This is a genomic window from Bacillus changyiensis, from assembly GCF_027706145.1.
GTDB classification, from domain to species: domain Bacteria; phylum Bacillota; class Bacilli; order Bacillales; family Bacillaceae; genus Bacillus; species Bacillus changyiensis.
Map to the genome: position 1 here is coordinate 748,957 of NZ_JAQFWW010000002.1, position 57,671 is coordinate 806,627.

A 57,671-nucleotide genomic window follows, 5' to 3' on the forward strand; every position below is an offset into this window, starting at 1 on the left:
CAAATCGTTTTGACTATAGACAAACACATCATTCCAAAGCCTTGCCTCAAGATGATTTTCCAATTTAGGCAAATAGAAATAAGGACCGCTTCCTTTTTCAATCAGTGCTTTAGCATTATGGAAAAAATAAAGACCAAAATCGAATAAACTGGCTGACACAGCCTTCCCATCTACTAGGACATGCTTTTCTTCTAAGTGCCATCCTCTCGGTCTGACCTTAAGAACAGCCGGATTGTCACTAAGTTGATACCGCTTACCATTTTCATTTGTAAAAGAAATTGTCCCTCGAATGGCATCCCGCAAATTGATTTGGCCTTCAAGACAATTTTCCCAAGTCGGCGAATTCGCATCTTCAAAATCCGCCATAAATACCTTTGCCCCAGAGTTCAAAGCATTGATGACCATTTTTCGGTCAACTGGACCAGTGATCTCAACCCGGCGATCTTGCAAATCCGCCGGGATCTTCGCCACTGTCCAATCTCCTTCACGAATATGCTTCGTCTCCGGCAAAAAATCCGGATTCTTGCCTTTATCAATCTCGGTTTGAACTGTTTTTCGCAAGTTTAATAGTTCTCTTCTTCGCTCACCAAAATGATGTTCAAGCCGTCCAATAAATTGAAGCGCTTCATCTGTTAAGATTTCTTCATATTCAGGCTTCATTGCTCCCGTGATTTCTATCTGCTTCTCCTCTGTTTTCATCTCACCCTTACCCCTTTTCACATTTGTTATCTAACAGTTATCGCTTACTCACCTTTTTTAGCAAGACAGCGTTCACATTCCATGAAATAAGATTCAGCCTGCTCCTCAACAGGTTCACCACATTCAGGACACGTTTTTTTAGGAAGCGTTCTGAAGAATTCCATTGGGCTTTTCATGCTCATCTTGTTCCACTCCTTTTTATACAACAGTTTGTTATTGTTTTATTCTGTTGTAGTACAGTATATAACGCAACTTTCAAAATGTACACCCTTTTTTTCAAAAATATTGATTTTTTTCCATGGAATTTAGCGGTGATTGAAGGTGAAGTGTTGGAGGGATCGGTAAAAATTAGGTTTATAGGAAAGTGGGGCTGTCCAATAATAAGTCCAAAAAATAAAGCAAGTGGAGAAACATGAGTTGTGTTTCTCCACTTGCTAATTTTTTGTTTCGTTTTTTCACTAATGTAGTAAAGAAACCCTTAGCACTCTAAATGACCTTGATGAAGTTATTGTTGAAAATACCGGTACTATTTTTGATTCATTATTTTCTGCTATGTCAATGGCAAAGTTAATATTTGATAATCTATTAGGAATGAATCAATCAGATCTAGCCAGAGCTGACTTTTTAAAGAACGACTCATAAATGATAGGTTTATTTAAAAAAAGAAACTTTTTTTTGTTATTCATACGACGATTATATGCTTTATGTTGTCTGCTTTCTTTTGGTTTAACTCATACTTATCAAGCAGTTCGCTGGTTACTTTAATAAGTTTTGGACTTGCTTTTATACCGATTGGGATTCATAATGTGACTTTAAATACAATCATTCAAACGTTAGTGAGCGAGGAAATGATTGGCAGAGTATTTGCTATAGTAGGTTCTTTATCCGCATTATTTTTACCAATTGGTTCTCTATTAGGCGGTTATTTATCAACTTTTATTGATATTAGATCTATTTATGGACTTGGGGGCTTGGCTATTCTTTTCATTTCTATTTACTGGTTGATAACTCCAAAATTAAGAACACTGCCAGCCCCCGCCCATGTCACTGAAGAACACCGTGCAAAAGAGCACAATTTTAACTAAGTTTTAGCTCGCGAACATGCTAATCATGGAGAGAATGAACCGCCTCTTCATGTCTAGCAGGAAACAACTTCATTTCGGATGCATCTAGGTCCTCATGATATAAACACACTTTTTGAATTTGCCGATTTTGATAAAGATGATAGTAATAGCTACACGTTTCATTGCACATCGCGGCTGTATATTGTGTATAATCATCTTCACCTTGGTCAGTGATTACAATGCCTTTTGGTATATTCATATTTGCGAGAATATGAAAAGCAGCCGATACTCCGTTTCGTTCACCGGAAACCGGTTTGATATGTTCCTTTAAATAGGTAGTCCTGACAAACCGTGATGGTGGTGTAAAATCTCCTGGCAGCCCAGCGGACCCTGATCCTTGGCCAAATGCTGACAACTTCAGTTCCCCCAAGGTTTTAGTATCATGTTGTTCTGGACGAAGGCCTATATAATTTCTTAAGTTTGTCAAATGCCATGGAAATTCTGGACTGTTGGTCAACACACCAACAGGGTTATCATAAATTTGAATGCCAGCTGCTGTCGGCTCAATCACTATGCTCTGACCTGTTCGATCTGACAATATCCAATGTAAAGGTGTTAATGTCTTAAGCAGTTCGACCTCTTTCTCAACAATGGAAATGGACTTGACTGCTTTTTTCACATCCTCGATATTACGACACATTGACAGTACCCATGTGACAAACTCATGTGGAGCGATATGATCATGATGCTCCTTCAATGTTTTTTCATAGACAGCATAACCCGGGAAATAAAGTGCCGCACATGCCAGCCCTTTTTCATTCACACCATCTGCAAACAAAGCATTTTTAAGCTTTCTACCCATGCCAATAAAGGCATAGGTAGATTTATGTACTTTGCCGTCTACTTCACTCTCCCATTGATAATGCCTTGGTTGTAAAAGGACTTGCCCATTAAGCTGAAAAGAAAAATCCATCGTTCTTGCCAAAATATGTTCCTCACTAGCGGTTGTCAAGGTCATACTTGTACACATTGCGCCTCATTCCTTTTCACATAATATTAATATTTCACTTGGTGAACTAATTGGTTTTTATTTTAGCAAAAATGGGTTGAATAAGCCAAAAAATAGCCTCATATAACATGAGGCCATTTTAAAAGAAGTTATTTTTTACTTCCCCACACTGCATCACCCTCGTGCGACAAACCGCTGAATGTCATGACTTCTCGTTCAGAACCCGAATCCCATTGTTGCAAAAATACACCATTATATCTTTTTCCAGAAATCTTTAATTCCATTTTGTTATCTCCATTTATCTTCCAACTTCCGGTTAGCGCGCCAGATACTTCACCGTTTTGTTTCAAAGTGATATTAAGCTGTTTTTTTATCTGAGCAGAAATGTCTTTCCCATGTTGAATCAGTTTGTACTCACCAACCACATCTTGCTTGTTCACTTTCTTCAGCGACTCTCCCGCATATCGGTGAGGTGCGACGACAGGCCAGCCTTTTTTGTTCATCATCATCTGATGAACACGGACTTGATGTTCTTCGCCTCTTCCCGGAAAACGAGTGTGGAAAATTAAATAGGATTTCCCGCTTTTCTCATCGTAATAAGCAGAGTTATGACCTGGGGAGACATAACCGTATTCAGTACCGTTGTTGTTTTTAAATGAGAAATTCCCCATCAGCTTGACGCCATAAGGTTCAATGGAGCGGTCATCAAAAACGGTGCCTGGTTTACCATGGACATTCACCATTTCATGACCTTTCGCATCATAATATGGCCCATCAGGGTTTTTGGAGCGAACAACACGGATGTTGTAGCCACCGACAGCATCAAGACCACCAAATGACATGAACATGTAATAATCATGAGTTTTTGGGTGATAAAGAATGTATGCACCTTCAATTCGACTGTGGTTACCGCCAATCAGTTTTTTCCCATATCCCTGATTCGGCAGAGGTAAACCGGTTTTCGGATCCATCTTTAAAATAAATATTCCTCCTGAATAAGATCCATACACCATCCACAGTTTTCCCTCCTTATCATAGAAAGTGTGTGGATCAACGGCATTCGGATGTTTTGTTGCATCATACTTCGTCCCATCTTGGCTAAGCCCGTCCATTCCTGATTTTAAAAAGATCCCTTTATTTCGATATGGCCCTTCTATGTTGTCTGAGACAGCAATCCCAAGGGCTGATCTTGGGGAGTCCCCGCGACAAGCGTTGTAATACATATAAAACTTACCGTCTCCTAGCTGTCTGACATCTGCAGCCCATAGTGTCTTCGTTTCCGCCCATGTAAACGTTTCTTTTAATTCATCATAAACATTCCGAATTAGAGGATTGTTCTGATCAACACGAGATGAAATTTGTTTCCACTTCATCAAATCAGTTGATTTTGCTGACGCCAAATGAGAGCCAAACACATAAAATGTGTCATTTACTTTAATCACTGATGGATCATGAACACTGACTTCGTGAAAGTCAGGTTTTTGGATTTGGGCAAATACTGGGCTAGGCAATAAACAAATCGCGAAAATGACAAATAGTCTTAGTAGGTACTTTTTCATATTGAATTGTTCTCCTCTCATAAATAAAGCGCTTTCATTTTATTTTTCACAAAACTTTTCAACCCTACAATTCATTGAGTAAGCGTCAGCTATCCTCCTTTTTTTGAAAAACACAATGTGATTATACTGTAGTGATCATCACTTTTAAAAGAGGCTGAGGTCATAACTATTTTATGAATCAATGGAACTTGATCATATAAAATGAAATAAATGAAGAATTGACTTTGTAAAGTCCAATTCCAAAATGATGAGTAATTTTATATGTATGTATGAACAAAGTGTTCATTGGATTTATATATCATCATTACACAATTTAAATTCAAAAAAAGCGGCACACACCCGACGAGTATGTGCCGCTAATCGCTTACTCCGTAATGACTGTATGCACAAGCTTTGGCGCCTCTGCTTTTTCAGTCACTCGGATATTGTCATAAACCTTTGTGATGACCTCATCAACATGTTCGCGGTTGGTATAAAGTGTGACGAGCGGTTCACCTTTTTCAACCGCATCACCCACTTTTTTGCGAAGCATGATGCCGACAGCAAGGTCGATCTCATCTTCTTTTGTCGCACGGCCTGCACCTAACAGCATGGCAGCGACACCGATTTGGTCGGCAACGATTTCACCTATGACGCCAGCTTCTTTCGCTGGAACATCAATTTTGTATGCCGCCTGTGGTAATTTTGTTGGGTCATCAACGATTGAACTGTCACCGCCTTGGTTTTGCAAAAAGTCTTTGAATTTTTGCAGTGCTTTACCATTTTTCATCACTTCAAGTAGTTTTTCCCGTGCCTCATCAAGCGTGTCTGCTTTTTTAGCGAGGACAACCATCTGACTGCCCAATGTTAAGACGAGTTCATGTAAGTCTGTCGGACCTTCACCTTTTAACGTGTCGATCGCCTCTTTCACTTCTAGGGCATTTCCGATCGCATACCCCAATGGTTGAGACATATCTGAGATGACAGCCATTGTTTGACGACCAACATTATTGCCGATACGAACCATTGCTTTAGCAAGATTGACTGCATCTTCATCTGTTTTCATGAAAGCCCCGGCACCTGTTTTGACATCAAGAACGATGGCGTCCGCGCCAGCAGCGATCTTTTTACTCATAATTGAACTTGCAATCAGCGGAATTGAATTGACCGTTCCTGTTACATCGCGAAGTGCGTACAATTTTTTATCAGCCGGTGTCAAATTACCGCTTTGACCGATAACGGCCACCTTATCACGGTTTACAATGTCAACAAATTCGGCTTTAGAAAGTTCCACGTGAAACCCTTCGATTGCTTCCAGTTTATCAATCGTTCCCCCTGTATGTCCGAGTCCCCGTCCTGACATTTTGGCAACTGGTACATCGAGCGCTGCGACAAGTGGTGCAAGTACAAGTGTTGTCGTGTCGCCAACACCTCCAGTTGAATGTTTGTCCACTTTGATGCCTTCAATGGCAGATAGGTCGATTGTTTCTCCAGAATTCACCATTGCCATCGTTAAATCTGCACGTTCTCTGTCTGACATGTCTTGAAAATAAATCGCCATTGCCAAGGCACTTGCTTGGTAATCAGGAATGCTTCCTTCTGTATAGCCTTTGATGAAAAATTGAATCTCTTCAGTCGTCAATTCTTTTCCATTCTGTTTTTTTACAATGATATCCACCATTCTCATTTTGTCATCACCTATCCTTTTTGAGATTAGTAAATCAGGCCAACAACTGTCGCAGTCAAGAAGCTGACTAATGTTGCACCGTATAATAATTTTAGTCCAAAACGAGCAACGACATTTCCTTGCTTCTCATTCAGGCCTTTGACAGCACCAGCAATAATACCGATCGATGAGAAATTTGCAAAAGAAACAAGGAAGACTGAGACAATCGCTTCTGTGCGACCGCTGAAATGGAAGCTGCCTTGGGCAAGCGTGTTCATCGCAACAAATTCATTTGATACCATTTTAGTCGCCATAATACTTCCAGCATTCACTGCTTCATGCCAAGGGATACCCATTAACACAGCAAACGGTGCAAATATATAACCTAATAGTTCTTGGAATGAAATCCCTAAAACTGCACTAAAAATGCCGTTAATCATGGCAATAATCGCAACAAACCCGATGAGCATCGCGGCAACAACAACCGCAACTTTAAAGCCATCCATGATGTATTCGCCTAGCATTTCAAAGAAGGATTGTTTTTCACCTTCCTGTACTTCCACCATATCATTTTCTTTGTCTACTTCATAAGGATTGATAATTGAAGCAATAATAAATCCACCGAATAAGTTTAAGACAATTGCTGTGACGACATACTCTGGTTTAAGCATTGTCATGTAGGCTCCAACAATTGACATGGATACGGTTGACATGGCTGAAGCGCATAGGGTGTAAAGTCTTTGTTTAGGAAGTAAACCTAATTGTTTTTTTAACGAGATGAATACTTCGGACTGCCCTAAAATAGCTGACGCAACAGCATTGTATGATTCCAGTTTTCCCATCCCATTTACTTTGCTAAGTACGATACCAATATATTTTATGATTAGAGGCAGTATCTTCCAATACTGAAGTATGCCAATTAGGGCTGAAATAAACACGATTGGCAGAAGAACACTAATAAAGAATGTGGACTCTTTCACATTCACCATGCCGCCAAAAACGAAGTTAACACCTTCTCCCGCATATTGCAGTAAATAGCCAAAACCTTGAGCAAACCCTTTAATAAGATAATTCCCGACTTCTGTATTCAATAAAATATAACCAAGAATAAATTGTAGAACAATCATCACGATAACCGGACGATATTTAACTCTTCTTTTTCCACTACTTACGATCCATGCAAGCCCTAAGACTACAACCAAACCAATGAGCCCAATGAGATACTTCATATTTTTGTCCCCCTGGAAATGATGTATTCGCTTTCATTTTTACATTCCATCAGGGAATCTTAAACTTCCCTGATTAATATTGATCATCTGCTTTATTGTTTGTTCCACTTACAATGGAGACTCCTGCACTGGCACCAATTCTGCTTGCCCCTGCTGAAATCATTTGTTCAACATCTGCTTTTGTTCGAATGCCTCCAGAAGCCTTTACACCAATGTCAGGGCCAACTGTTTTTCTCATCAATGCGATATCTTCAACGGTTGCACCACCTGTTGAGAACCCTGTTGATGTTTTGACAAAGTCCGCTCCTGCCGCTACAGCCAATCGGCATGCACGCTCTTTTTCTTCATCTGTCAACAGACATGTTTCGATAATGACTTTCACAAGTGCCTTGCCTGCGGCAGCTTCCACAACACTGCGGATATCCGCTTCAACGAAGTCATTTTCACCATCTTTTAAAGCAGCAATATTAATGACCATGTCTACCTCTGTTGCACCTTTTTCAATGGCATCTTTTGTCTCAAATGCTTTTGTCTCAGATGTATTGGCACCAAGCGGGAAACCAATCACTGTACAAACGTCAACATTTGTTCCTGCCAATTCTTTGGCGGCAAATTCCACCCAAGTTGGATTTACACAGACTGAAGCAAACTGATAGGTTTTTGCTTCTTCTATTAACTTCTGAATGTCTAGCTTTTGTGTATGCGGTTTCAGTGCTGTATGATCAATTTTGTTCGCAATCGTCATATCCAAAAGCACTTCCTTTCTTTATTATAGTTTCAGCATAACTGATTGCTGAACAAATGTAAATTGTTATATGAAAATTTGTTCAGCGGAAAGTAAAGTAAAACCCAGGTTGGTTTCCTGGACGTTTTCAATCATTTAAAAGTTCTTTCGCTGTATGTTGATCGATAATGAGAATATTGGCATATTTCCCTTTCAATGCACCGTTGATAGCAGCTTTTTTGCGAACCCCACCGGCAATCAGGATCGATCGTTCTTTCTCTCTTAAATCAGCTAGCTCAACACCGATTGTTCGGGCATCAATGGCACGGCTACAAATGTCACCATTTTCGTCATAGAAACGCGAACAAATGTCACCAACTCCTTGTTTTTTAAGAAGTGCTATTTCTGATTCGCTAAAATAACCAAGCTTGAATAAAAGCGCTTCGTCGCGAACCGTTCCGACTGTAAAGAGGGCGATATTCGCTTGTTTACCCAGCTCAATAATTCGCTTAATATGGCGGTCTTGTTCGACCATCTGTTTGACTTCAGCATGATCAAATATGACAGGAAGCGGAAGATACCTCGGCATTGTTTGAAAAGCTTTTCCGAAAAGTTGAATCGTTTCCGAGGAATATGTGTTGACATTTGAATGACTGATCCCACCTTTTAGCTGGACGACTTCTACTCCTTTCACTTGTTTAGGATACATGCGCTGGGCAATTTGATACATGGTCGTACCCCAACTGACACCCACAATGTCACCATCTTTAACAGCTTCGTGCATAAACTCAGCACCATAACGGCTCAGATAGTGTGTGATGGTCGTATAATCGGCTGTTGGTGAAAAAACAACGTGCGCCTCAAGTAGGCCATATTTCTCTTCCAACATGGCGGCTAGGGCATCCATATCCTCAAACGGATCCATTACACGAATTTGAACATAGCCTTTCTCCTTTGCAAACTGCAATAGCCTCGATACAGTCGGTCTTGAAATTTCCAGCTGTTCGGCTATTTGCTGCTGACTGTAATCAGACTGATAATAAAGTCTGGCAGCTTCTATACTTAATTGCTGTTTTTCCCTGTCCATCACATACCTCCTTTACATGTTGACATCTACCAAATCCAATTGTTGTTTTAACCATATTATAATGAAATGTTACCAATAGTAAACCTGTTCAAACCGATTGATGAACCGCTTTGCACCAATAGTTTCCGATTCCCTAACAATTCCGCTTCCTCAGTCTGTCCCTGTAGCGCCTAAGATCGATTTGCTATACACTTGTCATAGAATAGAAAAGATAAAAAGCGCGGTGAGTCCCAATGTTTAAACTATTATTGATAGAAGATGATGAATCACTATTTGAAGAAATAAAAGAACGGTTGACTGGATGGTCCTACGATGTGTATGGCATCAACGATTTTAACGAAGTGATGAAGGAATTTTCAGCGATCAAGCCAGACTGTGTCATCATAGATATTCAACTTCCCAAGTATGACGGGTTTCATTGGTGCAGGCTGATCCGTTCCCGTTCAAATGTTCCGATTCTCTTTTTATCCTCGCGCGATCAACCTGCTGATATGGTGATGTCGATGAAGTTCGGAGCTGATGATTATATCCAGAAACCGTTTCATTTTGATGTTTTGATTGCCAAAATTCAAGCGATTTTTCGCCGTACCTATGAATATAACACGGAGCCAAACATAGTCAAAACGTGGTGCGGAGCAACCGTTGACATCGAACAGAACCTGATTGCCAATGAGCTGGGTTCCATTGAACTGACGAAGAATGAGATGTTTATTTTAAAGCAGTTAATTGAACAAAAAAATAAAATTGTCAGCCGAGAAGAGTTGATCAGAAGCTTGTGGAATGACGAACGTTTTGTTAGTGATAATACACTGACAGTCAACGTTAACCGCTTGAGAAAAAAATTGGATGCCCTGAAGCTCGGCCAATATATTGAGACAAAGGTTGGCCAGGGCTATCTGGCGAAGGAAGAAGGATCATGACAATGCTGAAAGCGTTTTTGACCGAAAGACGAAGCTGGATTATCATGTTTTTTTTACAGCAGGTTTTCCTTCTGTTTATCGCTTATGTCGATTCATCCATCCCTTTTACGCCCATCCTTTATACTGTTTATTTGTCTTTTTTGATATGGATTGTTTTTGTATTTGTCCGCTTCAACAAAGAAACGAAATTTTATAAAAGTCTTGAAAAATGGGAAAACAACCTTGATGTAAAAAAAATTGATGAAGCAGAGACGCCTTTTGAATCGATGATTGAAAAAAGCATCACCGGACAGACAGAACAGTTGAAACGGCAGGCAGTACTGCACAGCTTAGCTTTAGAGAATGAAAAAGACGAATTGATGGCTTGGATACATGAAGTAAAAACACCGCTGACCGCTATGCATTTAATCATTGAGAGAATGGAAGATCAAACGGTGAAAAACCAGCTTGATTATGAATGGCTGCGCATTCATCTGCTACTTGATCGGCAACTCCACCAAAAACGGATGACATTTATCGAAAATGACTTGTCACTTGAAGTCCTTGAGCTCAAGCCATTAATATTTAAAGAAATAAGAGATTTGCAAACATGGTGTATTCAAAAGGGTATCGGATTTGATATACAGCTGAAGGCAGTGGCAGTTCTCAGCGATGCGAAATGGCTGGCTTTTATTATCAGACAGCTGCTGACCAATGCGGTGAAGTACAGTAAAGCATCTGATATTCTGATTCGAAGCTATGTACAAGATGAACGGATTCACCTTAAAGTTCAAGACTTTGGACGAGGTATTGATCCTAAAGATATATCTCGTGTGTTTGACAAAGGCTTTACATCAACAAAGGAACATCATAACAATGCGGCTACAGGAATGGGGCTGTACCTTGCAAAAAAAGCGGCAAAGCCGCTAGCGATACAGATTAAGGTAAACTCTTCTCTTGGTGCGGGCACAACTTTTATACTAACTTTTCCAAAACGAAATGCATTTGAACGAGTGATCAGCATGTGACAAAGATGTCACATGCTTTTCTTTTTTGTTCGTTTAATCGAGGGAAAGTTCCGGCTTTCCTTTCTATAATAAAAATAATGACTACTACAAAAAGGAGTTTAATCGAAATGACGATTTTAGAGGCGAATAAAGTTCGAAAAAGCTATGGAAATAAGTTTAATAAACAAGAAGTATTAAAGGGTATCGATATTTCTATCGAGAAAGGTGAATTTGTCGGCATTATGGGTCCGTCAGGCTCTGGTAAAACGACTTTGCTTAATGTACTATCATCTATTGATCATGTGAGCGGCGGAACGATTATGATCGATCAGGTTGAGATGACCAATATGAAGGAAAAACAACTTGCTGAATTTCGCAAACAGCATTTAGGTTTTATTTTTCAAGAATACAACTTGCTTGATACGTTGACAGTGAAGGAAAATATTCTTCTGCCGTTGTCCATTACAAACATGCCCAAAAAACAAGCCCATCAAAAATTTGAAGAAGTAGCAAAGGAATTAGGTATTTACGAGTTGCGGGATAAATATCCGGGTGAAATTTCCGGTGGACAAAAACAGCGCACATCAGCAGCCAGAGCGTTTATTCATGAACCAAGCATTATTTTTGCTGATGAGCCGACAGGTGCTCTCGACTCGAAATCCGCCTCAGACTTGCTGAATAAACTGAGCCAATTAAATGAAAGACGAAACGCCACGATTGTAATGGTTACCCATGATCCGGTCGCTGCTAGTTACTGTAGCCGAGTAGTTTTTATAAAAGATGGCCAAATATATACACAGCTGAATAAGGGAGTTCAGGACAGGCAAATGTTCTTTGAGGATATCATGAAAACGCAAGGTGTATTGGGTGGGGTTCAGCATGAGCATTAATCAGCTAATTTTTCGCAACCTGAAAAAAAACATCCGGAATTATTACCTTTATGTATTTGCGTTAATCTTTAGCATGGGCCTTTATTTTGCTTTTGTTACACTTCAGTATGATTCGGCACTCAATGAAGTGAAGGCATCGATAAAAGGCGCAGCTGGTTTGAAAGCAGCTTCCATTCTTCTTGTCGTAATAGTGGCCGTATTTATTTTATATGCCAATACGATTTTTATTAAGAGACGGAGCAAAGAAATCGGTTTATTCCAATTAATTGGCATGAGGAAGCAAAAAATCTTCCGAATCTTAAGTTTGGAAAATATCATGCTTTATTTCGGCTCCTTGTTCATCGGGGTGTTTGCCGGATTTTCAATATCAAAGCTTTTGCTTATGATTTTGTTTAAAATATTAGATATTAAAGCTGAAGCAAAATTGCATTTTTCTGGGGAAGCACTTGTGCAAACCATCATTGTATTTTGTGGAATCTATCTTTTGGTAATGGTGATGAATTATGCGTTTATTAAAAAGCAAAGCATTTTATCTTTGTTTAAAGCGACATCATCTACAGAAGATAAAGTCAAGCGAATATCCATTCTCCAAATGATCGTCGGTTTGCTGGGCATCTTGTTGATTTTGGCGGGATATTATATATCAACTGAACTGTTCAGCGGAAAATTCAAGTCCATTAATGAGTTGTTTTATGCGATGAGCTTTATTCTCGGATCTGTCATCATCGGCACATATCTCTTTTATAAAGGGTCGGTCAGCTTTGTCTCCAATATCATTCGTAAAAGCAAGGGAGGTTACTTGAATATTTACGAAGTGTTGTCCCTTTCATCCATTATGTTCCGGATGAAATCCAGCGCCCTTTTATTAACGATTATCACGACCGTCATGGCATTAGCAATCGGTTTATTATCGTTGAGCTATATTTCCTATTACTCCGCAGAGAAAACAGCTGAAGAAAACGTAGCAGCTGATTTCGCCATGACAAATCAAAAGGATGCAAAACAGTTTGAGCATTTATTGGACGAGGACAACATTTCCTACAGTAAAAAAGAAATTCATGTCGTACAAACGGCTGTCAATATGGACCAGATTATAAAAGGAGGTAAAAAAAATACGTCTGTAGATCCGAAAAAATCTCGGCTTGCCGTAGTTAGCGATCAAGAGATTGACGGGATGGACGTGTCGCAAGAAGATGTGATGTTATCAGGCTATTCAGACCTGCTTCAAAAATTTATGGCTTTTAAAGAGACTGGAACCATTAAAGTAAAGAGCCAGCATGAGACAATATCATTAAACTTTTTAGGGATTAAAAAGGAATCCCTCTTATCCTACAACTTCACAGGAGGCTCACCTATTGCTATTGTGGATGATGCACTGTTCAAACGTCTGAGCCATGACAAAGATCCGAAATTACAGGGAAAACTGAGTCTTTATATCGGAATTAATTTAAAATCTAAAGACCAGCTTCAACATGCAAATGAACTGTTTGCAAAAGTGAATCAAAATGATCAACATTTATCATTCCTTGATACCTTTAACAAGCAAAGATCGACTTTCGGCCTGATCATGTTTATCGTCGGCTTTTTAGGCCTCACATTTCTGATCACATCAGGATGTATCCTTTATTTTAAACAAATGGACGAAAGCGAAGATGAAAAACCGAATTACACCATTTTGAGAAAACTTGGTTTCACACGGGGGGATTTACTGAAGGGGATACGAATCAAACAAGTCTACAACTTTGGTATTCCATTAGTCATCGGTCTGCTTCACAGCTACTTTGCTGTCCAATCCGGCTGGTTCTTATTTGGATCAGAGCTATGGACACCGATGGTTATTGTCATGGTGTTGTACACCAGTCTATACTCTATTTTTGGTTTGTTGTCTGTCCTTTATTATAAAAAGGTGATTAAGTCCGCATTGTAACCCAGACATATTTGTCTATTCCAATAGGACGACCAGAAAGTCAGCTTTTACTGGCTTTCTGGTCGTTTTTTAACAAGAATTTTTATAATGATAACAAAAAAAGAAGTCTAGGCTCTACCTCGTCTGCATGGTAACACTAGTCGAAGGAAAATAAAGATTCAAGAAGCGAGCTAAGTTAGCTTAATAGCAAAGTAGCCCATCTTACTGTCCCAAGAGAATCTATACTTGGATGACCATTCCTGAAAATATCCCGTTTCTAATCCTTCCAATGACAACCAAGACAATGCTAAAAAATCCTGTTCAGCTGAACGGTTTTACATCGGCAAGTCTAAAATGTCTGGTTGATAGAATTCTGGTTTCTCTTGAAGTTGTACCGCCTCTTTCTTTCCTGTTTGTTGAGCTTTTACACAAGCGTCAGCTGTCACTGCTGCAATATAGCCGTCCCAAGCAGTGGGACCGCTTACTTCGTCTTTTTGGCGAATGGAATCTAGGAAAGCCTGTAGTTCTTTATCATAAGCATCCACGAATCGCTGTTTCCAATCCATTAAAATAGCTGTACTACTGTTTCCTTGTTTTCGCACATTAATATTTGCTACTTCAGGGAGCTTAACAATGCCTTCCTCCCCGACGACTTTACATTGAATATCATAGCCGTATTGACAGTTTACAAAGATCTCGGCAGTGATGATGATCCCGCCCTTTGTCTCAAGCATGACGATTTGTGGGTCCTTTAAATGTGGAAGAGCATGTCTCGTTTTCTTTGGATAAAAGACTTGAACAGATTGATAGTCATCATTGATCAGCCAGTGCAATACATCAATTTCGTGAATGAGCGTATCTGTAATTGCCATGTCAGTTGTGTAATGTTCCCCTGTTCCGGCATTGCGGTGCGCACAGTGAATCATGAGCGGTTCACCAATCACTCGGTTGTCAATTGCTTCTTTCAGTTGAATATAACCGCTGTCATAACGTCTCATAAAACCTACTTGTACAAATCGTTTGCCGAGATCGATCTCCTCATTGACTATTCGCATACAACCGTCTGCAGTTGTTGCAAGCGGTTTTTCACAAAAAACATATTTCTTTGCTTTGATCGCTTTTAAAACACTTGATTCATGAGCGGGACCCCAACTTGTCACTAAGACTGCATCTACCTGTTCTGCATTGATCAAGCTAGCATCATCTGGATAGACGTCGGCATGTAATGAATAATGATTGACAGCTTGTCTGGCTGCATTTTGATTGACATCTGTGACTGCGACAATTTCTCCACCTGACAGTTGATTTGTGATTCGATCGATATGTTCTTTTCCAATGGCTCCAGTTCCAATCACACCAATTCGTACACCCATGGACGCCACCCCTTCACATTTGTTTTTTCTTTCCTATGTAGCTACATTGAGCAAGTGACGGTCAATATATTTTCTTGCCAGCAAAGCATATTCAAGCGGATTTGCAACCGCAGGGTCCTGTTCAGCTTCAATCACAATCCAACCGGAATAACGATTCTTTACTAAAGTTTCATATACTTCTACAAAATCAATACAACCATCTCCAGGAACTGTGAACATTCCTTGCAAAAATGCCTGTTGGAATGAATTCCCTTCCGCTTTGCATTTCTTCATGACTTGGAGCCGTGCATCTTTAAAGTGAACATGTTGAATCCGGTTGATATGCTTAACAAGTATGTTCATGTAGTTTCCGTCTGAAATATAAGCATGCCCTGTATCATAGAGGAGATGGACATCTTCTGGGTCTGTACCCGCCATGAGACGGTCTACTTCTTCCTCTGTTTGCACACCAGTCCCCAAATGGTGGTGGTAGACGAGCTTTAATTGGAACTGTTCTGCTATTTTTCCAAGGTGATTCAACCCAGTACAAAGCAGTTGCCATTCTTGATCTGTAAAATAAGGTTTTTCTTTAAAGACATTCTTATCAAGGCATTGAACACTGTACGTTTGTTCTGAAACCACTGCAACATCGGCATCAACTTCTTTTAAATACTGGCAGTGGACTCTAAATGCCTTTTGTACGGTTTCAATGCCATCACGGAGAATATAACTGCTAAACCACTTACCGGCAATCCGTAAATTTCTCAGTTCAAGCTCTTTGTTTAATATCGCCGGACTGGGGAAAAATCCTCCTGCTTCTGTCCCTTGGAATCCCGCCACAACAATATCACTTAACAAATGCTGAAGCGTATTGCCTGCACCAATTTCCGGAATGTCATCATTGCGCCAGCCAATTGGAGCGATGCCCCATAAAATATCTGACTTTCCCATGCTGCTGCCTCCTTTTAGTATTGTTTGGCAACCTTCAACATTTTTTGTTTGGTCTCAAATGCTTGCTGAACCCGATGGTTTTCTGATACTTCGGCAACACCTACATGCCACCAGCTATCATAACCAGTAGTCATCGTCTTCGGCAGAACCTTTATGTCAATTAATGTGGAGACAGCTTGCTTTTTTGCATCTTCCAGTGCGGCTTTTAACGCTTCGACTGTATGGACTTGATAGGTTTTGGCTCCATAACCCTCAGCAACCTTTCGATAGTCAATATTTAAAATTTGCTTGTCAGCGGTTCTGAACTCGCAATGATAGCTTCCTGATCCATGATCCATTTGGAGATTGCTAATACACCCGAATCCTGAGTTATCAAACAGCAGAATGTTTATTTTTTTGTGATATTGAATAGCTGTGATGAACTCTGAATGGAGCATGAGGAAACTTCCGTCACCGACTAAAGAATAGACTTCTTGATCAGGGTGAGCTAATTTCAAACCAAATGCCCCTGAGACTTCATAGCCCATGCATGAATAACCATACTCAAGATGATACGTATTCACTACATTTGCATGCCATAAACGTTGCAAGTCTCCCGGAAGAGAACCAGCCGAACCAATGATCACACTATCCTCATCAATCGTTTCATTAATTGTTAACAATGCTGTTGTTTGTGGGAGTTCGGTTTGCAATGTATCGGCATATTCATTCAGTACTTCTTGAGAAAATTGACCTTTAATTTCAGGTTTAAAGCCTTCTCGTTTAAAGGTCATCTGACGAAGTCGATCACGTTCTGCCAGCCAGTCTGTTTTCAGTTCCTCAATGATTGAGCCATATTGACTCTGATATCCTTTTAATAAATCGTATAATTTTTCGAGGGTCACCTTTGCATCTCCAACAACCTGGAATGCGTCCAGTTTGTAGGCATGCATTCTACTAACATTAATATTTAAAAACTTTGCCTGATCAAAAGCTGTCTTGGAAGCCGTAACAAAATCGGTGTATCTTGTACCGATCCCAATCACAAGATCGGCTTGATGGGCCGCTTTGTTGGCTGCCAGTGTCCCTGTGACTCCCATCCCACCTAAGTTATTGACAAAATCAGCTTCTACAGTTGATTTACCGGCCTGTGTTTCTACTAATGGAATATTGTAATCTTTAGAAATAGCGATTAATTCTTCATGCGCTTCGGAATACTTGGCTCCGCCACCAACGATGATGAGTGGTTTCTTACTCGACTTAATTAGCGCTGCTGCACCTTGTAGCTCACGTTCGCTTGGCATGTTTCGGTCGATATAATGAACACGTTTTGCAAAAAAACTTTCATCAAAATCAAATGCTTCACCTTCGACATCTTGAGATATACAAATCGTGACTGGTCCTGCTTTGGCTGGATCTGTCATCACTTCAAACGCGCGAATAAGACTGCTCATTAATTGCTCAGGACGTGTAATTCGATCCCAGTATCTTGACACAGGCTTTAGGCAATCGTTCGTGGTAACCGCCGCACTGTGCTCCTGCTCAATTTGCTGAAGGACAGGATCCGGCTGTCGAGTCGCAAATGTATCGGCAGGAATTAACAGAACGGGAATGTTGTTGGCAAGCGCAGTCCCGGCGGCGGTCACTAAATTAGCCGCTCCAGGACCGACAGATGTTGACACAGCAAAGATCTTTCTTCTCAGCATTTGTTTACTATAAGCGATTGCCGCATGAGCCATTCCTTGTTCATTTTTACCTTGAAAAACTTTTAAATGACCCGCATCTTGTTCAAGTGCCTGACCGATCCCAACCACATTTCCATGTCCGAATATTGTGAAGATTCCTTCGACAAATGGTGTTTCTTGACCATCAACATGGATATACTGCTGATTTAAAAATTGAATGAACGCTTGTGCTGTCGTTAAACGAATTTTCCCCCCCACAAACATTCCACCTTTCTTTTCAACTTAAGACTGCACTGCAATCAAGTCTTCGATTTCTTCAACAGTTGGCATCGCATCAGATGAACTGTGCTTACTGACAACGATTGCTGCAGAGGCACTTCCATATGTTAGTGCTGTTTGAATATCTTTACCTGTCACAAGTCCGTGGATAAATGCCGCGGCATATGAATCACCTGCTCCAAACGTTTTCAAAACAGTTGTTTGATATGCAGTCGCCCTAAATACATCACCTGACTTGCTGTATGCGTAAGAGCCATCGACACCATGCTTAATGACAACGAGATCTGCGGAATGTTGAAATAAATGTTGAACAGATGCTTTATTGCTGCCTCCACTGCGCTTCTCCATGACATCAAATTCATCCCGTGTACCGATCACAATGTCTGACTGTTCAGCCACGATTGAATAATATAGTGCCGTTTCCTCTGCCGAGACCCATGTATATGGACGAAAATCAAGTTCAAAGACAACTTTGACGTGCTGTGTTTTCGCGAGTTGAATCGCTTTTAAAACAGCTTCACGAGAAGGGCTTTTAGCGAGTGCTGTTCCTGAGACCAAAAGGAGCTTGGCTTTGGCTATATAATCTTCGTTTACTTCTGAAGGGTCAAGGTATAGATCTGCGACATCATCACGATACATTAAGATACTGCATTCTTGAGGACTTTTCATCTCGGTAAAGGCAAGGCCCGCCTTATGCCCATCTTTGTCAATGACCATTTGCGATGTGTCCACACCCATCTTTCTCATATACGACTCAATGAATCTACCATGCTGGTCGTCTGGGATTTTTCCAATAAAACCAGCCTTCAATCCTAATTTGGCACTACCGATTGCAATGTTCGCCGGTGAGCCACCAACATATTTAGAAAATGTCATCGTTTCTTCGAGTGGACGATGATATTCAACTGCATTTAAATCAATACATGCACGGCCAATTGCGACAATATCAAATTGTTTTTCCTCAGCAAATCTATAAATCATCTTAAACAGCCACTCCTTCTGCTTGTTAACGTTCTAAAATCCATTCGTGATCAGGATCATGATGAAATTTCCACTTCCGCGTCGGACCTGCCATGACATTTAAATAATAGGATGTATAGCCATCTGGGACACCCACCGGGTGGTATCCTGCCGGAACAATGACAACGTTTTCATTTTCTACAGTCATCGTCTCATCAATTGAACGGTCATCTGTATAGACGCGTTGGAACACGAAACCTTGATCAGGCTCGATCTCATGGTAATAAGTTTCCTCTAAAAATGATTCTTCAGGTAAATTGTCTTGATCATGTTTATGGGGTGGATAACTGGACCAGTTTCCACTATCAGTATAAACTTCAACGACCAACAGACGATTTGCAGAATGGTCTGAATCAGAAAGGATGTTGTGAACCGTTCGTTTATTATGATACTTCCCCCGCTGTTCAATGCTGTTATCTTCAGCTTTAATCCATTTTGTCGGTAGCTGTTGTTGAGAAGGAGCATAGCAAAGGGCTACCCTTGCTTGAGTGACGGCAGTGATGTTAAAAGGATGGTCATTTGATATGTAAACACTATCGGTTGGTTTTTTCTCAAAAACGCTTTCTCGTGTGCCGATGTTCGGATATGTTTGCTGATGATCAGATACGGTAATCTTCCCCGTCAGCGCAACAATACAGCATTCTTGTTGATACAATTCTTCTTCATAACGAGCATTTGGGATCAAGTCGAGCACTTTAAATTCGACATAACACAGCTTAGCATCTGCTTTTTTCACTTGATGGACAACCTTGACACCTTGTGAACGTTCAAATACCTCTGGCTTTCGCAACAAATGGCTCATCAAAACATCTCCTCACTAAAATCTGGGGTCGGATATCTTGCCGTTACGACTTTCTTACGTGTATAAAAATCGACACTATCTTTGCCATTGGCATGTAGTGTTCCGAAGAATGACGACTTCCAGCCTGAGAATGGAAAGAATGCCATCGGTGCCGGCACACCCAAATTAATGCCGAGCATTCCGGCATCAATATGTTCTCGGAAATAACGGATAGCATTGCTATTAGAAGTGAACAAACATGCGCCATTGGCAAATTCCGATTTGTTGGCGATCTCAACCGCTTCTTTTAAATGTTTTACTCGAATCACAGACAAAACAGGTGCAAAAATTTCATCTTTCCAAATCGTCATATTTGTTGTGACATTGTCAAAGATCGTCGGACCGATGAAATAACCTTCATCAGAAACATGTTCACGACCATCACGAACAAGTCGTGCACCTTCTTCAATGCCTTTTTCAATATAGTGAAGCGTCCGTTTCTTGTTGTCTTCCCGAATCACCGGACCGAGGAACACACCGTCATCAAGCCCGTTTCCAACTTTAATGTCATTTGCTTTTTCAAGCAATTGATCCATAAATTGATCAGCAATCCCCTCTTCTACAGTTACAACGGCACATGCCATACAACGCTCACCAGCAGAGCCGAAAGCAGCCCCAATAATATTGGTTACCGTGTCATCTAGGTTGGCATCATTCAGAACAATTGTATGGTTTTTAGCCCCTGTCAGTGATTGAACCCGTTTTAAATGTTCGCTTCCTTTTTGATAGACATACTCCCCAACTGATTTAGATCCAACAAATGAAACCGCTTTAATATCAGGGTGTTCGAGAATACCGTTAACCACATCATGAGCGCCATACACCACATTGAAGACACCTTTTGGAAGCCCGGCTTTTTCAAATAGTTCAACAAGCTTTTCTACCAAAAGTGGCGTACGTTCGGAAGGCTTTAAAATAAATGTATTACCTAAAGCAATCGCCATCGGAAACATCCAGCACGGAACCATCATTGGAAAATTGAATGGTGCAATACCACCGACGACTCCAATTGGATAGCGATAGTTTACCGCTTCAACATCTGTTGCAATCGTTGCCAGTGAATCCCCCATCATCAATGAAGGTGCCCCCGCAGCAAATTCAACATTTTCAATGCCTCGCCCTACTTCTCCCAAAGCTTCTTTTGTATTTTTTCCGTTCTCAAGTGTAATCAGGTGGGCAAGCTCCTCTTTATGCTCTGTGAGCAGTTGCTGGTAGTTAAATAGAATTCTAGCCCGTCTTGGAACAGCAATTTGGGACCATTTTTCAAATGCTTGGGCTGCTGCTTTCACCGCCATATTAATATCTGCTTGTGTAGATAGAGGTACTTGACATAGAACGTCTTTTGTTGCCGGGTTGACAACATCTTCATAATGATCGGTTTTACTTTCAACCCATTCTCCATTGATATAGTTTTTTAACTTTCTGGCTTCTGCCAATCTTATAGCCCTCCTTCAAACAAACAATTTACACAAAAACATCCATGATTATTAATTGTTGATAATTTCTTGGTTACATTCTAATTTGATTTCAAACATAAGTCAATCATAAATATCAGTTTTACCAAAAAGATAAACAATCTACTCAACAAGAAAATGGTGGTTTGTTGCAAAACCAAGTGACCAATGCTATCATTTTTTTAGCAATTATTGATTAACTTTTGGATTTTATCCATAAAGACTGAAAAGGAGATATTTCGTATGAAGTTAATGAGGGTAAAGGAGATGGAAGAATATATTTTAGCCAATGGCACTGTTTCTTTAGATAAATTATGCCAAGTTTTTAATGTCTCCAAAAATACGGTCAGACGCGATATTAATAGACTAGCTGAAAAAGGTGTGATTAAAAAAGTATATGGCGGTGTAACAGCCATTGAGAAAATGTCGTTAATTCCATTTGAAAATCGGACAATTCAAAATAAAGCGGCTAAAATAAAAATTGCCCATTACGCTTCGCGCTTTATTGAAGATGATGATCTCATTTTTATCGATTCCGGCACAACGACCCAACCCATTTTAGACATGCTCGATTCAACTAAACAGGTCACGGTTATCACCAACAGTTTAGACATTATCAATACTGCTGCAACTCTAGAAAATATAAACTTAATCGTGATCGGCAACAATTTTAAGAGACAAACAAAGTCATTTGTTGGATTGGATGACCCCGCTTCTTTGAATAAATATAATATCAACAAGGCTTTTATGGCGGCAACAGGCGCTTCTCTTACACACGGTTTAACAAACTCTGATATGCTTGAATATGAAATTAAAAAGAAAATTTCTGAAAAAGCAAACGAAGTCTATTTACTTGCTGACCATTCCAAATTCGGAAAATCAACATTGCTGACATATGCACCATTTAGCAGACTTGATTGTATTGTAACGTCAAAACCGCTTGATCAGGACTATGAAAAGTACTGTCATGAACACAATATCGAAATTCATCTGGTATAATATGTTATTGAGTGAGCCACTAATCATTTTGGGAGGGAAAACCGATGAAAAATGTAAAAATGGGAAAATCAGATTTACATGTCTTTCCGATTGGTTTAGGAACAAACGCAGTCGGAGGCCATAATCTCTATCCAAATTTGAATGAAGAAACAGGGAAAGATCTTGTTCGTGAAGCCCTTAAACATGGTGTGACATTATTGGATACCGCCTACATATACGGAGTTGGCCGTTCTGAAGAATTGATTGGGGAAGTTCTTCGTGAATTTAATCGTGAGGATGTCGTGATTGCAACAAAAGCCGCCCACAAAAAAACAGGAGAAGGCTTTGTCTTTGATAACTCCCCCGCATTTTTAAAGACATCTGTAGATGAGAGTTTAAAACGGCTAAAAACAGATTATATTGATCTATTCTACATTCACTTTCCAGATGACCATACACCGAAAAGTGAAGCAGTTGGAGCCCTTGATGAACTAAAACAAGCGGGAAAAATCAAGGCGCTCGGCGTATCCAACTTCACCATTGAACAGTTAAAAGAAGCTAATCAGGACGGCTTGGTGGATGTCTTGCAAAGCGAATATCATTTATTAAGCAGAGAAGCAGAGCAGACATATTTCCCTTATACACAGGAGCATAACATCTCATTCGTTCCTTATTTTCCACTCGCTTCAGGATTGTTAGCCGGAAAATATAATGAAAACACAACATTCCCTGAAGGCGATCTTCGCAGAGAAATGGAACAATTCCAAGGGAGCCGCTTTCAAGAAAACCTCAAAAAAGTTCAGCAGCTCACATCGATAGCAGAAAAGCACAATGTCGAGATCGCCCATATTGTCCTCGCTTGGTATCTTGCACGACCTGAAATTGATATGGTGATTCCTGGGGCAAAACATGAGGCACAGTTAAAAGACAATCTCAAAGCAGCTGACATTCAACTTTCTCAAGCAGACATTACGTTTATCGACCAATTGTTTGCCAACTGAACCAATTGGGGCGTCCAATAAGTTTGACGATTGGACGGCCTTTTTTTATATAATCTGATCATATCCCGACACTGTATATCGTTTTCAAAGATTTCCTCAGCGTATCAGATCAATACCTACTATTCATTTTTAATGCTAGTTAGAATGTCCAGTTCAACTTCTCTCGTTTTATATCTTCTTCACTTCGCAACTTGAATCGCATGTTTTAAATGGCTTCACTAACTATCAGATTGACTAACTCGACAATTTTGGGTCTTGTCGGGACTCCAATGATCCCCTAATGACCGCTTTCACATATTTTCCTATAACTAATTGTTAAGGGTCAGCTAGCAATAACTTCTCGATGAAGTTTTCATATGTTCTCCTTTATCGGTACTGCAAAACATATAGAAAATTACAATTCCCAAAAAGTAATATTTGGAAATCATTTAAGTCCATAACGATAACCGTCGAAAATAAGAGAAAGGCTACAAACAGCTAATAGAAAACACAAATAAGCCATACTAAACTGGCGGTATTTTTCTACATCCTTAATTAGGAATTACTTATCGCTTGGCTCCCTATCTCATTAATGCTAATATCATGCCATTGGTCATACAATTTAATCTATAGAAGGGTGCTATAATAAATTCATATTGACACACCTGAGAGATTTCTAGAATTCTAAGCTTAAATTTAGAAATGAGTGATTTTTATGGATAAAACGAAAATACTTATTATTGAAGATGATGAACCAATTGCAGATTTGCTTTCATACGGGCTTACAGCGGAAGGTTTTCAAACATGCATTGCTAATAGTGGAGCTCTAGGAATGCGTCAACTAGATCAATTCAAACCAGATCTTCTACTGCTCGATTGGATGTTACCAGATTGTAGCGGACTGGATATTTGTAAAAAGGTAACTGAGACCTATAATATTCCTATACTTATGATCACCGCAAAATCAGATATTGCAGATAAAGTGCTTGGATTGGAATTCGGGGCAGATGATTATATTACAAAACCATTTGATTTGCGTGAAGTTGTCGCTAGAATTCGTACGATCATTCGGCGTCTAGAACAATCTCATCATTTGAACGACAGAGAAACCTCAAAAAGGAATGATATTCGGTTTAAAAATATTGTGATTATTCCAGATGAAAGACTAGTAAAAAAAGACGAAATGCCTGTCGAGTTGACTCCTAAAGAATTTGACTTGCTGATGACTTTATTTAACCATCGAGGAAAAATTTTCACCCGCTCAGAGCTGTTAGAATTCATCTGGGGCTACGATTTTTTGGGCGATACACGTACAGTAGATACTCATATTCAAAGACTCCGGAAAAAGCTTGATGCAAGCGATTTGATTATAACAGTGTTTGGCGTCGGATATAAATTTGTGAAACAGGAGGAATAGAGATTGTTACGAACCATCAAGAGTAAATTTATTATTGGCTTTTTTCTCATCTTTTCTCTCTCATTCCTCATCCTCAATCAAACAGTAAAAAAAATGATTTTGTCAAGTAATCAAGAAATTGTCACCTCCGATTTAGTTGAACTGAAGAAAAATAGCATTGTATATGTAAACCAATCATTTTTAATCAATCATTATAAAAACAATAAGCTCTATTTTGGCGACATGGCAGATGACATGGTCAATCATTTAAGTCATTCCACAGAAAGCAATGTCAGTGTTTATACTGTAGATGGTCAATTGTTGTCTTCTTCTGCTAAGAAAGTGTTTGCTAGAAGCAGTGATGATGATCTTAAAAAAGCGATCAACGGCATGACTGCCTATCATATTACCTACGATCGAAACAAGGCAGAGGTTTTTTTCTCTTATCCAGTCGTTATTGAAGGAAAAAAAGTAGGCATATTACGCTTTTCAAAAGATTTTAGTCTACTCTATAAACAAAGTGGAGAGATTTTGGATATTATGTTTTATATCGCCCTTGCTATATTTGCGGTGGCATTCCTTTTCTCCTATATCCTCTCCAGACATATCACGATTCCTCTCGTCAAGTTAACAGAGGCATCCTCAGAAGTCAAAAAGGGCAAGTTAGATGTGGAAATTAACTTCCGGAGAAAAGATGAGATAGGTCAGCTCGCTACTAATTTTAATGATATGATCACCAGAATTAGAGAGCAAATTTCAACTATTGAAAGAGATCGGGATCGGTTAAAAGAACTGAACGAACAAGAAAAACGCTTTTTTGATAATATTACCCATGAACTTAAAACACCTCTAACGTCTATTCAAGGATATGCCGAAATCATCAAAGTAAAAGGGGAATCAGATCAGAACTTTTTTAATAAAGGAATGAATCATATTGTTGAAGAAAGTCAACGTCTTCACAACTTGGTGATAAAACTCCTTGAAGCATCCCGAGAAACTTCTAGGAATGATCAATTCGTTAGGGTTAACACAGGGGAAATTTTAAGAGATGTATGTGAATCTATGAAGTTTCGGGCAGAACGATATAAGAAAATGATCACCTTTGAAATTGATGAAAACCTATATGTGTATGGTCAGGTGAATAGGCTGCGTCAACTTTTTATTAATCTGCTAGATAATGCTATCAAATACAGCTTAGCTAATTCAGAAATAACAGTTACAGCTAAGATCGTTGAAGAAAAAGTTATTTTTATGTTCAAAAACCCAAGCGCTTCATTTGAAACTGCCCAATATTTGAAAATGCTTCAGCCTTTTTATTCAGTAAACCAAAAAATTATGGAAGAGGGAAGTGTCGGTTTGGGATTAAGCATTGTTAAAACAATTGTTGACGAACACGGGGGATTCATCAAAATGTTCAACAAGGAACAACATACAATGGTTATTGTGGAAATCAATCATATGAAGGTAGAGAAATGATGATGAAAAAAAAACAGTTTATCATATGGTCAGTGGTACTATTGTGTCTCGTCATTTTTGTATTCAGTCATAATGTGGGAAAGAGTTCGGAAACCATTATCATACCAAGTCATGAGGAAAACCATATTGAAGATCAGAAGATCCACCCCTTTCAAGTGAAGACGATATATCGTCTCCCTGAAGTAGATCAATTGCTTGGGTGGTCTTCATCGAACTCTATTATTGGTTTCTTTATAGAAAAAGAAACTTCTGAACGTAGTCATCTTCAGCAGCTTTCTTACCCCTATGAAAAACCTAAATTACTAAAAAAGATTGAAAGCAACAATAACAAATTGAAGATGTCACCAGATGGAAAAAGTATCATCGAGGAAAATAGTACATCATTGAAACTGATTTCGTTGACGAACGAAAAAAAAATAGAAATAGCTAGTTACTCCTCTAACCAGCAATACTTTGGAGAAATTTCTTGGTCAAATAATAGCAGATACGTTTGTTTTCTGGTCATAAATACTAAAAATAATAAAGCGAACGTCAACGTATTTGATACAGATTCTAAAACTCTCAAAACGTACCCATTGAAGGGTTTTGGCTCGATGGACACGTTTACAAAAGTTAACATTTCTGATAATGGCCGTGGCTTGCTACTCATGATACCAACCAACCAATCCGGACAACAATACAGCATGATGATGGGAACCATTAGCAATAAGGGGTTCAATATTCAGTACCAACGTCAGATTAGCCATGGCGAGCCTGTTTGGTTAAATAATGATCAACTTGTATTCCTAGGTAATGGCGAAACATTGTACGAATACGATCGCCGAAACAAAGAGCTTTCTGTACTACGCGAAAAAGTAGCCTTTTTCAAATTCTCAAATGATCGAAAGAAAATTGCTTACTCTCTATATGACAAGGACAGTATTTATGCAGGCAAGCTTCAAGGGAAAAATATCCTGTTTGAAGAACCGATATACCATGGCACCATACCGGAAGAAATATATTGGAGTCCAGATAGTAACAATCTACTCTTTTATGGTCAAAAGCAATATTCTGCTGCGGAAACTTCACCAGCAGGATTTTATAACAATCAAGCTTATATTATAACATTTAAATAGCTTATTGATTTACTAAAAACCTTATTTTGGTATTCAACCGAAATAAGGTTTTTTAGTTTTTAAAAATTTCCCTCTCGTCATATCTACAAAATATATCTTTCTTCTTTTTGTGACATTTTGTTTACAAGTTGATCAAACTACTGCGACATCTTCATTCTATATTTAAAGAGCGTTATTTATATCAAACTTATCTTTAACCATCAAAAAGTTGATGTGAAAAGTTTTATAAGAGTCCTAGTAAAAATAATATCTATAGTTAAGGAGAAAAGAAAATGTCAAATGCCCGAAAAAAGAGTCGTAAAACGAACAGAATGAGAAAAATAGTGTTAGGTATATTAACGGTACTGTTTATCACTTTAGGATGTATTTCTTGGGATGCACTTGCTGGTTCAAAATCAGACTCAACAAGAGGAAATACAACTATGTTAAAGCATATTTTTAAAGATAGAAAAATAGGACATCAAAATTCAGTAGGAAAAAAAGATCCTTCGAAAACACCGCTTGAAACTGGTAAGGTCGTCTATTTGACTTTTGATGATGGGCCAAACCCAATTGCTTCCGAAAAAATTTTAAGTTTGCTTGATAAATATAATGCTAAAGCAACATTTTTTATGTTGAAACCTCATATCGAGCAAAATTTAGACATCGTCAAGAAAATGGTTGACCGTGGTCATTCCGTTGGATCACATGGAGTGACACATCAAGTATCTCAAATCTATAAATCTCCCGAAAGCTTTGCAAGCGAAATGAACGATACACTTGCCGTTATCAATAAAGCAACTAACAGCAAATCACATTTGATTAGAGCACCTTACGGGTCAAAACCTTACATTACTGCTCCATTTAAAGCAGTCATTAAGCGCGATCATTTCAATCTTTGGGATTGGACTGTTGATTCAGAGGACTGGAAGTTAGCAAATGGTGCATTCGTGAATAATACAATTCAGCAAGTAAACAACCTTGTTGATACAAGACCACTTGTCGTGTTAATGCATGAAAAGCCAACTACTGCCGCCCATCTAGAAAAGTTACTGGAATACTTCCAGAAAAATGGCTATGAAATGAAAGCTCTCCATGATTCGATGGAACCCATACAGTTCTAAAAAAATAACAAATTAAATGTGTAAGTAGATATATAGCAATTGAAAAAAATATTTTCGACTAAGGAAGGATTGTTTACAGTGAACATAAAAAAAATGATCTTGTTTATGCTAGCCCTCATGTTAACTTTTGGTGTAGTGGTTGGTTTTAATATTTACCGTAACATAGCAAAGTCAGCAGATAAAATGTACGAACCTCTACAAAGGGACTCCGAGCAGCAACATGCTCCGGACGGTCCGATATCATTTCTTTTGCTAGGAGTAGATGAGCGGCCGGGTGATAAAGGGCGAACGGACTCTATGATTGTCGTAACAGTTAATCCAGACACCAAAAAAACCACAATGACAAGTATTCCGCGTGATACGAGGGTATTTATGCAATCGAAGAATACCTATATTAAAATTAATGCAGCATACACTCATGGTGGAATTGAAGGAACTGTTAAAACGGTCGAACAATTTTTAAATATTCCAATCCATTATTATATTAAAGTCAATATGGAGGGTTTTAAAGATATTGTAGATGCCATTGGCGGAATCACGGTGAATAGTAAACTTGATTTCACCCTTGAAGGCGTGCATATAGCTAAAGGGAAACAACATGTCAATGGAAAAGTTGCTCTTAAATATGCTCGGATGAGAAAAGATGATCCTCGTGATGATTTTGGACGTCAACAGCGTCAACGTGAGGTCATCAACCAAATTATTCATGAAGGTACACAATTAAAATCACTAACAAACTATCAAAGTATTTTAACAGTGTTAGAAAAAAATGTAAAAACGAACTTGACACTAGACAAAATGATTGCTATTCATGGTTCTTATAAAGACGCTGTTAAAGATATTGAGCAATTAGAAATTGGAGGTGAAGATAAAAAAGTAGATGGTTTATGGTACCATATTGTTCCTGAGAAAACAAAGAAGGAACTTTCAGAAAAACTTCGCCAGCAAATGGACATAAAATCATAGTCTTTTAACAGCATTGAGCTAGTAGGGAAAAACTCAAAGCAGCTAAAAATCAACTTTCTCAAGCAGATATCACTTATATCGAACAATTGTCTGAACTGAATGAGGGCTGTCCAATAAGTCATTTTTTGACGGTTGGACAACCCTTTTCTATTTTCTCGCAAACAAATCTTGTGACAATCTGATCATATCCCGACACTGTATGTCGTTTTCAAAGATTTCTTCATTGTAATGTCTGATAAAAAAATTTTGATCAACACCTGTTATTCTAAAACCGCATTTTTGATAAAGTGCTAGTTGCCCAATGCTCGAATTTCCTGTTCCCACTTCAATCGTTTTGTATCCACTTGACTTCGCAACTTGAATCGCATGTAAGATTAACTGTTTGCCAATTCCTTGATTCTGCATGGTTTCACTAACTGCCAGATTGACTAATTCGACAGTTTCAGGTCTTGTCGGGAGTAGCACATATACCCCAATGATTTTTTGGTCATGTTCAGCTACAAAACATTCTCCTCTTTGCACATATTTTTCTACAAGTGATTGTGAAGGGTCAGCTAGTAACAATAAAGTGATTGGTGGTTTTTCGTCTCGATCAAGTTTTCGAATGTTCATATTTAACTCCCCTTTATTTTCTGCTTTGGTTTTTAATGTTCGGCATATGCACCCCACTTTTAGACTTGAATCACTCTTTTATTAGGACCTGATTTTGACACTTCGTTCCCCTTTTTGTATAGAGGTAGGTGACAGGTGGCCTCTGGACTGATGATGAGCATTTCGGAAACGGGTTTCCACAGACGAACGGTTTTCGAAATACCGACAAAAAAGCTTGCCGACAAAGCACTTTTTGCGACTTTGTCGACAAGCTGATCTACCGTTACGCCATCACCTTACATATATCATTCGTAAACTGAACAGGGTCTTCGATTGGTAAACCTTCTATTAAGAGGGCCTGATTGTATAAAAGATTTGTATATAGACTGAATTTGTCTTTGTCATTTTCAAAAGCGGTTTTTAACGTTTGGAATACACTATGGTTCGTGTTAATCTCAAGAACCTTGTCCGCTTTAACATGTTGATTATCAGGCATTGCATTTAAGATTTTTTCCATTTCGATGGTGACTTCGCCATCAGCAGCAAGGCAGACAGAATGTGATTTTAATCGTTTTGATGCTCTGACACTTTTCACTTTATCAGCCAATGTCTGTTTCATTTCATCGAAAATTTCTTTATACTGATTCTCATCTGTATCTGATTGATTTTGATCTTCTTCTGTGTCAATTCCCAAGTCACCGCTTGATACAGATTTAAATTCTTTCTCTTGATATGTTGCTAACATTTTAATGGCGAATTCATCGATATCTTCGGTAAAGTAAAGAATTTCATATCCTTTTTCGGTAACCACTTCAGTTTGTGGAAGTTTTTCAATCCGATCATATGAATCCCCTGATGCATAATAAATATATTTCTGATCCTCTGGCATTCTTGCAACATATTCATCAAGTGTGACAAGCTTCTTCTCTTTCGATGAATAAAATAATAACAAGTCCCTTAATGTATCTTTATGGGCGCCAAAATCGTTATATACGCCAAATTTAATCTGTCTGCCAAATGAGTTATAAAACGACTCATACTTTTCTCTATCATTCTTTAACAAGTTTTTGAGCTCGTTTTTAATTTTCTTGCTAATGTTTTTCGCAATTCGTTTTAGTTGTCGATCATGTTGCAGCATTTCTCTGGAAATATTAAGCGATAAATCTTCAGAATCGACCATTCCCTTTACAAAACTGAAGTGGTCGGGAAGTAGATCAGGGCATTTATCCATGATCAATACACCGTTTGAATAAAGCTCTAAACCCTTTTCAAATTCCTTTGAATAATAATTAAACGGAATATTTTCTGGAATATATAAAATGGCATGATATCTGACAGCACCATCGACACTTGTATGAATATGGGCAAGCGGTTTATCAAAACCGTAATGCTTTTCTGAATAAAATGCCTGATAATCTTCATCTGTTAATTCATTTTTATTTTTTCTCCAAATCGGTACCATACGGTTGACCGTCTGTTCTTCGACAACTTCTTCAAATTCATTTTCTGCATCTTCTTTCGGTTTATTGACCGTTACATCCATCTTGATTGGATAGCGGATGAAATCAGAATATGTTTGAATGACCGTTTTTAGGCGATGTTCTTCTAAATATTCATCATAATTCTCATCTTCCGTGTTCTCTTTCAGCTTCAGAATGACATCTGTCCCAACTGAATCTTTTTGGCACGGCTCAATCGTATATCCATCAGCACCTGAAGATTCCCATTTAAATGCCTCATCACTGCCAAGTGCCTTACTGATGACTGTCACAACGTCTGCAACCATAAAAGCAGCATAAAATCCGACACCAAACTGACCGATAATGTCATAACCGTCTTTCACTTCATTTTCATGTTTAAACGAAAGAGAGCCGCTCTTTGCGATCGTTCCGAGATGTTCTTCAAGCTCTGCTTTCGTCATTCCGATTCCTGTATCTGAAATCGTTAACGTTCTGTTTTCTTTGTCAGCAGAAATCTTGATATAATAATCATCTTTGTTGAATGTTAGCGATTCATCAGTGAGCGCTTTATAATAAATTTTATCGATCGCATCACTTGAATTTGAGACAAGCTCCCTTAAAAAAACTTCCCTTTGTGAATATATAGAGTTGATCATGATGTCTAACAATCTTTTAGACTCTGCTTTGAATTCCTTTTTACTCATCTATCTCTCTCCTTTTTTAAAAAACAATCGTCCATGTTGTTCACAATTTAAATAACATATCATGAATTTAATGTCAATCAATCAACATTTAAATGAAAAACACCTCTCATTGGTATGTCGAGGTGTTTTGTCCTTTATTTCGATAATACAAGCTCATTGATCACGTGAGCTACACCATTTTCAGTATTTGGTGTTGTTTCATAATCGGCACATGCTTTTACTTCTGGAATGGCATTTCCCATTGCAACTCCACAGCCCGCCCATTTGACCATTGTTAAATCGTTCCCATTATCACCAATTGCCATCACTTCATGACGACCCACTCCAAGCAATTCAGCTAATGTCTTTACTGCATTGCCTTTACTCACGTTAGGATGAAGAACTTCACAATAAAAAGGCGCGCTTTTGACCATTGTATAACGCTGTTTCATATCTTCAGGTATAGAAGCAATTGCTCTGTCCAGTTTGGCTTCTTCATCAACAAACATCACTTTTGGCACAAGGATATCTTCTGGTATTTCCTCAATTGTCCGGAACTTAAGCGGGACTTGAGTAATATATGATTCATGTATGGTATATGGACTGATATCCTGATTTGGTGTATATAGATATGCAGAGTCAAAAAAATGCATCGGTGTTTTTAATTTTTGACTAAGCTCATATAAATCTTTCACATCTTGATAGCCTAGTGTTAATTCGGAAACGACTTCCTCTGTGTGCGTATTTTGAACGAGTGCCCCATTATAAGCGATTACATAATCGCCATCTTCATTTAAATCCAATTCTTTTAAGTAACGACTGACACCGCCGAGCGGGCGTCCGGTGCAAAGGACGACCTTAACACCTTTTGCTTTAGCAGCATGGAGCGAATGTTTGACTTCGTCTGTTACTTCATGCTGCTCATTTAACAATGTTCCATCCATATCGATTGCAATTAGTTTATACATGTTCCACTCTCCTGATGAATTTTAAAACTTACGACCTAGTATTATCATAGGTCTTTTCAGTTATTTTTTCACTAAGATATTTTAAACAGCAAAAGACAGTCTCATTTAGAGACTGTCTGACTTAAAAGATTTCTTGAAGAATTGGGTCTTCATCCAAAATGCGGAGCGCTTTTTCACGATACGCTTTTTCATGCAGATATGTATAACGGTTAGGCTTTATCGTATCAGAAATACGAATCGCCTCACGATATTCTTCTTTATCCATACCAAGCGTTTTAACATAATCGAAAAAGCCTGTCCTCGTAAACACTTTTTCGATCCGTTCAGCACGATGATCCTGTACATGGGCCATAATATAGGTGGCAATTCCCACTTGAATACCATGCATCTGCGGTTTCTTCGAAATCTTATCAAGTGCATGTGAGATGAGATGCTCTGATCCACTGATTGGTGCGCTATTGCCGCTAATTTCAGTGGCGATCCCCCCCATTGTAAGCGAGCTGACCAGTTCCTTTAAAAACACTGGTTGTTTGATGTCCTGCATCGGTGTTCGGACGAAACTGTTCACTGCTTTTTTGCTTAGCATCGCAGCAAAAGCATCAACATCACCGACTCCGTGCTGTTCCTCAAACTCCCAATCATAAAGAGCGGTAATATTGGACATTAAATCACCCACACCAGCCAAAATGAACCAGTCAGGTGCTTTTTGAATAATACTTAAGTCAGCGATGATTCCATAAGGTACCCTTGCCGGAACCGTTGTTTTCTTGCCATTAATATTGAGTGAACAATTGCTGCTCGCGAACCCATCATTAGATGCTGAGGTCGGCACACTGATAAACGGAATCCGTTTAGAAAAAGAAATATACTTCCCATAATCAACAACAGAACCGCCGCCCATACCAATGATGAGATCGAAATTGCCTATCGAAAATGCTTTTTCAAGCAAATCCTTAACATCAAGGTTTGGAGCCAATCGAAGGCATTCAATATCTATATTTTGAAAAGAATTTTTGATTTGATGTTGATATTGCTGATATGAAAACTCATCAAAAAACATCATCACTTTAGAAAATCGGTGCTTTTCCAGAATCGCTTCAAGTCGCTCAATGACGCCTTCACTTATTTCTAAAACTGCGGGAATCGCAATACTTGTGACCTGATGTGACATCAGCGAATCAGCCCTTTTTCTTTTAAATATTCTTCAATTTCTACGAATGATTCAACAGCGACAAATGGAACATTTCGTTCACGCAATAAGTCTTGTAACGCATCTTTAGCAAATGTCATATCAGCATATTTGGCCGGATGTGAATCAGGTTCACTGTCACCAGCAAAATAAATCGTCTCATAGTCTTCTTTCAGTTTCTGAATGACTTTAGATTTATCGATACCATAACGTTCAGAATAATGCCAATGATTTTCATCAATTGTCATATGTACATTATCCTCTTGAAAGAAACCTTTGTTTGAATATACTTCAACATCTGTAATACCATATTTCTTCAAGATATAGTGAATATAATAATCCGTACCCGCACTTAAGACATAAAAATCTCCGCCGTTTTCTTGGACATGCTTAATGAATTCTGGTACATATTCATCAATCGGAATAGAATGAATATCTTCGACAATTTTTTCTTCGCTTTGGTTGATGGAAGCAAAAACTCTACCAAGGAATTCAATGTCTTTCAACTCTCCTGATTTCCACTTTTTAAACAATTCGCGACCTTCAGGAAAATATTTATCAATAACCATCCAGTAAAAGTCTTGTTTAGAAATCGTCCCATCAAAGTCTGACACAAATGCCCATTTCTTCATGTTGCATACCTCTTTTCTCTGGATTTGAAATATTAGATTCATTATACAGAAAGTTTGTGAACAATCGCACATTATTATATTTCTTTTTTGTGTACTTTATTTAACATAGTGAATATTCTTTCTTTATGGTTTCTCCTTTCATAGCTTATAATAACAAACTATCCAAAATCACCATAATCATACTTGATTCTTTGTACCAAAAGGGTGGACATGCAAGATACCTTTTGTTATATTTTTAAATGATAATGAGTTTCATTATCATTTAAAAATATCGTGAGGATGATAAAATTTGAAAACAAATAAACTTGCCTTAGGATTCATCATGATCATATTGTTATTTGTCACAGCATGCAACAACACAACAAAAACACCGGAAAGTCATAAAGCATCAGAGACAAGAACCTACCAGTCAACACGAGGAGATGTGGAAATTCCGACACATCCGAAACGGATCGTCACCGATCTTTACACAGGCGAATTACTAACTGTCGGAGCAAATGTTGTCGGCTCAGGGTCATGGTCTTTCAAAAATTCTTTTCTTAAAGATCAACTAAAAAATGTCACTGATTTGGGTGATCCGATCAATGTTGAGAAAGTCATGAAACTAAAACCTGATCTCATTGTCATCATGAAAGAGGATAACTATGACAAACTGTCGAAAATTGCACCAACTGTTGTCATCCCTTATAACACTGCTAAAAATATTCAAGAAACTGTCAAAATGTTTGGTGATATTACAGGTAAGAAAGACAAAGCGAAACAGTTTCTAGCTGATTTTGATCAAAAATCTAAAAACGCTCGTCAAAAAATTGCTAAAGTCATTGATAAAGATGCCACATTTGGTATTTATGAAAATACAGATAAAGGGAAGTTCTGGGTCTTTCATGACAATGGAGGACGCGGTGGACAAGCTGTCTATAACGCACTTGGCTTAAAAGCTCCTGATAAAATTAACAAAGACATTATCAAAACAGGAGAAATGAAGGAGCTCTCACTAGAAGTTATTCCTGAATATGCTGCCGATTATATGTTCATCACTGATTACAATCCCAATGGTGACAGTAAAACACTTGCCAAACTTAAAGAATCTTCAATTTGGAACCATCTAGAGGCTGTTAAACAAAACCGTGTTTTTATAAATGACTTTAATACTTACTATCCATACGATCCTCTTTCTGTTAGCAAACAAGTTGATTTAATTACCGAAATGTTAGTAAAACGTGCAAAGGAAAATAAGACGAAATAAAGGCTGAAATTTGATTTTCAGCCTTTGTTTTTTAGAGAAGTGATCAATGAGTAATTTTGTGGATCAATTTATTTTGAAGAAAAAATACCCCCTTATCACTATGGGGGTATTTCAAGTTGTTAGCTGTTTTTTATTTTTACCTGATCACAAGCCGATTGACATGAGCGTCTTAATTCACATGCAGCACATTTTCCCTTCCGGCTTCTTTTCACTAATTTAAAGAGTGTCCATGCCGCATATCCGAAGATCAATGTTCCAATCGCTATATTAAACAGCATGCTGCCACTTCCTTCTTAAGATAATCCAAATAATTTTCCACCTTGATAAATTAGAAACACCAGTGCATATGCAATGACAAGTCCATAAATAATCGATAAGTATGTCCATTTTTTTGAATTGGTTTCTTTCCTGATCACAGCTACTGTTGCTAAGCATGGGACATATAAAAGAACAAATACCATAAATCCGTAAGCAGCCAATGGTGAAAATTGTTGTGCCATCATGCCCTGCAATTGTTCTTCAGGCACGAAATAAATAATGCTCATTGACGCCACTACCACTTCTTTGGCAAGAAATCCTGTCAGCAATGATGCGGCAGCTTGCCATGTTCCAAAGCCGAGGGGTATTAAGATCGGCGCAATCGCACCGCCAATCATCGCCAAAAAGCTGTCATCCATCTCTACACCTGTTCCACCTGGCCCTGTATAGGATAAGAGCCAAATCAAAACAGATCCGCCAAAAATGTATGTTCCTGCTTTACGAACAAAGCCTTTGCCTTTTTCCCATGTAGAACGCCATAATGTACGAGCCTGTGGCAATCGATATGGCGGTAACTCAATGACAAAAAATGATTTTTCTTCTTTTAGTTTTGAAGAAGATAAAAACTTGGCCAATATTAAAGCGGAAACAATTCCCAATACATATAGTGAAAGAACAACTAAAGCCTGATGCGCCGCAAAAAAAGCTCCTGCAAACAGTGCGTAAACCGGCAGTCTTGCCGAACAAGACATAAACGGTGTCAACATGATGGTTAACAGTCTTTCTTTTGGTTGTTCAACGGTTCTGGCTGCCATGATCCCAGGGACATTGCAACCGAAGCCGATAATTAACGGAATAAACGCTTTTCCATTTAATCCAATCGCCTCCATTAGACGATCCATGACCATTGCCACTCTTGCCATATATCCGGAATCCTCTAAGAGCGATATAAAGAAAAACAAAATAAATATTTGCGGTACAAATACAAGTACACCGCCTACACCTGCAATAATACCATCAAGTATAAGTGCTTCAATAAACGGGGTAGCCCCCATTGACGATAAAGCTGATTGTGTCCAATCTGTCAGCTGTCCACCGATAAACCCATCAAGTGCATCTGATAATGGAACTCCAAACCAGTCAAAAGTCAACATAAACATAAGATACATAAAGCCTAAGAAAATCGGGATTCCTAATACTTTGTTGGTGACAATTGCATCTACTCGCTCAGTAAATGTTAATTTACCGGCTGATTGAAATTCAATTGACTCATCTATCACATGTTCAATGTACTGTTCCCTGACACGATGGATATGTTGGGATAAAGACCTTACCGCAAGTTGATCTTCAGCAGCTTGGCAAATCTTTTCTAATTGTTCTTGCTCTGCAAGGGACTCCAACCACTTCTTCATGTTTGAGTTTCCTTCAAAATATTGAAGAGCCATCCAGCGTTTTGAAATTTCAGGCTGATCCGGAATGATCAATTCGAGCTGGTGAATCGCTTGTTCGACAGCTTCACCGTAATCGATGACCAACGGTTTTGACGGTTGATTTTTTGACGATCCTAAATACCGACTGAGTTCATCACACCCTTTTCCGCTTCTCGCCACAATTGGAAGAACCGGAACTCCCAAAACTTTAGATATGTTCTGGTAATTGACGACAATACCGCGCTGCTTGGCGACATCCATCATATTTAAACCGATTGTCAGCGGCTTCCCGAATTCAAGCAGCTGAACAGTTAGATGAAGATTTCGTTTCAGTTGTGATGCATCGACAATATTTAAGACTTCTGTAAATGATTCGTTTAATAAAAAATCGGTGACAACCCCTTCATCACGAGAAAGGGGACTTAATGTATATACACCTGGAAGATCGATCATCTTCCCTTGTTTGTTTCGGATGACCCCAACTTTTTTCTCTACAGTGACCCCGCTCCAGTTTCCAACATATTCATATGAACCTGTTAAAGCATTAAATAAAGAGGTCTTCCCCGTATTGGGATTTCCGAACAAGGCGATCTGTTGTTCGGTCATATTTTTTCAATCCTTATTTTTTTTGCATCATTTAATCGTATACTCATGCACTGCCCACATGTCTCAATCAAACAGGGACCACCAAACGGTAGCTTTTGTTTAATACAAACTTCGGCATCCTCTTTCAAGCCAAGGTGAATCAGTCTACAATGGACCAACTCATTAACGGCTGAAAAATCTATCACTCTCGCACGCTCTTTCCGATTCAAATCTGTTAAAACCATCCTGATGCCTCCACATCTGAAAATGATAATCGTTATCATTATCATACCGTAACTTATTATAGTAAACAAGTACTCTATTTAAAAAAATACACGTTTAACCAATACGATGCCGCACTTTTTGATCTGTGCTTCTCAGCTTTGGTCGATATATTTTCCCTACTAACATATAACCGTATTTAAATTGATTAACAGCCCATGATAGCAAAACTGAACCACCTAAACTGATGACAAACAACAGCATGCCAACTAGAACCGGATGAATAGTTGTTCCTTTAAAAAGGACCATTCCTGGTATGAGAAAGAAAGCATGCAACAAATAAATTGAGAAAGAATAATTGCTAATCGTTAAGATTAACCGTGGTACAGACTTTAATTGAGAAAATAAATAAAATAACAGGAAAATAATACTAGTCGAGTAAAATAAAATGTCAGGTCTTTTAGAGGAGACTGCGATATTTTGGTCGAAGTAAGTGATGCTCACAATTGCAGCAACTGAAACGATTACGGCTGTGTAGACGGTGTAACGATACTGGTTCAAGATAGACAAAAAGCGCTTGTAATCTCTTCCGCAATAATATGCGAGACAAAAATAGAAAAGCCACCCAACAAACGGAACCCAGAAAAATGGAAATGGAGAGTCCTCTGCCAAAACAGGCGGTTGAATGAATGTAAAATAGCTTAAATAGGCAGCTGTAATCAAAAAAGAGATTGGCAACACCCATTTAGGCGACGCTTTTTCCAAAAAAGAGTGAAAACACATATGGAGAAGATAAAATTGGAAAATGACAAGAATAAAGTAGCCAATGAAATTCCCAAGGAAAATGTTAGCGAAGAGTTTTTTTACCATGGCCAAACCATCAACCTGCTGCGTCATCATACTTGTTAACAAAACAGCGTCTAGCACAGCTATAAACAGAAAAGGAACAAAAATTGTTTTCAATCTCTTCTTTAAAAATCCTTGCGGCACATCACTAGGATAAGCATGTGACAGTAAAAATTCAGAAATGAAAATAAATGCTGGGGTGCTAAACATCAGGAGCGTTCGAAAAGCTTCAACAATGCGGACTACATCACCTTGAGACTCCCCTGTGATCAGGATCACCATGGAAATCGTATGCAATAAAACAACGCTTAAACAGGAAGCACAACGCATTAAGAAAATTTCTTTCACCTGCACAATGACCACCACTCCTCTTTAAATATAAACAATTACAAATTAGCATAAATACCAAAATGGAAAAAGAGCCCAATTACTCAAGTTATCTCTTAAGAATAATCAAAAATCAAACGGTTATAATACTAACGCTTTATTAAAATAAACCGGAACTTTTAGGCAGGTGTACTTCAATATGAACAGTTTTGAATTGATTACGGCATTAATGCCGGTCTTGTCAGTGTTTCTCTTTCTCGTGATTTTGCGTATGCCGGCATCAAGAGCAATGCCTGTCAGTTTCTTAGTCACTGCTTTATTAGCTTACTTTGTATGGAAGATGTCTATTATCCAAATTACAGCTGCATCGATTGAAGGTATGATTATTGCTATTTCAATTCTTTGGATTGTGTTCGGTGCCATTCTATTACTCAACACTCTTACTAGTAGTGGTGCTTTAGATTCAATTCGCAACGGTTTCTCACAAATCTCAACTGACCGAAGAGTCCAGCTCATTATTATTGCCTGGTTATTTGGTGCTTTTATCGAAGGAGCTGCCGGGTTTGGAACGCCTGCCGCAATAGGTGCACCACTTCTTGTTGCACTAGGGTTTCCTCCACTGGCTGCAGTCTCATTAGCTCTAATAGCAGATAGTTCTCCTGTATCATTTGGCGCTGTCGGAACACCGATGATTGTCGGAGTTAAACAAGGGCTAAATGAAGGGGGCTCTTTGGCAGAAGTTGTCCAAAAAGGGCTAGGAAATCAGTCAATTAGTCAATATTTACAAGAGGTTGCCAGTACAGCAGTTTTTATCGATTTATTTATTGGAACGTTAATTCCTGTCATTATGGTCTGTATGCTAACCCGTTTTTTTGGAGAAAACCGTTCCTGGAAAGAAGGGTTTGTAGCCATTCCTTTTGCGATCTTTGCCGGATTATGCTTCACCATTCCTGCATTTTTGGTCGCTACCTTTTTAGGACCTGAATTTCCATCGATCATTGGCGGACTAGTCGGTCTAGCCATTGTTGTCCCCTCTGTTAAGCGCGGCTTTTTGCTACCAAAAGAAACGTGGGACTTTCCAAAGAAAGAACAAGAAACTAGCAGTCAACAACTCGATTATCAACAAGTGATGCCTCTGTGGCTTGCCTGGCTGCCATACTTGCTTGTCGCTGCGTTTTTAGTGCTAACACGCCTTGAAGTTTTACCGTTAAAAGACTGGCTTCGTCAGTTTAAAGTTGGTTGGGGATCCATCCTAGGAACAAACATCAGCACCTTTTTTGAACCCTTATATTTACCGGGATCCATCTTTCTTGTCGTTATTTTGATCACGGTTTTTCTTCATAAGATGAGCCGTACGAGTGTCATTGAAACCGTAACAGCCTCAGCGAAAATGATGGTGGGGAGTGTAATCGCACTTGGAACTGCTGTCCCGATGGTAAGAATCTTTATTAACTCCGGTCTTAACAATGCTGATTTATTAAGCATGCCAATGGAATTAGCCACTTTTATCGCTAATGCGGTAGGAAAAGGCTGGCCATTTGTCGCTCCATTTATTGGTGGACTTGGATCTTTTATATCAGGCAGTGCCACCTTTAGCAATATGATGTTTTCCTTGTTTCAGTTCAGCATTGCAGAACAAATCGATGCCGCTCATCAAATTATTCTCGCTTTACAAGTACTTGGTGCTAATTCAGGAAATATGATTTGTGTGTTAAATGTCGTTGCAGCTGCTTCAGTTGTCGGTTTAATCGGCAAAGAAGGAACCATTATTCGCATGACACTCGGCCCGATGATTTTTTACTGCATTGCTGCTAGTCTTATCGGGTTTCTGCTTCTATAGCATGAAATGGTATGCTTCAATTAAAACAATAGGTGACACCCGTCAATTGTTCAGATGTTTTCCATAAACGTTCAGCTAGCTGTCGATCATGAGTAAGAGTACTGGACTTCACTTGAACAGGATAGCCTTTTCTTTCATTTTTTCCTGATGGGCCGAAGTACTCGCCTCCTTTTACGTCTTTGTCTGTAGCAGCTCTTAAAATAGGTAGAGCCCCCATTGATGCTGGCTGAGACATGAAATGAGCTATTGTCTTCATGAAAACATTTAAATGCTGTTGAAGATTGGTTACAGACCAGCCAGGATGCGCACATAATGATAAAATGGGGGCTCTGTGTTCTTTGAACTTTTTGTCGAGTTCATATGCAAAAAGAATATTGGCCAACTTACTTTGAGCATAGGCAAGCTGTTTATCGTATGATGTTTCACATTGCAAATCTTCAAAAAAAATGTTCGCACCTTCCCAAGCATTCGCCAAACTGCTAACTGTCACCACCCTAGCGGTTTCAGTATTCATTAACATTGGCATCAGACACCCCGTTAACGCAAAATGACCGAGATGATTCACACCAAATTGTAGCTCAAAACCATCTTTCGTTTTCCCAAACGGCGGCATCATAACACCGGCATTATTGATCAAAAGATCCAGACGATCATACTTGTCTTCAAATTCTCGGCTAAAGGCTCTAATGGAATTCAAATCCGCTAGATCCAGCTTCATCACATCGATTTTAATGTTCTTATTTTTTTGCTGAATATCTTGTACTGCCTCCATTCCCTTGGCCATGTCCCTTACAGCCAACACCAACATTGCACCTTTCTGAGCAAGAACATTTGCTTGTTCCAACCCAAGACCTGAGCTACCCCCAGTAATAATGGCGACTTTACCACTTTGATCTTCTATATATTCCTCATTCCATCTCTGATTTCTCACAATTCCTCACCTCAAATAAAATTTAAGTACCGACAGTAACTTAAAAATAACATACCATCAGTAACTTATCAACAAAAAAAGAACACGTAAATGTTTTTACGTATTCTTACGTTTTATTTCCAATAAACTCCTTAATGTGGGCCTCTATCCCCCGTGATACAACATATTCAAAACTATAGTTAATATTCATATATCGATACTCACTTAATATGTTTTCCATCACTTTATCCGTGTTTGTCAAAGACCAATGCGATGAAGCCAGCAAAAATGCATAGTATTGAATATAAAAGCCATCCTGTATCGTCAGTTTCGGATATAGTTCAACAATTTTACCGGCAATATTTTGCTGTAATTGAATGTTTCTCTCCTTAAAGATTCTTAAAAAACTTTCTGAGCTGTTCTTTTCTAGCGCAATTCCCAATAAAGGCATTAAATTCAACAGCTTTTCATGGTTCAGATAAACCTTTGCCCAACAATTTCCTACATGCTCAGGCATCGGGTTCATACTAAATGTCGAAAATTCTTCTATAAGGTTTTCATAAAAAAGTTCAAAAACACGACTGTATATGTCCAGAAAAATTTCTTCACGGCTGCTAAAATATCTGTAAATGCTCGGCTTACTGATCTGAAGCTCTCTAGCTATAGCATTTAAGCTGATACTCTCATATTCCTTTTTTTCAAAAAGCTGATAGGCAGCATCTAAGATCTCTTTTTTTCTGAATTCAATTTGTTCCGTTGACCTTGCCCTTCTCCAAGTCACAGAAGTCACCTCAACTTACCGTCACTATCATATCTTTCAATAAACTATATCATAAAAATATTGATCTTCATACCAGACTATATCATATTAAATCACGGCTTTTATTTGTTTTATATAGTAGAAACGGACAATGAAAAAATAGATCAGCTGAATGACAGCAAACACACTAAGTACAGTTGCAGATTCCTTAAAAAGATTATACTCAAACGCATGCGACAATGCCGTCAAGGCCACAGCACCATGAATAAGTGCAACGATAATCGGGGCAAAGAATAGCATAGCAATTTGCCTGTTTAATACTTTTTTTAATTCTTTTTCTGTCAAGCCTATCTTGGATATGGCTGTAAACTTCTGCTTGTCATCATCAACATCAGCGTAAAGGCGAAAATAAAGAAAACTTCCTGCCGAAACGAAAAAGACAATGCCAATAAACAAGCCTACAAAGAAAATTGGTCCATAGTCTTTATTCACTTGAAAGACCTGTTGGTCAACACCAGAGAATTTCTTAGACGGAATTTTCTTCAACAACTCTTCCCCAACACGAATTAAAGTTTTTTCTTTTTCCTTTTGAACCTGCCATGCATAAAAGTGATCCTTACCTTTTTGTTTTTTCAATTGCTTGTAATCAGCATCTGTGACAAGATAATATTGTTCTTCTGGCAAGGCTCTTGATTTTATCACTTGATCAGCTTGAATCTGTTTACCTGATTGAAGATCGATCGGTTGATGAAGCAGTTTCTGTTCCTTGCTATATGGAAATCCTTTATAACCGACTGCTATCGCTTTCCCCTTAGAAAGTTGGATTTTCTTCTCTCCAATCAGCGCTGCAAACCGATTAAAATCAGACTGTTGCACAATCAGTTGTTCCTGCCCTTTTACATGAAAGTACTTCAGTGTCATATGAGCTGTTTTTGCCTGAATATCGTATTGTTTTAACGTTTTATTAATCAAATCCACATCTTTAGCTTCTGTCTTGTGCTCTCCTTTTGTGTTATACGTAAAGGTATTGGGATTCCAGTTCCTTGTCGAGCTGTTAAAAAATGATTGAAGTCCATATAGCGTCCCAATCGCACAAAATGCGACAGTTGAAATAATCGCAACCATAAAAAACGTTCGCGCATTGTCTTTCATGCGATAAGAAAGATCAGAAAACAAGATCAAATTTGTTTTTCGCCAAAACAGGGTTTCCTGTCCCTTCATTTTACGAATAACATAAACGCTTAACTGGGTAAAGAATAGGTAAGTTCCAATAATGACGACAATTGTTACGGGTAGCACAGCAAAAAAAACGCCGTTCCCTTTCGTGACTAATGCGAAGAAATAACCTACTCCAAGCAATAATGCAGCTAAGATCGTCAATAAGATAGATGCCTTTGGTTCACCTTTTGACTGCTTATCCCCTTTTAACAAATGAAGAAGCTTTTCACTACGAAGGATAAAAGCAACGAAAAATGAAATAAATAAGAATAATACAATAAAGGACACAAAAGTCACAATGATTGCCAGTAGTGGAAAATAAAAATTGAGTTTTTCGTTAAAAATTAGAATTTTTTCAGCAATTAGTAAGATTAATTTTGCAAATACCAAACCTAGAGTGATGCCTCCAATCGTAGCAAAACATCCGATAAGCATATTTTCCAGAAAGACCATCAACCTGATTTGACGCATCGACATTCCCTGAATCATTAAGATCCCAAACTCTTTTTTCCGCGATTTCAGAAATGCACTCATCGAATACAAAACAAAGAAAAAGGAGAAAACATAGATGATGCCTCCAGCAATTTTGAGACCGAAGAGCGATTTCTTCCCAAGTCCTGAATGAAAAACATCTCCACTAATCACCGGATGGAAAGCAAATAGCGCAAATGTAAAAAATACCATCACCATAAACATACTACTGAGGAAGTAAGCAACATAGAGTCGTTTATTACGAAGAACGTTATTAAACGCGAACTGACGAAAAGTCATTTGCGTCTCCTCCCATTAAGGAAAGCGTATCAAGAATCTTCTGGAAGAAGGCTTGACGATGATCACCGCGGTTCATTTCCGAATATAGTCTACCATCCTTAATAAAGATGACCCGATGACAATAACTGGCCGCCTGCGGATCGTGTGTGACAAGCATCATCGTTGCTTTTTCATGATGGTTAATCGATTCAAGCATTTCCATAACATCCTTAGATGACTTGGAATCGAGATTTCCGGTTGGCTCATCGGCAAGCAACAGTTTTGGTCTATGAATCATCGCTCTTGCCACTGCAGCTCGTTGTGCTTGCCCACCTGATATCTCATATGTCCGTTTTTTCATGATATTTGTAATACCCAGCTTTTCAGCTATTTGTTTGGCTTTTTGTTTCATTTCCCCAACCTTTTCTCCGTCTAATGTCAAAGGAAGAACGATGTTCTCTTCAACTGTCAATGTGTGCAGCAGGTTAAAGTCTTGAAAGACAAAACCAAGTTCTCTGCGGCGAAACTTAGCCAGTTTTTCTTTTTTAAGTAAATGAGGATTCTCACCATTTATCAAGATTTCACCTGTTGTTGGTTCATCAATCGTTGCAATCAAATTTAGAAGCGTAGTTTTTCCACTTCCAGATGGACCCATAATTCCAACAAATTCTCCTTCATCAATTGTCAAGTTAATATCTGTTAACGCCCGGTATGCGATTTTCCCTTCATAAATCTTACTTACTTGTTTGACTTGAAGCATCACGAGATCTCCTTTCATTTTTGATCTGTGACTAGTTTACCTTGACTCGACAAATAAGTACTATCGATTTCTCTTTCACTTTCATTACATTGATGTAAGGTTTTGTGTTGATGTAAAAATGATTCGAATCGTTGTCCCTTTCCCTTCCTCAGACTCAAGTTCAAGCCGATGACCAAGATAATCAGCTGCGGTTTTTGTGACATAAAGCCCCATTCCTGTTGATTCTCTATGCTGACGACCATTCTCACCCGTAAAAAACGGAGCAAATACCCGTTTTTGATCTTGAGCAGGAATACCAATACCAAAGTCGGTCACTTCCAGTACAGCTTCAGGGCTTTTTTCGTAAGTTGAAATGAGAATCGACTGACTTTTGCCTGATGAATATTTGACAGCATTGTTAATCAACTGCGATAACATGAAAAACAGCCACTTTTCGTCTGATTCAACGCAGATTTGTTGCAACTCCAATTTTGGATACACTTTGTTGCGAATGTAAAACCGTTTGTTATCTTGATTTACCTCATGAATCATATCTGTTAAATTGACCGCTTTAACTTGAAAGTCTTCTTCGATCACACGAAGACGAGCCATATATAGAATTGTATAGAGACCTGTCTTTATTCGCTCTGTCTCTTCGCGAATACTAGAAGACTCGGGTTCATCAAGATTTTGAGCAGTTAATTCAATGACAGATAACGGTGTTTTCATTTGATGCACCCATTGTTCCATAAAAGTAAGCTGCTCTTTCTGCCCTAGTTCTAATGCTTTTAATTCATGTCGATAGTGTTTATACTGACTTTTCAACAGCTGTTCTAGCGCCTCTGACATAGGGGATTGTTCTATTTTTTGCACAGATTCATCAAGGGTTGCTATCGGCTGACTAAGTCGCTGATAAAACTTGCGACGAGTACAATAATGGTAAACAAGATAACCGACGAGAAAGAAAGAACCAAGGAAAACAGCATATAAGGCCGGTCTTATATGCTGATATCCATCAAGCCAATACACCAATAACATCACAAAAAATTGCAGCGTCTGAATGGCAATAAGTAAATAATGCTCCTTGAGAAAAAGCTTCATTCCTCTCCCGCCTTTTCCCAAGAAATATTGAGACGATAACCAGCACCTCTGACCGTTTCTACAGCATCTTCTATGCCTAACTCTTGAAATTTTTTCCTGACTCGTGCCATGTTCACATTAAGTGTATTTTCATCTACATATGCCTGATCATCCCACAGTTTGGCAAGTAAGTCTTCACGACCAGAAATTCTTGGATAACGTTCCATAAGGCTTTCGATAATATCAGCTTCTTTTTTTGTCAAAGTAATGGTTTTGGTACCTAATATCAGTTCTAGTCTTTCTGGAAAAAGCTGCAATCCTTCTTTTTCTAAAAGGCGCTCATCTACTTTAGCTGCATATTCTCCATATGCCCGCCGAAGCTGGCTGCGGATCTTTGCGATGACGATCTCAGCGTAAAAGGGCTTTGTAATAAAATCATCGCCACCATTTTCTAGCGCCATCACCTGATCCATTTCACCTGTTCGCGCAGATATGAATAGCACAGGACAAATCGATTCTTTCCGTATTTGCCGGCACCAATAATAGCCGTCATAACTGGGCAGATTGATATCGAGCAGAACAAGATGCGGCTGTTCGCTTTTAAAGACATCTATGACATGGTCAAAATCCTCAATAACATGTACAGCATAACCGTATTTTTCAATGTGAGAACGGAGGAGATCGGCGATTTTCGGGTCGTCTTCGATTATCATGATTTTTTGCACTTCTTTTTTCACTCCTATTGATCGTTATATGTAGAGCAAAATTTGTCGTATATAGCTATGATACCAAGTCTTGAGGTGAAGTATGGATATTCTTTCGGATGAAGCATTGATGAATCAATGCACACATTAAGACAACTTACCCATCGATCATTACGACAATCCGAAAAAACTACTTGATACCATTCAGAAAATAAAAAGAACGTCACAGTCAATCAATTGAACGGCCCTCTTCCGATTCCACTACCACTTGATTTGAGAGACGTTTGCACTTTTCTAAACATAAAAACTCCCCTAATCGTACCTTAGGGGAGCACAACAGTCTTTAATATTTAAAACGATTCACAATCGTTTGAAGCTCTTCAGCTAAATGTGATAATGATTCAGCTGCATATGAGATTTCTTCCATTGAAGCTAGCTGTTCTTGTGTTGATGTAGCAACACCTTTTGTACTTGATGTTGTTTCTTTTGTTTCAGTAGCTAAGGTATCAACCGCATTTTGAACCACTTCGACACCTGATGTAAGCTGCTGAGTTGCTGCAGCTACCTCTTGAATTTGTGAAGTAACCTGTTCAACTAGATCAAGGATTTCATTGAAATTTCCTGTTGTTTCTTTAGAAAGAGCAATCCCTGAACTTACATTTTGTTGAACAACCTTAATGTTATTTACCGTTTCTACCGATTCGTTTTGGATGGTAGATACTAAAGCTTTAATATGATTAGCCGACTTATTTGTTTCATCAGCTAACTTCCGTACCTCTTCTGCCACTACTGCAAACCCTTTTCCTTGTTCTCCGGCTCTTGCGGCCTCAATTGCAGCATTAAGAGCTAATAAATTCGTCTGCTCTGAAATATCTGTAATCAGTGAAGAAATATCACTAATTTCAGCAGTGCTTGACACTAATGCTTGCAAACCATTTCCGGCTGAGTCTACCGATTTATCAATGAAATTCATTTGATCTAACATTTTATTGACAGACTGAGCACCTATTTCAGCCTTATCTCTCATTGAAGAGGAAAGATCTGCAATGTTTCCTGTATTGGAAGCAACATTTGATAACCGTTCTAATAACTCATTGATAGACTCTGAACTTTTATCAGTCATGGCGCTTTGCTTAGCATTACTTGCAGAAATAGACTGCATAGATTCAGAAATTTGCTCAGACGTCGATTTTGATTCTTCCGCACTTGCTGACAATTCTTCAGATGATGCAGCAACTTGTTCAGAAGAACTGCTGATTTGCTTGACAATCTGGGTTAATGATTGCAGGAAAGCGTTGAACGACTGAGCGAGCTGACCAAACTCATCTTTATTTTTAACAATGACCTCTTTTGTTAAATCAGCTTCTCCATGTGCAATATCCTCTAGTTGCTGATTAAGACTTCTAAGCGGTAATAAAATAGATTTTAAGAGTGATAGGCCCATAATAATCCCGACAATCGTTGAAACTATTGTGATCGTAATAATAATCCCTTCACTCATTTTCCCATTATCGCGAACTTCCTCTTTTAGAGCATCAACATCTTGATCAAGGCTTTCGACTAATTTATTAACAGATGGGTCCAAAACTTCTTTTCTTAATTTTCGTTCTTCTCCAAAGTGAAGTGATTTAGCTTCTTTCGGACTTGAAGAATAGACTTTTAATACTTTTTGATTCAAATTCCAAAAGTCATTGAAGTTTACTTTAATTTCTTCAACACTTGTTTCGTATTCTTCATCATGGATCAATCCCTTGACTTCCTCAAGGCTTTTCAAAATATCGTCCGCTTTTTCCTTCATTCCTTCGCCATACTCCTTATCACCGGTTATAATGAAGGCTCTTTCATCATTTGAAAGACCTGCTAAGCGATATTGAATATGTTTAATTTCTTTTTGAAATTCCATTTTATCCTTTAGTACTTCATTTTTGCTAATCGTAGAAGACGTCACAAAAATAGAGGTACCACCAATTGCAATAATCGAAACAACCAAAATCGAAATAATGCTCAACAATTTCGTTTTGACTTTCATTCCATCTATCCTTCCTTTACTATGTCATCTATGGTTGTAATATCGACAAATTGCAGCAAAATTTGAGATTCTATGTACTGGAATGTATTGGGCGGAAGGATGAAACAGAAAAGTCCTGCCTGTAATGGCAGAACCTCGTTTTTATTTATAGAAATGAGTAAAATAGTCATTTGTTTCAGCAACAACTACTTTCCAAAGAAGCAGAAGCGCAATTAAGTTAGGAATCATCATTAAAGCATTCGCCATATCAGCAAATGCCCATACTGTAACAAGATTGGCTACTGTCCCCATTCCACAGGCAAAAATGTAAATCAGGCGATAACCAAGAATTCCTTTAGAGCCTGCCAAATATTCAAAGCATTTTTCACCATATACATACCAGCCAACAATGGTAGAAAAACCAAAGAAAATCACAGAAAGCGAGACAATATATTCACCGGCCGCCCCAAGAACAGAAGCGAAGGCAGCACTTGTTAATGCCCCACCCTCTAGTGTCGCATCATGTGGCACACCGGAAAGCATGCCGCCAGACGGATCCCAAAATCCCGTAATGAGAAGGGTGATACCTGTCATTGTACAGACAACAATTGTAACAATAAATGTACCTGTCATGGCGACAAGGGCTTGTTTAACTGGATGATCAGCACGGGCATTGCCAGCAATTAATGCAGCTGTACCCAAACCCGCTTCATTTGAAAAAATCCCTCGGGAAACCCCGTTACGAATGGCCTCAGATACGACAATTCCAAGAAATCCACCTGCTGCTGCTACCGGATGAAAGGCATAATGAAAAATCATTTCAAAAGCGGGGATCATCATATCATAATTTAAAATAAGAATGAGGATGGCTCCACCCATGTAAAGGAAAGCCATAATCGGCACAAAGAAACTGGCAACCGTACTAATGCGCTGAATCCCACCAAAAATAATAAAACTGACGAGTACAGCTAAAATGACACCTGTCACCCAGTCGGCCAGTCCAAAACTTTTGCTTGTGACATCAGCAATTGTATTCGATTGTACACTGTTGCCAATTCCTAAAGCGGCAAACGCACCAAATAGTGCAAAGGCGATTGCAAGACCTTTAAATTTTCGGCCAAGACCGCGTTCAATATAGTACATTGGACCACTTGAATACTCACCTTTATCATTTTTAACACGATATTTAACAGCAAGTAATGCTTCTGCATACTTTGTTGCCATACCAAATAAGCCGACGATCCACATCCAAAAAATAGATCCTGGCCCTCCTAATGTTAAAGCTGTAGCTACACCTGCAATATTACCATTACCAATTGTCGCAGCCAATGCAGTCATCAATGCTTTAAAATGGCTGACATCCCCTTCCGCTGCTGCATCCTGATGATCTTCTTTGCCAAATCCCAATTTAAATGCATAAATAAGACGACGAATTTGCAGACCTTTCAACACAATCGTTAAAAATAAGCCTGTCCCAAATAATAAAATTAAACTAGGTGGTCCCCACAGAACATCATTTATCCCCTTTAAAGATCCCAAAATATTCAAAATATTCCCCCCTGAACAATCCTTTGTTGCTCTGATATTCTAACATAGTAACTTTTGCTTATGTTTGTTAAGGAAAACAAATTGAAAACGCTTACTTTTTGTTTTTTAACAAACCTTCATCACATAGAAAAATAGATTGTTAAAATAAACAAAAAAACGTTTTCATTTTCTATTTTACACATAATGTACATCACAAATGTTAGCTTTATACTTACGGTATAGCACATTTAATTAAAGGGGATGTTCATCATGAAGATTGGGATTCCAAAAGAGATTAAAAATAATGAAAATCGTGTCGCTATTACCCCAGCTGGTGTTGTGGCACTTATCAAAAATGGGCATCAAATATTAATAGAACAAGGCGCTGGTATTGGAAGTGGTTTTAACGATGCTGATTATCGAGAAGCTGGTGCAACAATTATTCCGCAAGCCCGCGATGTCTGGGCGAATGCGGAAATGGTGATGAAAGTCAAAGAACCGATTAGCTCTGAATATGGTTACTTCCGTAAAGGTTTAATCCTATTCACATATTTGCATCTAGCTGCCGAACCTCAGCTGGCGAAAGCACTGATAGACAGCGGTGTTACTGCAATCGCATATGAGACTGTCGAAGTCAACCGAACCCTACCATTACTAACACCAATGAGTGAAGTAGCTGGACGAATGGCAACACAAATCGGGGCACAATTCCTTGAAAAATCAAAAGGTGGAAAAGGGATTCTTTTATCAGGTATCCCAGGAGTAAAACGCGGAAAAGTCACAATCATCGGCGGTGGAACAGTTGGTACAAATGCAGCCAAAATGGCCATTGGCCTCGGTGCAGATGTAACCCTGATTGATGTAAACGCAGAGCGGCTGCGCCAGCTTGATGATCAGTTTGGTAAAGATATTCAAACGCTAATGTCTAATCCACTTAATATCGCAAATGCTGTGAAAGAATCCGATCTTGTAATTGGTGCTGTCTTAATTCCTGGTGCAAAAGCGCCTAAATTGGTGACAGAAGAAATGATCAAGTCAATGTCACCGGGTTCCGTTGTTGTTGACGTTGCAATTGACCAAGGTGGTATTATCGAAACCGTTGACCAGATCACAACACATGATAACCCAACATATACGAAACATGGTGTTGTTCACTATGCCGTCGCAAATATGCCTGGTGCCGTACCACGTACATCAACAATCGGATTAACAAACGTAACCATTCCTTACGCAATCCAAATTGCCAACAACGGGGCACAAAAAGCGGCTGCTAACCAGCCAGCACTAGCTCTCGGTGTCAATGTTGCCAATGGTGAAATTACTTACCCTGCTGTCGCCCGTGACCTTGGCTATCATACAGTAACTGTCGAAGATGCGTTTCGAAAAGTGCCAACTGTTTAACAATAACATCACCCTTTCTATCTGGTCGATAGAAAGGGTTTTTTTGCTTTAGTGACAAAATTGTCATACCGATGTAAGGCAAATCGATAGTTTAAGATCATCTAAACAGAGTAAAGTTTTTTAAAAAGGAGGTCGCAACATGAGACTTTTTGAACTATTGCTTCTTTTGTCAAACATCGGTTTATTTGGATTAACAATGATAGTTAAAAAAGGTGGACACAAAGTCAAACTGCTTCTCATTGCAAGCAGTTTGAGCACGGTTTTGTTGACTATTCACCTGATAACTGAAGGATACAGAGTACAGCTTATCTTTCTATATTGTATGAGTTTTTTCTTTTTAGCCATTTCAGGTTATCGATATTTTAAAAAGAACGCTTATCGAAAAATACCAAGGTTTATATTAGGTATAATTTATACGCTAATGGCGATCATGCTCATGATATCAGCCGTATGCTTATACGCATTCCCGGTTTTTGAGCTACCTGAACCAACAGGAAAGTACCATGTAGGGACACAAACTTTTCATTTCGTTGACAAAAAGCGAGAAGAACTATTTGATCAAACAAGCAATAGAAAAAGAGAATTAATGGTTCAAGTATGGTATCCTGCAAAACAGCCAAATGGAAAGCCTGCTCCTTTTATAGCTGAAGGTTCATTGCTGAAGGAAGAACCGTTATCCAAAACATTCGGACTTCCTGCCATTACAATGGATTACTTGAAATACATTCCCACCCACTCTTATGTAAGTGCCAAGATTTCTACAGAAAGCCGGTCTTACCCGCTCATCATTTTAAATCACGGCTATCAATCATCGAAAGTTTACCATACATCACAAGCCGAAAATTTAGCTAGTCATGGTTATATTGTTGCTTCTATTGATCATACATATAGTACGTTTGCTACCGTGTTTCCAGATGGACGGACAGCAACAATGAAAACAGATATAAACCAGATAGCTGAAACAAACTACCGTGATCGAGTAGGAAAAGTTTGGACAGATGATATCACATTTATCATCGATCAATTCGAACGAATCAATACCGGAAAAATTCAAACTCCGTTCAAAGGAAAACTGGACCTGCAGCATATCGGAGTATTGGGACATTCTTTCGGTGGTGCTGCATCATACGACGTTGCTTCTGATTCGAGAATTACAGCAGGAATTGATATGGATGGCGGTCTTTACAATTATCATCGTCATCCGCGGATGACAAAACCATTTATGTTTATGTTCTCGGACATTACATTTAAACGCTTCAATGAAGTCCGACAACATCATGTTTACACAGATGAAGAAATAAAGGAAATGGGAGCTTCCAGAGCCGAAATTGACAAAGAAAAGAAAGATGCCGAATTGGAGATCGAACATTTCAAACATGTAGCACATCACGGCGGTCACATCTTATATTTAAAAGGTTTGACGCACTATAACTTTGCTGATGTTCAGTTCCTTACCCCGGTATTACAGCACACAGGAATAACAGGAGATATCGATCCGACAAGATCCACTTCCATCGTGAACAAGTATACATTAAGTTTTTTTAATCAATATTTAAAAAACAAAGACGACCATCTGCTTGATCGGGCAATTGATCAATATCCGGAAGTCAAATTTGTCACTCCTCTGTTTAAGAAATAAACAATGCCCGGGCTTTTGTCTGGGCATAAAATCTCTAACATACTAATATGATGATTGATAATCTATGTTCTAAAATGAGTGGAGTGGATTCAATGCATTATTTCATTGGAAAAAATCAAGATAATCATGCGCCTATTTCTAATGGCAACTGTTTAGCTTGGATTCAACAATATGATGTCGGTTGTCGCCCAGTAGATAAAATCAGCCAACTATTTTTCAAATACTTTGATATGTCAAGTTCCCTTTTGGATAATCCGGGATCTTATGTTTTAGTAAAAGATCACAATGAAAAAGTCTGGTATGATCCTTATGGAATCGTTCAAGAGAAATTAGGGCAAATTGGTGAAATTGTGTCACTTGATCATACACGATATGTAAACGGTTTTGGCATCTATGAAGTCGTTTCACATAAGGGAAATACAGTTGTCAGAACAAAAACTTGGGCTCCTCCCAACCGAAATGCTATAATTCGTTCCATTGAAGTCAAGACCCTCCGTAGCAACTCATCGAAAGCAACCATCTATCCTGTCGTACACCTTCAAAATATTGTCCAAAGAATCAAGCACACCTTTATATCGCGAATTTCTGAAAATCAATGGCTTACAACGACCGTTTTCCCTGTTGAGAAAGCGATCTCCGGAAATATCGCAAAAGCTGTCACAGGCAGTCAGACAACCATTTTTGAACATAGTCTACTCCCTGTCCCATTGGTCTTTACAACCCCGACTCAACACATTCCAAGCCGACAATTTAGTGAACCTATCTATCAAATATTTGCCGCAGGGACTTCAAAAGAAGCGGCTCTAGAAGAATTAGCGTCTGTTCTAAAAGACATCAGAAAAAGTGAACAAACAACAATGCAGGCTTGGCAAGCTTGGCACAAACAAACAATCGACATTGGTCCACTCTCTCCACAACTCGACTATTTCTGGCGGGTTAGCCATACATTAGCAAAAATGAGTTTGCAGAGTGATGGTACCCCTATCATCATTGGTTTTAAACCATACCAAGGAAATGTCTGGATTCGCGATAGTTTATGGATTACAACCACATTAGCGCTGGCACACCATCTAGATGATGCCGTCAGAGCGCTATATGCCACCCTCAGATATTTGAAAAAGCGTCCAGATGGAAACTTTTACTTCGCCTATAATGTTGTGACTCGTTTACCAAATGAACATGCATTTGAAAATGATACGACAGGGCTTATTTTATACGGAATATGGCAAGTGTGGTCAATGGTTAGAGACGATCGGATCATACATGATTTGTGGCCAGTCATTAGCCAGTCAACCAATTGGATACTAGCAAATCGGGATGCCAGCGGGCTCATTCTTCCAGATGCAGGAATTTGGGAAACGTTCGGGCCCCACTTAGGAGAACGTTTTGAACATATGACATGGACATCAGCCATTTCAGCATTTGGCTTAATGAAAGCTGCGGAAATGGCTGACAAGATGTCTAAACATGAAAAAGCCGCTCAATTTAGACAGGGTGCCGTTCAACTCATTCAGGCGATCGCAAAACATAACGTCCATAATGGAGTTGTCACTCGCTCAATGGAAACATCATTATTAGATTCATCTGTAACCCTATTTTTCTCTGAGTTTCCCATTTTCCCAACCCAATGGTTAAAGCCGACTTTGGAAGCCATTCAAAAAAGACTGGAAGACCCATTGCTCGGTGGGATTTGGCGACACGAAAGTTTAACAACCGAAGAAGGCGACCTAAAGCCCTGGACTGGACCGACTTTTTGGGTAGGGGAAGCCTTTTTAATCGCTCATCATCAACATGAAGCCTGGAAATATTTTGACCATAATTATCAAAATAGTGCGTTTTGCGGACTTTTACCGGAATTGTTATATAGTAGAGGCCGACCAAGAGGAATTGCAATGCCTAGTTATTCTCAGTCAGGTGTAATTCGTTCTTTATTATTGTATCGAAACCATTTCGAGAATAAACAAGACGCTAAACACAATCTATAGGTTGCCTTTGCCTGAAAAAAAGCTGCCGAGATTTTCTCGAGCAGCTTGATTTCGCTTGAAGTAGAGCTATCTAATTGTCATCACCCGAGGAGAAATCTGTTGCCCATTTGGTATTCTCACACCATCTTCAAGTCGATCTCCCCCACCTTTAGGCATACTAGGCCCATCTATATCCCGAAAAAACAATGGCAAACCTTCAGCCAAAAGCAGCACTTGATTTGGATTTTGTCTTTGATGATGGATGTGCAAATGTGGTTCACTGCTCATCCCTGAATTCCCTGCTCGAGCTATTGGTGTTCCTTCTTTTACAACATCTCCCTCTCTCACTTTCATGGAATCCTGCTTCAAATGCGCTAATACTAAATAAGTCCCTGTTTTTTCTATACGAATGAACAGATAATTTCCTAGCATCGATTTGAATTGATGTGCACCTGGTGTAATATCTTTTTCTCTATCATATGCACCTACAATAGTGCCTGATATAGGAGCTACAATTTCAGCTCCATAGATTCCATAGTCTTCAAGTCTTTGACTGTCGATGACGGCCGGCTTTGCAAAGATATCATAGGCCCACCGTTCAGCAGGCAGCCACACATGATAGTTATCCTTTAGTGTATCTCCACCCCAAGCAATGATCGCTGGTTGATGAAAAGGTGAGCGAATGGATACAGCTGGTTTTACAGAATGTGGATCAGCGGGATATGCAATCTGACCTATTCCCAAAAACCAGCCGCCAGGCCATGCTGAAACAAGAGAAATCATTAATAAAATACAAATATGTTTACCAATTGAGCGTTTCTTAAATACTCTGATCAATATCACAATGAAACAAATGGTAAACGAAACAACTCCAGCTATACCAAAAACCATTAACCCCCACCAAGCATATGGTCCTGCTTCTCTTCCATAACATAAAACCGTTCCCCATAGAAGCATCAAAACGACTGCAAAAACAATTGAAATATGTTTATTGCGAAACACGATTATTCCTCCATTTATCTGTTTTTATCCATCATAAAAGGAGGCTCTTACTTTAAATGAAAGAAATCCTTACAACTTCATTAAGATTTTTCATACCTTGGTATTGAAATCGTGAACACCGTTTCAACTTCATTGCTGATGACATCTATTGATCCTGAATGGAGTTTTGCGATACTTTGCGCAACTGCTAATCCCATCCCCTTTCCTCCTGTATGTTCATTTCTTGATTTTTCTCCGCGATAGAATCGTTCAAAAATATACGGCAGATCTTCTTTGGCAATAGCTTCGCCATAATTGATGATGTTGATGATGACATTTGATTGCCTTAATAGAACTTCTACTTTTATTTTCTTGCCTGAATTCCCATAATGAATACCATTGCTGATGACATTTTGTAAC

At 38.8% G+C, this 57,671-nt stretch carries 50 protein-coding genes (2 of these 50 only partly in view); 17 read left to right on the forward strand and 33 right to left on the reverse strand.

Annotation, left to right across the window (positions count from 1 at the left end):
• Together aceB and yhfH are read right to left on the reverse strand one after the other, a co-directional pair.
• On the reverse strand, window positions 1-699 hold the beginning of the coding sequence (gene aceB / locus PDT38_RS10955; protein WP_270801388.1) for a malate synthase A. Its footprint begins 891 nt before the window's first position; the window shows 699 of its 1,590 coding nt (coding positions 1-699); the start codon lies at window positions 697-699; the stop codon falls past the left edge of the window.
• A gap of 44 nt (window positions 700-743) precedes the next feature.
• Complete coding sequence (gene yhfH, locus PDT38_RS10960; protein ID WP_172298788.1) at window positions 744-881, reverse strand: protein YhfH; 138 nt, start codon at window positions 879-881, stop codon at window positions 744-746.
• Window positions 882-1,379: 498 nt separating this feature from the next.
• Between yhfH and PDT38_RS10965 the strand changes: the two genes are divergently transcribed.
• Window positions 1,380-1,784, forward strand: coding sequence for an MFS transporter (locus tag PDT38_RS10965; RefSeq protein WP_394356265.1), 405 nt, complete (start codon window positions 1,380-1,382; stop codon window positions 1,782-1,784).
• A gap of 19 nt (window positions 1,785-1,803) precedes the next feature.
• Here the strand turns inward: PDT38_RS10965 and PDT38_RS10970 are convergent, their stop codons facing one another.
• The 6 genes from PDT38_RS10970 to PDT38_RS10995 all read right to left on the reverse strand — a co-directional run bounded on the left by PDT38_RS10970 (window position 1,804) and on the right by PDT38_RS10995 (window position 9,016).
• On the reverse strand, window positions 1,804-2,793 hold the full coding sequence (locus tag PDT38_RS10970) for a choloylglycine hydrolase family protein (RefSeq protein WP_270801395.1): 990 nt from the start codon (window positions 2,791-2,793) through the stop codon (window positions 1,804-1,806).
• Between the two features lie 128 nt (window positions 2,794-2,921).
• Window positions 2,922-4,331: a glycoside hydrolase family 43 protein gene (locus PDT38_RS10975; RefSeq protein WP_270801396.1), complete on the reverse strand. Its 1,410-nt coding sequence runs from the start codon at window positions 4,329-4,331 to the stop codon at window positions 2,922-2,924.
• Window positions 4,332-4,695: 364 nt separating this feature from the next.
• A complete protein-coding gene (locus PDT38_RS10980) occupies window positions 4,696-5,997 on the reverse strand; it encodes a pyrimidine-nucleoside phosphorylase (protein ID WP_270801399.1) in 1,302 nt (433 codons plus the stop codon).
• A 26-nt stretch (window positions 5,998-6,023) separates the two neighbouring features.
• Window positions 6,024-7,205: a NupC/NupG family nucleoside CNT transporter gene (locus tag PDT38_RS10985; protein WP_270801401.1), complete on the reverse strand. Its 1,182-nt coding sequence runs from the start codon at window positions 7,203-7,205 to the stop codon at window positions 6,024-6,026.
• Between the two features lie 73 nt (window positions 7,206-7,278).
• Window positions 7,279-7,950 carry a deoxyribose-phosphate aldolase gene (gene deoC / locus PDT38_RS10990; RefSeq protein WP_270801403.1) on the reverse strand — a complete coding sequence of 224 codons (672 nt, stop codon included), beginning with the start codon at window positions 7,948-7,950 and terminating at the stop codon, window positions 7,279-7,281.
• A gap of 127 nt (window positions 7,951-8,077) precedes the next feature.
• Window positions 8,078-9,016 carry a sugar-binding transcriptional regulator gene (locus tag PDT38_RS10995; RefSeq protein WP_270801404.1) on the reverse strand — a complete coding sequence of 313 codons (939 nt, stop codon included), beginning with the start codon at window positions 9,014-9,016 and terminating at the stop codon, window positions 8,078-8,080.
• A 233-nt stretch (window positions 9,017-9,249) separates the two neighbouring features.
• Here PDT38_RS10995 and PDT38_RS11000 point away from each other — a divergent pair, with 233 nt between their 5' ends.
• The 4 genes from PDT38_RS11000 to PDT38_RS11015 all read left to right on the forward strand — a co-directional run bounded on the left by PDT38_RS11000 (window position 9,250) and on the right by PDT38_RS11015 (window position 13,739).
• A complete protein-coding gene (locus PDT38_RS11000) occupies window positions 9,250-9,936 on the forward strand; it encodes a response regulator transcription factor (RefSeq protein ID WP_270801406.1) in 687 nt (228 codons plus the stop codon).
• Window positions 9,937-9,938: 2 nt separating this feature from the next.
• Window positions 9,939-10,943 carry a sensor histidine kinase gene (locus tag PDT38_RS11005; RefSeq protein WP_270801744.1) on the forward strand — a complete coding sequence of 335 codons (1,005 nt, stop codon included), beginning with the start codon at window positions 9,939-9,941 and terminating at the stop codon, window positions 10,941-10,943.
• A gap of 107 nt (window positions 10,944-11,050) precedes the next feature.
• Window positions 11,051-11,812 (forward strand): ABC transporter ATP-binding protein, encoded by a 762-nt coding sequence (locus tag PDT38_RS11010; RefSeq protein WP_270801408.1) that lies wholly within the window; start codon window positions 11,051-11,053, stop codon window positions 11,810-11,812.
• A complete protein-coding gene (locus PDT38_RS11015; RefSeq protein ID WP_270801409.1) occupies window positions 11,802-13,739 on the forward strand; it encodes an FtsX-like permease family protein in 1,938 nt (645 codons plus the stop codon). The genes PDT38_RS11010 and PDT38_RS11015 overlap by 11 nt, the downstream gene beginning before the upstream one ends.
• A gap of 314 nt (window positions 13,740-14,053) precedes the next feature.
• Here PDT38_RS11015 and PDT38_RS11020 read toward each other — a convergent pair whose 3' ends face one another.
• Genes PDT38_RS11020 through iolA form a run of 6 tightly spaced genes read right to left on the reverse strand, consistent with a single transcriptional unit; the run spans window position 14,054 to window position 21,261 of the window.
• On the reverse strand, window positions 14,054-15,091 hold the full coding sequence (locus tag PDT38_RS11020) for a Gfo/Idh/MocA family protein (protein WP_270801410.1): 1,038 nt from the start codon (window positions 15,089-15,091) through the stop codon (window positions 14,054-14,056).
• A 33-nt stretch (window positions 15,092-15,124) separates the two neighbouring features.
• On the reverse strand, window positions 15,125-16,021 hold the full coding sequence (iolE, locus tag PDT38_RS11025) for a myo-inosose-2 dehydratase (protein WP_270801411.1): 897 nt from the start codon (window positions 16,019-16,021) through the stop codon (window positions 15,125-15,127).
• A 14-nt stretch (window positions 16,022-16,035) separates the two neighbouring features.
• Window positions 16,036-17,943 carry a 3D-(3,5/4)-trihydroxycyclohexane-1,2-dione acylhydrolase (decyclizing) gene (iolD, locus tag PDT38_RS11030; RefSeq protein WP_270801414.1) on the reverse strand — a complete coding sequence of 636 codons (1,908 nt, stop codon included), beginning with the start codon at window positions 17,941-17,943 and terminating at the stop codon, window positions 16,036-16,038.
• A 24-nt stretch (window positions 17,944-17,967) separates the two neighbouring features.
• Window positions 17,968-18,945, reverse strand: coding sequence for a 5-dehydro-2-deoxygluconokinase (gene iolC, locus PDT38_RS11035; protein WP_270801417.1), 978 nt, complete (start codon window positions 18,943-18,945; stop codon window positions 17,968-17,970).
• A 25-nt stretch (window positions 18,946-18,970) separates the two neighbouring features.
• On the reverse strand, window positions 18,971-19,786 hold the full coding sequence (iolB, locus tag PDT38_RS11040) for a 5-deoxy-glucuronate isomerase (protein WP_270801422.1): 816 nt from the start codon (window positions 19,784-19,786) through the stop codon (window positions 18,971-18,973).
• Window positions 19,786-21,261 carry a methylmalonate-semialdehyde dehydrogenase gene (gene iolA / locus PDT38_RS11045; RefSeq protein WP_270801425.1) on the reverse strand — a complete coding sequence of 492 codons (1,476 nt, stop codon included), beginning with the start codon at window positions 21,259-21,261 and terminating at the stop codon, window positions 19,786-19,788. Before iolA ends, iolB begins: the two co-directional genes overlap by 1 nt.
• Window positions 21,262-21,522: 261 nt before the next feature.
• Between iolA and PDT38_RS11050 the strand changes: the two genes are divergently transcribed.
• The 7 genes from PDT38_RS11050 to PDT38_RS11080 all read left to right on the forward strand — a co-directional run bounded on the left by PDT38_RS11050 (window position 21,523) and on the right by PDT38_RS11080 (window position 29,293).
• Complete coding sequence (locus tag PDT38_RS11050; RefSeq protein WP_270801428.1) at window positions 21,523-22,278, forward strand: DeoR/GlpR family DNA-binding transcription regulator; 756 nt, start codon at window positions 21,523-21,525, stop codon at window positions 22,276-22,278.
• Between the two features lie 44 nt (window positions 22,279-22,322).
• The gene (locus PDT38_RS11055) at window positions 22,323-23,258 is read left to right on the forward strand and encodes an aldo/keto reductase (protein ID WP_270801431.1); all 936 of its coding nucleotides are present in this window, start codon (window positions 22,323-22,325) and stop codon (window positions 23,256-23,258) included.
• Between the two features lie 694 nt (window positions 23,259-23,952).
• Entirely contained in the window at window positions 23,953-24,654 is a 702-nt protein-coding gene (locus PDT38_RS11060; RefSeq protein ID WP_270801434.1) for a response regulator transcription factor, read from the forward strand.
• A gap of 3 nt (window positions 24,655-24,657) precedes the next feature.
• The gene (locus PDT38_RS11065; RefSeq protein ID WP_270801436.1) at window positions 24,658-26,109 is read left to right on the forward strand and encodes a sensor histidine kinase; all 1,452 of its coding nucleotides are present in this window, start codon (window positions 24,658-24,660) and stop codon (window positions 26,107-26,109) included.
• Complete coding sequence (locus tag PDT38_RS11070) at window positions 26,109-27,224, forward strand: WD40 repeat domain-containing protein (protein WP_270801746.1); 1,116 nt, start codon at window positions 26,109-26,111, stop codon at window positions 27,222-27,224. Before PDT38_RS11065 ends, PDT38_RS11070 begins: the two co-directional genes overlap by 1 nt.
• Before the next feature lie 272 nt (window positions 27,225-27,496).
• A complete protein-coding gene (locus tag PDT38_RS11075; protein ID WP_270801438.1) occupies window positions 27,497-28,327 on the forward strand; it encodes a polysaccharide deacetylase family protein in 831 nt (276 codons plus the stop codon).
• 93 nt (window positions 28,328-28,420) lie between these two features.
• Window positions 28,421-29,293: an LCP family glycopolymer transferase gene (locus PDT38_RS11080; protein WP_394356266.1), complete on the forward strand. Its 873-nt coding sequence runs from the start codon at window positions 28,421-28,423 to the stop codon at window positions 29,291-29,293.
• 147 nt (window positions 29,294-29,440) lie between these two features.
• Here the strand turns inward: PDT38_RS11080 and PDT38_RS11085 are convergent, their stop codons facing one another.
• The 5 genes from PDT38_RS11085 to PDT38_RS11105 all read right to left on the reverse strand — a co-directional run bounded on the left by PDT38_RS11085 (window position 29,441) and on the right by PDT38_RS11105 (window position 34,816).
• Window positions 29,441-29,905: a GNAT family N-acetyltransferase gene (locus PDT38_RS11085; RefSeq protein ID WP_270801440.1), complete on the reverse strand. Its 465-nt coding sequence runs from the start codon at window positions 29,903-29,905 to the stop codon at window positions 29,441-29,443.
• A gap of 262 nt (window positions 29,906-30,167) precedes the next feature.
• The gene (gene htpG / locus PDT38_RS11090; protein ID WP_270801441.1) at window positions 30,168-32,048 is read right to left on the reverse strand and encodes a molecular chaperone HtpG; all 1,881 of its coding nucleotides are present in this window, start codon (window positions 32,046-32,048) and stop codon (window positions 30,168-30,170) included.
• 134 nt (window positions 32,049-32,182) lie between these two features.
• Complete coding sequence (gene yidA, locus PDT38_RS11095; RefSeq protein WP_270801444.1) at window positions 32,183-32,995, reverse strand: sugar-phosphatase; 813 nt, start codon at window positions 32,993-32,995, stop codon at window positions 32,183-32,185.
• Window positions 32,996-33,116: 121 nt separating this feature from the next.
• On the reverse strand, window positions 33,117-34,166 hold the full coding sequence (locus tag PDT38_RS11100) for an iron-containing alcohol dehydrogenase family protein (RefSeq protein WP_270801446.1): 1,050 nt from the start codon (window positions 34,164-34,166) through the stop codon (window positions 33,117-33,119).
• Window positions 34,166-34,816 (reverse strand): MtnX-like HAD-IB family phosphatase, encoded by a 651-nt coding sequence (locus PDT38_RS11105; RefSeq protein ID WP_270801449.1) that lies wholly within the window; start codon window positions 34,814-34,816, stop codon window positions 34,166-34,168. The genes PDT38_RS11100 and PDT38_RS11105 overlap by 1 nt, the downstream gene beginning before the upstream one ends.
• Window positions 34,817-35,105: 289 nt before the next feature.
• Here PDT38_RS11105 and PDT38_RS11110 point away from each other — a divergent pair, with 289 nt between their 5' ends.
• Entirely contained in the window at window positions 35,106-36,062 is a 957-nt protein-coding gene (locus tag PDT38_RS11110; RefSeq protein WP_270801452.1) for an iron-hydroxamate ABC transporter substrate-binding protein, read from the forward strand.
• A gap of 119 nt (window positions 36,063-36,181) precedes the next feature.
• Here the strand turns inward: PDT38_RS11110 and PDT38_RS11115 are convergent, their stop codons facing one another.
• The 4 genes from PDT38_RS11115 to PDT38_RS11130 all read right to left on the reverse strand — a co-directional run bounded on the left by PDT38_RS11115 (window position 36,182) and on the right by PDT38_RS11130 (window position 39,757).
• On the reverse strand, window positions 36,182-36,340 hold the full coding sequence (locus PDT38_RS11115; protein WP_270801455.1) for a FeoB-associated Cys-rich membrane protein: 159 nt from the start codon (window positions 36,338-36,340) through the stop codon (window positions 36,182-36,184).
• A 15-nt stretch (window positions 36,341-36,355) separates the two neighbouring features.
• A complete protein-coding gene (gene feoB, locus PDT38_RS11120) occupies window positions 36,356-38,356 on the reverse strand; it encodes a ferrous iron transport protein B (RefSeq protein WP_270801458.1) in 2,001 nt (666 codons plus the stop codon).
• Window positions 38,353-38,580, reverse strand: coding sequence for a FeoA family protein (locus tag PDT38_RS11125; RefSeq protein WP_270801461.1), 228 nt, complete (start codon window positions 38,578-38,580; stop codon window positions 38,353-38,355). The genes feoB and PDT38_RS11125 overlap by 4 nt, the downstream gene beginning before the upstream one ends.
• A 94-nt stretch (window positions 38,581-38,674) precedes the next feature.
• Window positions 38,675-39,757: an acyltransferase family protein gene (locus PDT38_RS11130; RefSeq protein WP_270801464.1), complete on the reverse strand. Its 1,083-nt coding sequence runs from the start codon at window positions 39,755-39,757 to the stop codon at window positions 38,675-38,677.
• Window positions 39,758-39,929: 172 nt separating this feature from the next.
• Between PDT38_RS11130 and PDT38_RS11135 the strand changes: the two genes are divergently transcribed.
• The gene (locus PDT38_RS11135) at window positions 39,930-41,570 is read left to right on the forward strand and encodes an L-lactate permease (RefSeq protein ID WP_270801467.1); all 1,641 of its coding nucleotides are present in this window, start codon (window positions 39,930-39,932) and stop codon (window positions 41,568-41,570) included.
• 16 nt (window positions 41,571-41,586) lie between these two features.
• Here the strand turns inward: PDT38_RS11135 and PDT38_RS11140 are convergent, their stop codons facing one another.
• The 8 genes from PDT38_RS11140 to PDT38_RS11175 form a co-directional block, all read right to left on the reverse strand.
• On the reverse strand, window positions 41,587-42,501 hold the full coding sequence (locus tag PDT38_RS11140) for an oxidoreductase (RefSeq protein ID WP_270801470.1): 915 nt from the start codon (window positions 42,499-42,501) through the stop codon (window positions 41,587-41,589).
• Window positions 42,502-42,607: 106 nt separating this feature from the next.
• A complete protein-coding gene (locus PDT38_RS11145) occupies window positions 42,608-43,261 on the reverse strand; it encodes a TetR/AcrR family transcriptional regulator (protein WP_270801472.1) in 654 nt (217 codons plus the stop codon).
• A gap of 87 nt (window positions 43,262-43,348) precedes the next feature.
• A complete protein-coding gene (locus PDT38_RS11150; protein WP_270801474.1) occupies window positions 43,349-45,229 on the reverse strand; it encodes an ABC transporter permease in 1,881 nt (626 codons plus the stop codon).
• Window positions 45,204-45,968, reverse strand: a complete 765-nt coding sequence (locus tag PDT38_RS11155) for an ABC transporter ATP-binding protein (RefSeq protein ID WP_270801475.1) — start codon at window positions 45,966-45,968, stop codon at window positions 45,204-45,206. Before PDT38_RS11155 ends, PDT38_RS11150 begins: the two co-directional genes overlap by 26 nt.
• An 84-nt stretch (window positions 45,969-46,052) precedes the next feature.
• The gene (locus PDT38_RS11160) at window positions 46,053-47,048 is read right to left on the reverse strand and encodes a sensor histidine kinase (RefSeq protein WP_270801477.1); all 996 of its coding nucleotides are present in this window, start codon (window positions 47,046-47,048) and stop codon (window positions 46,053-46,055) included.
• The gene (locus PDT38_RS11165; protein WP_270801478.1) at window positions 47,045-47,752 is read right to left on the reverse strand and encodes a response regulator transcription factor; all 708 of its coding nucleotides are present in this window, start codon (window positions 47,750-47,752) and stop codon (window positions 47,045-47,047) included. The genes PDT38_RS11160 and PDT38_RS11165 overlap by 4 nt, the downstream gene beginning before the upstream one ends.
• Window positions 47,753-48,074: 322 nt before the next feature.
• Window positions 48,075-49,760, reverse strand: a complete 1,686-nt coding sequence (locus tag PDT38_RS11170) for a methyl-accepting chemotaxis protein (protein WP_270801480.1) — start codon at window positions 49,758-49,760, stop codon at window positions 48,075-48,077.
• A gap of 141 nt (window positions 49,761-49,901) precedes the next feature.
• Window positions 49,902-51,287, reverse strand: a complete 1,386-nt coding sequence (locus PDT38_RS11175; protein ID WP_270801481.1) for an alanine/glycine:cation symporter family protein — start codon at window positions 51,285-51,287, stop codon at window positions 49,902-49,904.
• Between the two features lie 249 nt (window positions 51,288-51,536).
• Between PDT38_RS11175 and ald the strand changes: the two genes are divergently transcribed.
• The 3 genes from ald to PDT38_RS11190 all read left to right on the forward strand — a co-directional run bounded on the left by ald (window position 51,537) and on the right by PDT38_RS11190 (window position 56,291).
• Window positions 51,537-52,667, forward strand: a complete 1,131-nt coding sequence (ald, locus tag PDT38_RS11180) for an alanine dehydrogenase (RefSeq protein ID WP_270801483.1) — start codon at window positions 51,537-51,539, stop codon at window positions 52,665-52,667.
• 139 nt (window positions 52,668-52,806) lie between these two features.
• A complete protein-coding gene (locus tag PDT38_RS11185) occupies window positions 52,807-54,306 on the forward strand; it encodes an alpha/beta hydrolase family protein (protein ID WP_270801485.1) in 1,500 nt (499 codons plus the stop codon).
• Window positions 54,307-54,398: 92 nt separating this feature from the next.
• A complete protein-coding gene (locus tag PDT38_RS11190; RefSeq protein ID WP_270801487.1) occupies window positions 54,399-56,291 on the forward strand; it encodes a glycoside hydrolase family 15 protein in 1,893 nt (630 codons plus the stop codon).
• 66 nt (window positions 56,292-56,357) lie between these two features.
• Here PDT38_RS11190 and PDT38_RS11195 read toward each other — a convergent pair whose 3' ends face one another.
• Both PDT38_RS11195 and PDT38_RS11200 read right to left on the reverse strand, forming a co-directional pair.
• A complete protein-coding gene (locus PDT38_RS11195; protein WP_270801488.1) occupies window positions 56,358-57,272 on the reverse strand; it encodes a M23 family metallopeptidase in 915 nt (304 codons plus the stop codon).
• Window positions 57,273-57,352: 80 nt separating this feature from the next.
• Window positions 57,353-57,671: the final stretch of a sensor histidine kinase gene (locus tag PDT38_RS11200; protein WP_270801489.1), read on the reverse strand. 761 nt of this gene lie beyond the right edge of the window; only the last 319 of its 1,080 coding nucleotides appear in the window; its start codon lies off the right edge, out of view — the gene reads right to left on this strand; the stop codon is at window positions 57,353-57,355.

Excerpts from the sequence above, each read along its gene's own strand:
- PDT38_RS11190 (WP_270801487.1), top strand. The coding sequence starts at position 54,399 with ATGCATTATTTCATTGGAAAAAATCAAGATAATCATGCGCCTATTTCT.
- deoC (WP_270801403.1), bottom strand. The coding sequence starts at position 7,950 with ATGACGATTGCGAACAAAATTGATCATACAGCACTGAAACCGCATACA.
- PDT38_RS11160 (WP_270801477.1), bottom strand. The coding sequence starts at position 47,048 with ATGAAGCTTTTTCTCAAGGAGCATTATTTACTTATTGCCATTCAGACG.
- PDT38_RS10970 (WP_270801395.1), bottom strand. The coding sequence starts at position 2,793 with ATGTGTACAAGTATGACCTTGACAACCGCTAGTGAGGAACATATTTTG.
- PDT38_RS11075 (WP_270801438.1), top strand. The coding sequence starts at position 27,497 with ATGTCAAATGCCCGAAAAAAGAGTCGTAAAACGAACAGAATGAGAAAA.
- PDT38_RS11150 (WP_270801474.1), bottom strand. The coding sequence starts at position 45,229 with ATGACTTTTCGTCAGTTCGCGTTTAATAACGTTCTTCGTAATAAACGA.
- feoB (WP_270801458.1), bottom strand. The coding sequence starts at position 38,356 with ATGACCGAACAACAGATCGCCTTGTTCGGAAATCCCAATACGGGGAAG.
- htpG (WP_270801441.1), bottom strand. The coding sequence starts at position 32,048 with ATGAGTAAAAAGGAATTCAAAGCAGAGTCTAAAAGATTGTTAGACATC.
- PDT38_RS11115 (WP_270801455.1), bottom strand. The coding sequence starts at position 36,340 with ATGCTGTTTAATATAGCGATTGGAACATTGATCTTCGGATATGCGGCA.
- PDT38_RS11100 (WP_270801446.1), bottom strand. The coding sequence starts at position 34,166 with ATGTCACATCAGGTCACAAGTATTGCGATTCCCGCAGTTTTAGAAATA.
- iolC (WP_270801417.1), bottom strand. The coding sequence starts at position 18,945 with ATGATTTATAGATTTGCTGAGGAAAAACAATTTGATATTGTCGCAATT.
- PDT38_RS11125 (WP_270801461.1), bottom strand. The coding sequence starts at position 38,580 with ATGGTTTTAACAGATTTGAATCGGAAAGAGCGTGCGAGAGTGATAGAT.
- PDT38_RS11135 (WP_270801467.1), top strand. The coding sequence starts at position 39,930 with ATGAACAGTTTTGAATTGATTACGGCATTAATGCCGGTCTTGTCAGTG.
- PDT38_RS11185 (WP_270801485.1), top strand. The coding sequence starts at position 52,807 with ATGAGACTTTTTGAACTATTGCTTCTTTTGTCAAACATCGGTTTATTT.
- ald (WP_270801483.1), top strand. The coding sequence starts at position 51,537 with ATGAAGATTGGGATTCCAAAAGAGATTAAAAATAATGAAAATCGTGTC.
- iolE (WP_270801411.1), bottom strand. The coding sequence starts at position 16,021 with ATGGGAAAGTCAGATATTTTATGGGGCATCGCTCCAATTGGCTGGCGC.
- PDT38_RS10975 (WP_270801396.1), bottom strand. The coding sequence starts at position 4,331 with ATGAAAAAGTACCTACTAAGACTATTTGTCATTTTCGCGATTTGTTTA.
- PDT38_RS11105 (WP_270801449.1), bottom strand. The coding sequence starts at position 34,816 with ATGAAGAAATGGGCATTTGTGTCAGACTTTGATGGGACGATTTCTAAA.
- PDT38_RS11020 (WP_270801410.1), bottom strand. The coding sequence starts at position 15,091 with ATGGGTGTACGAATTGGTGTGATTGGAACTGGAGCCATTGGAAAAGAA.
- PDT38_RS10980 (WP_270801399.1), bottom strand. The coding sequence starts at position 5,997 with ATGAGAATGGTGGATATCATTGTAAAAAAACAGAATGGAAAAGAATTG.
- PDT38_RS11155 (WP_270801475.1), bottom strand. The coding sequence starts at position 45,968 with ATGCTTCAAGTCAAACAAGTAAGTAAGATTTATGAAGGGAAAATCGCA.
- yhfH (WP_172298788.1), bottom strand. The coding sequence starts at position 881 with ATGAGCATGAAAAGCCCAATGGAATTCTTCAGAACGCTTCCTAAAAAA.
- PDT38_RS11055 (WP_270801431.1), top strand. The coding sequence starts at position 22,323 with ATGAAAAATGTAAAAATGGGAAAATCAGATTTACATGTCTTTCCGATT.
- PDT38_RS11080 (WP_394356266.1), top strand. The coding sequence starts at position 28,421 with ATGATCTTGTTTATGCTAGCCCTCATGTTAACTTTTGGTGTAGTGGTT.
- PDT38_RS11085 (WP_270801440.1), bottom strand. The coding sequence starts at position 29,905 with ATGAACATTCGAAAACTTGATCGAGACGAAAAACCACCAATCACTTTA.
- PDT38_RS11060 (WP_270801434.1), top strand. The coding sequence starts at position 23,953 with ATGGATAAAACGAAAATACTTATTATTGAAGATGATGAACCAATTGCA.
- PDT38_RS10995 (WP_270801404.1), bottom strand. The coding sequence starts at position 9,016 with ATGGACAGGGAAAAACAGCAATTAAGTATAGAAGCTGCCAGACTTTAT.
- iolB (WP_270801422.1), bottom strand. The coding sequence starts at position 19,786 with ATGAGCCATTTGTTGCGAAAGCCAGAGGTATTTGAACGTTCACAAGGT.
- PDT38_RS11010 (WP_270801408.1), top strand. The coding sequence starts at position 11,051 with ATGACGATTTTAGAGGCGAATAAAGTTCGAAAAAGCTATGGAAATAAG.
- PDT38_RS11050 (WP_270801428.1), top strand. The coding sequence starts at position 21,523 with ATGAAGTTAATGAGGGTAAAGGAGATGGAAGAATATATTTTAGCCAAT.
- PDT38_RS11000 (WP_270801406.1), top strand. The coding sequence starts at position 9,250 with ATGTTTAAACTATTATTGATAGAAGATGATGAATCACTATTTGAAGAA.
- PDT38_RS11170 (WP_270801480.1), bottom strand. The coding sequence starts at position 49,760 with ATGAAAGTCAAAACGAAATTGTTGAGCATTATTTCGATTTTGGTTGTT.
- PDT38_RS11070 (WP_270801746.1), top strand. The coding sequence starts at position 26,109 with ATGATGAAAAAAAAACAGTTTATCATATGGTCAGTGGTACTATTGTGT.
- PDT38_RS10985 (WP_270801401.1), bottom strand. The coding sequence starts at position 7,205 with ATGAAGTATCTCATTGGGCTCATTGGTTTGGTTGTAGTCTTAGGGCTT.
- yidA (WP_270801444.1), bottom strand. The coding sequence starts at position 32,995 with ATGTATAAACTAATTGCAATCGATATGGATGGAACATTGTTAAATGAG.
- PDT38_RS11015 (WP_270801409.1), top strand. The coding sequence starts at position 11,802 with ATGAGCATTAATCAGCTAATTTTTCGCAACCTGAAAAAAAACATCCGG.
- PDT38_RS11005 (WP_270801744.1), top strand. The coding sequence starts at position 9,939 with ATGCTGAAAGCGTTTTTGACCGAAAGACGAAGCTGGATTATCATGTTT.